Genomic DNA, 57,671 nt, shown 5'->3' on the forward strand with positions numbered 1-57,671 from the left:
CTCGAGTGAACCCCAAGGGCTCGCCCAGCGGGTATCCGAGTGCTGCCACCTCCGTCCCGAGCGGCGGGTCGGTCTGCAGGAACATGAACTGGTGACCGTCCAAGGGTGTGCTCGTCTGCACAAGAGCAAGATCCGCGAGTTCATTGATGCCCAACACGGACCCGGCAACAGAGCCTTCCGGTCGGGACAGGCGAACCGCCGAAGCGTCCGACACGACGTGCGCCGCCGTGACGACGAGATCTGGGCCGATGAGGAACCCCGAGCCCGTTCTGCTGCTATCGCACGTCGTAACACTGAACTGCACGACGCCGGTCTCAACCCGGGCCACCGTGTCCGGCCAGCTCGCCGGGGTCGGGTCGAGGCTGGGCTCAGGCGTCGCGGCAGAATTAGAGGTGGGAGCGACGCCTGTGGGCGGATCTGTTGCGGGAGCAGCGGGGGAGGCCTGGTTCGTCGTCGGAGCTTCCCCTGCCGGCCCGGCGGTCCCGGGATCAGTCGTCGGAGCATCCCCACCCAAGACGCATCCGCTCAGGCTGAGCGCCAGACCCATGCCTGTACCGAGCAGGAGCGACATTCTACGTGCCTCGGTCACCATCATGGTGCGGCCTCCTGACGATGTAACCCGCGACGATGAACACTGCGGGCGCTAGAGGCATTAGGGTAGGCGCTGCCGGGAGCTCGGGTCTACAGAAAGGAAGAAAAGATAGTCGAGTACTACCTGATCTGTGGCGGGTAGCAGCCGGGTAGGCAGATGATTTCAGGGCGTGGCGACGCATGGCCACTACGACGTTGTTGCTGACATATGGTTGCCCCTTGCCCGAGCCCCTGCTGCCTGATGGTGCCGTTCACTACTGAACCCAAGCGGTTTCAACCACGCCTACTCCCTCAAACGCGACGAGCCTTGAAGCCGATTCCTTGGCATGTTATTTTAGGCACCTGCTAAGTAATCGAAGCTTTCTCCAGCAGCGCGATTACTGTCCAGTGTTTACCTCACTGTGACTGCGTTACGGCAGGTCACGGGCCGTTCTCACTCGGTGTTAATTTGCATATACCTCTTGTAGATTCTTGTGCGATCGTGGGGTGTGCGGTGCCTGGGAATGCGCAGCGTTTAAGTGATACAGGACCTATTGACCCCCGGACGGGCTATCCACTGTGGTACGAAGACGTCACGGGTACGCGTCTGGATCTGGCCTGGCAGCGCGATGACCCGAGAACCCCGGTCATCGCTGACCTGAATGAAAGCGGAACTCTGCGAGGCATCGCTAACTTCCCAGGCGAGTCCTTCTACGTTACGGCGGAGGCGGAGCTTCCTCTAGGCGGAGGAGGACAGGACGGGGAAGTGAGGGTGGTCCTCGCTTTGGAGGCTACTTTTGCTACGGAAGACGTGATGGACGGCGAGCAGATCGTCTTCGGACGCATCCGGTTCCGGGTCCGCGACGGACGCCCGGAGACGACGTACACGCTCACGCACCCGTACGGCACGGTTCAGGCCACCACCGATGAGCGGGGTCGAGTGACTGCGACGGAGGACATCGGCCTGACACCGTTGGATTTTACCGGGGCTCTGGGCGGGCAGATCGCCCCCTTCCTGCAGTGGACGCCCGATCCCGCTCTGCCCGAGGGCTACATCGGTGACGGCGCCACAGAGCACACGATCACGGGCAGTCCGTTCAACACTAACTTCGTCCTGGTGGAAGGCACCGGGGCGGGTACAGCTGGGGCTGACTCAGATCCGAATGATCCTGGGAATCCGGACAAGGTCTACACGGACCAATTCGTGCTGCAGGGCCGGATCGCCACGATCCATGGGGCGGAGATCACCCGCGCGGTCTACAGCCGAGCGGCGGCTGGGGCGGTGATGGTGGAGGTGTTCGCCCGATCCGTTCCCGGACAGCAGCTCGGAGTATCACTTGGAGGTGGTCCGGAGACGCCTCTGCAGGGCGGGAATACCCCCAACTATCTCTCCCGCATATCTGCGGGCAGCACGGTTCCGACGCAGGTCACCGTGACCAACCGGACTGATCCGGTTGCTCTGCCGGTAACCGTAGGGGTCACCGATGCGGTGGCGATCACGCAGGCCGACTACGACAGTACCAACCAGACGCTCACCGTGAGCGCAACCTCCAGTGACCAGAGCGGCGCCCCGGCACTAACTGTCACAGGGCGTGGCGGGCTGTCCGGCCCGGTCGGGGTCTTTGCTCTCGATGCCCCGCCGTCCACGGTCACGGTCGTCTCCGCCGCTGGCGGCACCAGCACAGCGATTGTCCGGATCGTGGCCTGACAGGATCCTGCCGGGCGCTGTCCCAACATCCAAGAATCAGAGGACCGTCATGGAATACACACTGACAGGTAACTTTCTTGAGGCCTGCGACTGCACTGTCATCTGCCCCTGCTGGGTGGACGACGACCCTGTGGAGGGACACTGCACCGGGTTCGTCTTGTGGGAGTTTACCGGGAACGGCACCGAGTCGAAGATCGATGGCCTCGTCGTCACTGGGTGCAAGGTCGTCAGCGTCGCAATCCACGCGGGCAAACGTCGCGACAGTTCAGCACCGGCCACTTCGATGATCTACATCGACGTTTCGGACTGCAAGAACAAGGAAACCACGGATGAGCAGCTTTTTCAGGCCTTGCGGGGCACCTTCGCCGAACACCCCACCAAGAAAGGAGGGGGCATAGGCCCGCTGGCTGAGCTGGCCGAGATGAGCGGAACAGTGGTCGGGGCCGAGCCGGCCATGATCTCCTTCGAGCTCGAAAAGGACGGCCCTGCGGACAAGAACGAACACCGCTGGACGGCTACAGTCACCCGCACCCGAACAAACCCGCAGGAACCGCAAGCGGAACCCCTTCAAGACCTGTTGATTCACGCGACAGGGCAACCGGAGCGGTTTGACGTGGACGAGAACCAGAACGCTAAGAGTCAGCCGTTGGAGCTCTCCAACACCGCGCTCACCTACGAGCTACAGGCCCAGAACCCGGTGACTGCCCAGGCGGGGGATGAGTTAATCATCAATGTCGGTGCCCTGCCCGGAGGCAACATCAACGTCAAGGGCCGCTCGGGCATGCGCGGCACCTTTCACTACCGCTACCCCGCAGCAGGAGTGCACACGGGCATGCCTGGTGAAGAAGCACCAGCATCATGACCCCCACCTCCCCGGCGGCGCCTCACCAGTCCGGGGCGAGCCGCCCCCTCGACATGAACCTCCTTGTTCTAAGCACGATCGTGATGGCGGCGATGGCCTGGGGGGTCCTGCTGCTGACCCACGGGCCCGGAGGCCACGGGCAGGAAGGCCACACGGTGACCTCTGAAGTGCTGACCCCTGGGCCGGCCGCGGAAACACACGCTCAGCACGGTGGTACGGCCGCGTTCGTGATTCCTCCTGCTCTGGTCGGTGGTGCAGTAGCCCTGGGCGGCTGGGGATTCATGGTGGTTGCCATGATGCTTCCGCCAGCCCTCCCGCTGCTGCAGACGGTGCGACGACTAGCCTCGCACCGTCCGGATCCGTGGCGTCTGACCATCTGGAGCGCCATGACCTTTATCGGGGCTTGGATGGTCATCGGGGCGGTTCTCGTCGCAGGCGATTTGGGTGTCCGGGCGTTGGCTTCCAGTGGATGGCCTGCGATCGATCCCCGTTGGGTGACCGGGGCCGTGCTGATCGGGGCCGGTGGCTATCAGTTCACCCCGCTGAAAGATTTGTGCCTGCGCGGCTGCCGGAGCCCGCGCAGCTTCGTGCTGGCGCACTGGCAGGGTCGGCGCTCTGCCAGCGCGGAGATTTTCGCCCTGTCCGGTGCATACGCGCTGTCATGCATCGGGTGCTGTTGGGCGCTGATGCTCATCTGCTTTACCGTCGGCACCGCAGCGCTGCCTGCGATGGTCGCGTTGAGCGTAGTCATGGCCGCAGAACGCCTCGTCCCGTGGGGCCGGCGCTTGGTATGGCCTACCGGTTTCGCCCTCATCGCTATGGGAGCCGCTACGGCGCTGATTCCCGCCTTTGATAGTCCCATTTGATGTAGACCTTTTCTGCCGCTGAGCGGCTCGATCACGGAGTTCACCATGTCGTCTACCCAATTCCGCACCTACCACGTTGTGGCCATGTCTTTCCCGATCGTCTACTCGCTCGAGGGCGACCACGATCCCAACGGTCTGCTCTACACCTTGCGCGTGTACCAGCCCCTCCTGGATTGGGTGAAGGAACAACGAGAGAAAAACGGCGATTACCTGACCAAGATGCACCGCAAGACCCAGCTGATGGAAACCGTGGTGTACGCAGTGCCGCGGCTCCTTAAGATGCGCCGGATCCTGTCCGAAGGACCGGAGAGGAATAAGTATCTGTTGAAGGACTTCGGCAGCGAGTCCGAAGTTCTTGACCGGGAAGACCGGGACGTCCGCGGTCGACGGTTAAATCCGCAGGATCGTGCGATACGCCAGAACTACCGGGCCACGGTGGACGAACTGGTTGCCGCTTTGCGGGAGCTGACTGATGGGCGGATTACCAGTCTCTCCTCGAAGGCCCCGCCGGATCCGGAGCGACTAGAGGAGCAACTGAGGGAAACCATGGGGGAGTGGCGCACCTCGTGGCTGGCGCAGCTCGAGGAGGCCGAGCGGGCTATCGAAGGGCAATTGGAAAGGATCCGCCAGGGGTGGCCGGAGTTGTTGGCATGGTATCGGAGGCAGCGTCCCGGGTCTCAGCTGAGGGACGAGGACATCGAACGGTTGATGTTCAACGATCACAGCCCTGACCTGATCGGCAAAGGTGAACAAACTCCGGCCTACAACCGGTGCAACCCGCTTAAGCCCATCCCGCTGGTGCGTCCGCTGGTGTTGCGGGCGTGCCGGGGAGAACAGCTTAAGGTGCATTTCGAGAACAGCATCCGCGGCCGTGAAGTGGGCATGCACGTGCAAGGAGACGGGCTCGGGGGCACCGTCCCGGGACGCGGCACCGGCTCAGGCGTCCGGTATGGAGATGGGGCGCGCGTAGGCGACAACGACCCCACCGCTGTTCCCTACCAATCTAAAATGACGTACCGCTGGATGTGTGCCCGGGAAGGCGTGTGGCCGATCAACGATCTGGGTGACATCCGCGGAACCGACCGGGGCACCAACAACCACGGATTGTTCGCCGCTCTTGTCGTCGAGCCCGAGGGCGCGAGGTGGTACGACCCGGAGACGGGGGAACGGCTCGACGGCACAGATCGCCCCGATGGGCTCTACGCCGACGTCGTGCCCCGCGACGAACACCGCCTCAAGGACGGGAAAGTGGTGGCTCCCCAAGAGGACTGCCGCGACGAGCAGCATGAGGGCTGCCAGGCGGGCAACCGGTGCCGGAAATGGCGGGAGGACAACTTCGTCGACTTCCACCATGCTAAGGACAATCCGGACCAATTCGCCGGCAACTGCAGTTTCCGCGAGTTCACCGTCTTCTTCCACGACGAGCCCGAGACGCATAGCGGCATCCCCCACCCCCTGCCCCACTCGGCCATGCCCCTGTCCTACCGCGCTGAACCCATGCACAACCGCCTTCCCTATCGGCTGCACCGGCGCCTGCGTCAAGGCGCGCCGAAGGCAGAACCCGATAAGAACAGGATCGACCACTCAGCCGTTGACATCAGGATCGACAAGGAAACCCTCGGAGAAGAGTTCTGGGTGGCCAAAGACAAGAACGACGATTTCCTCGAACGTGTCTCCGGCGAGGAGCAGCATCACAGCTCATGGCTGTTCGGCGAACCGGTGACGCCGATTCTGCGCGCCTACCGCGGGGACCCCAGCCGGGTGCGGCTGGTGCACGCCGGGGTCAAAGAGACCCATGTCTACCACCTGCACGTCCACCAGTGGCGAGCCGTCGCCCAGGACACCGCTGAGCCTTCCGTGTGGAAGATAGGCGAGCACCACGGTTCCCAGCTGCTGGATTCGGTGTCCATCGGTCCGCAGACCGCCATGACCATCGACCCGCTCTACGGCTCGGGCAGCCGCCAGCATGCGGTGGGCGACATCATCTGGCACTGCCACCTCTACCCCCACTTCCACCACGGCATGTGGGGACTGTGGCGCAGCTTCGACCGGCTGGTCGACGGGGAGCGGGCCTACCCCGACGGCACTCCCTGTCCCGAACTGAAGCCATTGCCCGGACGCGACCCCGACCCCTCGACCGACGAACAACCCGGATTTCCGTGGTTCATCGACGCCACCTATCCCCGCAAATCTCCACCGCCGCCCTCACCCCGCGAGAACGACGTAAAGAAGAGGAAGGTCCCGGTCAACGGGCGACGCCAGCTGCTGCAGATGCCGCAATGCTCCGACAAGGAATGGGCGGCCTTCGCACCCAACTGCCGGTCGGGTGATCAACCCGGTGCTCTTTTCGTCGATCTGGACGGCCTCGCCCGGAAGTGGAACACCAAGGCGAAGGTGCCCGAGCGACGGATTATTCACTACGACATCGCCATGGCGGAACGGGGGATGATCTACAACTCCGCCGGCTGGTACGACCCGCACGTACACCACTATCAGCTCAGAGGAATCACCGTCACCCGTCTCGACGACGACGGGCACCGGCTTGGGGATCCAGTGCAGTTCAAACCCCCGGCAAACAAAGGCGACGGCGGGGCCGACGCGTTCTTCCCGCGCGCCAATCACGGCGACATCGTGGAGCTGCGCCTGTCCAACACGGTGGGCACCGTCAAAGGCGACCACTTCGACTTTCCCGGCCACCCAGTTGAATGTGGTCTGCACGTGCACCTGGTGAAGTTCGACGTGCTCGCTGCCGACGGCTCAGCCACCGGCTGGAACTACCTCTCCGGCGCCAGTTCCCCCGAAGCCATCCCGGACGGCAAGATCAACAATCCCCCTGCAAATGTTTCCTTGCACCGGTGGGTGGTGGATGAGGAGTTCGGCCCCTGCTTTTTCCACGACCACCTGCTGGCGAACTTCCGGCAGAAGCGCGGCCTGTTCGCAGCCCTAATCGCCGAACCCAACGGCACCCGCTGGTACCTACCGGACCAGCAGACCCCCGCATGGGTTGGCTCCCAGGCCGTGATCGTACCGCGAACTTCAAAGGGGGATGGGGACGTAGCTCTAAAAGACCCCTTCCGGGAAGCTGGATTGGCCCTTGGGGACTTTGTGCCGCTGAACCGTCCGAAGGACGATCGTCCTCCAAAGCCCATCCCTGATCAACCTCAATCAGAGGATGATCCGCTGAATGAGCCGAACCTGCTGGGCGGTGATGACGATCCCGGTGTTATGGGCGTCAATTACCGGTGCACCCCCATGCGATACCGCGGCAAGGACCCCTCCGAGTGGTTCAGCTCCAGCCGCTCCTCGCTGAAGAACGAGGACAAGGAGCAGCGAAAGGTGCTCGACGTGCAGGCTCCGCACATGTCGCCGCCACTGCCTGTGCCGCCGAAGCACAAGGGTGACCCCGACACACCGGTGATCTACACCTATCCAGGAGAACGACTGCGCATCCGGATTTTCCAGGGCTCGCACGAAGAGCAGCACAGTTTCATGCTCAACGGCATGCGATGGCGCAAGGACTGGCAGAACCAACAGTCGCCGTGGGTGAACCAGCAGACGATGGGCATCTCCGAGGCCTTCACCGTGGACATCAACCCGCCGGAAATCGGAGCTGACGGAAAGCCTCTGGCGACGAGCCCGTACGGGGTCGGCGACCACCTGTGGCAGTTCACTGTCATGGACGACCTGTGGCTGGGTTGCTGGGGACTGATCCGTTCGCTCCAGCCCAGCTCGGAGAACTTCCGTGAACTTCCCCCGTTGCGGCGCATCACCCAGGTCATGCCCAGGACGGAGGACGAAAGCGGGCGCGTTGCAGCTCCGACCGACCAGGAACTGAAGGAGGCACTGGGTCAGTTCCGCCTCTCCCAGTCCAACGGATTCCTGCCCCCACGCCCCCTCCGGGCGCCCGGAGGAACGTGGGCGGCTGGGAAGGTGCGGGAGTACGTGGTAGTCGCCCAGCGCCACGAGCACCAGTACGCCGGCCAAGCACTGACCGACCCTTGGGGCCTGATCTACCGTACGGCCGAAGAGTCCGTCGCTGAGACCAGGGACGATGGAAGCGAGACCGGCAATCTCCGGGCAGTGGATGTGGACGGTTCCGACCAGCCACTGGTCCTGCGGGCACATCCCGGGGAATGGATCAGGATCACCCTCATCAACGAGCTCCTGCTACCGCAGGAGAACCTCCCCGACCAAGACTTCGCCACGAAAGACCCTCGGCTCCCGGACTTCGGACCGGAAGTGAGCCCGCCGAGGCTGCCCGTAGAGCACCGTGACCACCTGGGCTACCCGGACCGTCGAACGGTCAGTCCTCGAGTCTCCCTGCACCCCAGCTTGCTGCTTTACGACGTGCAGAGCGACGACGGCGCGTACGTGGGGCTGAACCAGGACGGCACCGTAGCCGCTCTGGACGTGGACGATGCTGCTCATGTCGTGCACGGCGGACACGACGCAGTCAATGCGGTGGTGCACCGCACCGACCATGGCATCGGGCACCGGGACGCGAACTGGCGGGAGTATTGGTGGTACGCGGATCCGGCCCTGGCTTTCGACACATATCAGGACGGGCGCGAACGAGGCCAAACCTGCTATCTGTTCGATATGGGTGACATCCGCAACCACCGGCACCACGGCTTAATCGGAGCTGTCGTGATCGAGCCCAGCGACATCACCCCGGTCGACCCGCAGAACGAGGACAAGCAGAAGTGGACAGGCGCCCACGTTCATCTGGAGAGCGGTGACAAAGTCATCGCCCAGGAATTTGTTTTCTTCCTACAGGACGGGCTGCGTCACTTCCTAAACGGCGATATCGACCAGCCACTTCCTGACATCTCTCCGAGCGACCCTCCCGTGGATGCCGGGCAGAAGGCCATCAGCTACCGGTCCCCGCTGACTTCACACCAGAATCCCATGGCGCTGCCCAACCTCACCGCCCCAATCCAGCACGCGAGCAGGGACCTGCCCATCTGGTGGCGCCTGGTTTGCGCCGGCGACAAGCCCCGCAACCACACTTTCACCGTGCACAACTTCGCCTGGGATGTCGCTCCCTGGGTGCGGAAGGCCAAGAAGAGCAGCCCCGAAGCGGGATCGGTTACCGCCATCTCAGCCGGCTTCGCCCAGGACCTGGTGATGCTGCCCGAAGGACGCTGGGATCCAGGAGACCACGCCTACCGCAGCGGTTCCTTCCGCTGGGCCGTCAGCCAGGGGATGTGGGGCATCCTCCGGATGGGTGATCATAACGCCAAATCTTGAAAGGAGACCTTGGACGGACTGCCGTCGCGAGGAGTCGAGGGGCTTTTCTCCGGTGAGCAGGGTGAGCTCCTGTTCACGATGATCCGGCCCAGGAAAACGAATTGATCAGTTCCGGCCCACGACCGGGCGGGGCGCGGCCAAATCCGGGCGGCCGAGGCGCGACGTCAAGGGCCGCTGAGAATCCTGTTGCTGGTGCGTTACCGCTGGACTTATTCCCGACAAGGAAAAAGACCCCGTTTCCCTTGATTTACAAGGGAAGCGGGGTCTTTCTCATCTGGCGGTGACGGTGGGATTTGAACCCACGTTGGCTTTCACCAAACAACATTTCGAGTGTTGCACCTTCGGCCGCTCGGACACGTCACCATCGCGTCAACCTTACCGGGTCGGAGGCCAATGCCCCAAAACGGCCGGGTCCGCAGTCCGGGCGGTCACCGAAACTAGAGGTCGACGACGTCGTTCTTGCCGATGTTGGGGGTGTCACCGGTGACGGCGCTCTTGGCAATCTTGAACATGGTGGCCACCCGGGGTTCGTCCGAGGCCCAGTATTCAGCGGTGTCGGTATCCACCTTGATCAGTGCAATCGACGGGTCCTCGCGCCCCTCGTCGAACCACGCGGCAACCGGAGACTTCCACAGCTCCTCGATCTTGCCCTCGTCCTTGGTAATGGTGGCCTTGCCGCTGATGGACAGGTATCCCTTGGAATCATGCACCGAAACGTTCACGTTCGGGTTGGCCCGGATCTCGTCCGCCTTGGGGGAGGGGTCCTGGGTGAAGAACCACAGGTTGCCGTCGGAATCCGTTTCCTGCAGCTGAAGCGGCCGGCTGACCAGCTTTCCGCTCAGGTCCTCGGTGGTCAGCTGTGCAATATCGGCGTGCTCGAGAATCTTGACGACTGTATCCAGTCCGTCCTTGTCTGAACTCATAACTGAACTCCTTGGGTATCGGGTTCTGAGTTAGTAAGCCTACGTATGAATGCCCCCGCTGTCAGCCTGATCGCCGAGAGCCGAAAAAGTCAGTGAGCAACTTGGCGCACTCCGCCTCCCGGACCTCCGGGAAGACCTCCACCCAATGGTTCAGACGGCGTTCGCGAAGGATGTCGAACACCGATCCGGCAGCCCCGGCCTTTTCATCCCACGCGCCGAACACCACCTTCGGGATCCGGGCCAGGACAATCGCTCCGGCGCACATCGCGCACGGCTCCAGGGTGACCACCAGGGTGCAGCCCTCCAGCCGCCATTCCCCGACGGCGGCAGCGGCCTCGCGGATGGCCACCACTTCGGCATGAGCGGTCGGATCGCCCGTGGCCTCGCGTTCATTGCGGCCGGTGCCGATCACGGTTCCGTCAGGACCGACGACGACGGCGCCGATCGGCACGTCCTGTGTCACCAGGGCGCCGCGCGCCTCCGTCAGGGCAAGATCCATCCAGGACTCGTGCTGTGCGGTGGGGGGCATCATGGTCCTATCTTCCCGCAGGTTGCGGCCGGGGCCCGGAAAGCGGCCGGGATCCCCGCACCGCAGGGGAGGGACCGGCTGCGGGTGGTATTTTTGAAGCATGCGCGTACTTGTAGTGGATCACCCCCTAGTTGCCCACAAACTCACCGTTCTCCGCGATAAGGACACCCCTTCACCGGTGTTCCGCCAGCTCACGGAAGAACTCGTCACCCTCCTGGCCTACGAAGCCACCCGCAACGTCCGCGTTGAGCCCGTTCAGATCGAGACTCCGGTCACTTCCGCCGTCGGCACCGGCCTGGTCAAGCCGACCCCGCTGGTGGTGCCCATCCTGCGGGCAGGCCTCGGAATGCTGGAAGGTATGACCCGTCTGGTTCCCACAGCTGAGGTCGGCTTCCTGGGCATGGCCCGCAATGAAGAAACCCTCGAAGCCATCACATACGCTGAGCGGCTCCCGGATGACCTCACCGGGCGCCAGGTATTTGTCCTGGATCCTATGCTGGCCACCGGCGGAACCCTCCGCGAAGCCATCAAGTTCCTGTTCAAGCGCGGAGCTGCAGACATCACGTGCATCTGCCTGCTGGCCGCACCGGAAGGCCTTGAAGTGTTGAAGAAGGAACTGGCCGACGCCAATGTGACCATTGTGCTGGCCTCCATCGATGAGCGCTTAGATGAGAAGTCCTACATTGTGCCGGGCCTGGGCGATGCCGGGGACCGGTTGTACGGCGTCGTGGACTAGTCATTCGTTCCGTGAGGAACCGTAACTAGTCAAGAGAGTCGTCCAGTATTTGGACACTTGCCGAATTGCTTGACTCGCACCCGTTTATAAGATCACTTATGGACGGGTGCGTTTTTTTCCCCAAAAAGCCCCTGCAGAGGCCGTGCGGAACCCAAATGGCGCGTCCTCGAAAGGATGCACCGCACCGCCAGCCAAGGGAAGAAACAGTGAAGTAGGTCACATTTAGACCGAAACGTTCCACATGGTGAGACAACTGTCGCAATGTTACTTGCGCTACACCCTTTGTTACATGCAATAATCCGTAATGTGAACATCCACACGACAGCACCTGTCGCAGTCCTTCCCTTCGGCTCAGCCGTTGAGAAGCCGTGCTGTTGTCGAATGCACGCCTGACTGACCCACCCCCCTCTTTCAGGCACCACTCAGGCCCAATGACGGGCGAAACTGCGCCATCTCGACTTGGGCACACCCCCAGCATTCGAGCGTGATGACGGTAATTCACATTGAGGTTGCAACATGTCAGTAGCATCAGGGTACGTACACATCTCACTGCGCAATGCGCAGAACCGGGCCGGCGCAGCGCGGCAGGGCGCCATAGGGGACTTCCCCCGACAGTACGGGGCCCAGGGGTACGCACCGCAGCAGTACGGAGCCCAGGGGTTCGGCAGGCCGGAAACCCGCCTGCAGTCCGTTTCTTCCACGAATGAGGCTTCGCCCATGACGGCACCCACCGCGGTCGTAACTCCTAACGGGATTCCGGGTCCACAGTCTGTCAGCAATGACACCGTTGCCCGCGGCTTCGTTATCTATGTGGGCCTCGACGAGGGTGCGGCGGCAGCCAATGGAACGTCGCTGACTAAGCTCGCCCAGGAAGTCCGCGCCTACATTCAGACGCTGTGCCCGGGTGCCCAGAGCCACGCGGCGGTAGCTTTGGCGCCGGCGGAAGCGGCCGGCTCCGATATCGACGTCGTTCGCCAAGCCCTTGGCGATCCCACGGTGCAGCGCCGCCCCCGCCCCGAAGCTGCCCAGCCGGTCCAGACCCAGAGCGCACCCCGGCCCTCCGGCGTCCTCATTGATCTCTCCCGCCGGGAAGTGCACCTGGACGGCGACACCTTGAATCTGACCTTCAAGGAATTTGAGCTCCTGAACTACCTGGTGGAGAACGCCACCCGCACCGTTGGCCGTGAAGAACTGCTGGCCGGGCTGTGGCGCAACGCCGAGGAAGTGCCGAATGAGCGCACCATCGACGTTCACATCCGCCGGCTCCGCTCCAAGCTGGGCCGGCTGGCGAACACGGTGCGGACGGTCCGCGGCCAGGGCTACCGCTTCTACGAGCACCCCGAGGTTGTTGTCTGGGCTGCGCCCGAATACAGCATCTGATGCGCAGACGGTGCCGGGACCGGATATCCGATCCCGGCACCGCCGATAGACTGGGCCAATGAGCGGCCACCACCTGAAAAAGTTGATGCTCCTGCGGCACGCGAAGGCGGACTGGCCCCGGGACGTCTCCGACCACGAACGCCCCCTGTCCGGCAGGGGACACCGCGATGCACCGCTGGCCGGACGCTGGATGGTGGAACACAACTCCATCCCGGACTTCATCCTCTGCTCCTCGGCGCTGCGGACCCGGCAGACCTGCACCTGGATCTGCGAGGAACTCGGCGACAAGGGCCCAACACCCAAGCTCGAGGACGGGCTTTACAGTGCGCCGGCCACGCAGATCCTCAGCATCATCAACAACGTGCCGGAGACCGTGACCAGCCTGCTGGTCATCTCGCACCTGCCCGGCGTGCAGGACCTGGCCATGCGGCTGGCCTCGGTCGATTCCAATGAAGACGCCGTCATGGAGATGGCCACGCGCTATCCCACCTCCGGCCTGACCGTGATGCAAACGGACAAGCCGTGGGCCGAACTCGACGGACGCGACGCCAAGGTCACGGACTTCGTAGTCCGCAGGGCATAACCGCCGCCGGGATTACACGGCTATTTCCGGCTGCAGCGTCTTCAGCGTCCACATCTTGTGCTTTCGAGCCGCGAGGGTGGACAGCACAAGTCCCAGCACGGTGTAGCCCGCCAGACCAAGAGCCACGACGCCTGCCTGGCCCGGGTCGCTGCCGTAGAGCAGCTGCCGCAGGCCGCTGACCACATGCCCCATGGGCAGCACATCGTGGGCGAAATGCAGGGGAGTGGGAATGGTCTCCCAGGGGAAAGTTCCGCCCGATGAAACCAGCTGGAGCACCAGCAGGACCAGGACCACAAACTTCCCCACCGATCCGAGCAACGCCACAATGCCCTGAATCAGGGCCGAGAATGCTGTAGCGGCGAGCAGCAGCAAGCCCCAGGCGAGCACCGGGTGGGCGGGGGAGAGTCCCAGCCCGAAGCGGACCACGGCATACAGCACGGTGGATTGCGCGACGGCGACGGCCAGGAACGGAAGCCAGCCGCCCAGGGCGATCTTGAAGGCAGGCGCATTGGAGGCCAGTGCACGCCGGCTGATCGGGCGCATCGCCTGAACGAGCATGAAGACGCCGACCCACAGCGCCAAAACCAGGAAGAACGGGGCAATGCCGGCGCCGTAGCTGTCCGCTTCGTTCTGCGCGACAGTGTTGACGCTGACCGGATTGGCGATGACGCGTGCAGCATTGGCACGCTGCTGCTCGTCGGGGTTGGGAACGCTGCCGGCGCCTTCTGCGAGTCCGGAAGACAGTTCCTCGGAACCGCCGGCGAGGGTCGTCAGTCCGTCGCGCAGGGCGGCGGCCCCTTCGGCTGCTGAACCTGCGCCGGCGGAGAGCTGGCCGGTGCCGGCGAGGGCATCCTGCTGGCCGGCTGCCAGCTCCGCAGAACCGGTGGACAGCGACGCCGTGCCCTCCGCCAGGGCGCCCGCTCCGGCAGCGGCATCGGAGATACCCCCGGTCAGGGACGGAATGCCGGCAGCAAGCTGCCCTGCGCCGTCGGCCACTTGGCGGGAACCGTCCGCGAGTGCTTGAACTGAGGCTGCGGCCGCGTCTAGTTGGGCGGCGATGTCAGGGGACGACGTGCTGCCGCCTTCCGCGGCGGCGGCAAGCACCTGATCAGCTTGATCCTGGGTGAGGACCCCGCTGGCCACGAGTTCCGCCGTGGAGGCCTGAAGCTGGGCGGCAGCGGCGTCCTGAGCTGCTTTCACTCCGGCAACGGCGCTCTGGAATTCGGAGTTGAGGGCAAAATTTCCGGCCGCAACCTGTTCGGCACCGGTGGCCAGTGTTTGTGTCTGATCCGGGAGGGCGGCTGCACCGGCGTTCAGCCGGGACAGGCCGGCCGACAGCTCGCCGGCGCCGGCATTGAGATCAGCGGCGCCCGCGGCGAGGGATTGTGAGCCGGTGACGAGCTGCTGCTGTCCGGCGTAGAGCTCCGCCGTTCCGCTGCGCAGCGTTTCCAGGCCTGTCGCTAGCTCCGTGGCTCCGGTCTCGGCCTGCGCCGCTCCCGCGGCCACTTCCGCTGCGCCGTCAGCGGCGTCCGATATCTGGGTGTGGATGGTGCTGAAGCCCGTCAGCAGCTGATTGGCGGTTTCCTCGCCGACTTCGGCTGCCACGGTGTCGTGGACGGAGCCGGTGAGCTTGTCCACGATGCTGCCGAGCAGATAATTGTTGGCGTCGTTGGTGGTGACGTTCAGGATCCCCTGGCGTGCGGTGTCAAAGTCCGACGGCGACGCCAGGGAAGCTGAGAAGTCTGCCGGGATTTTCAGGGCGAAGGAATAGGTGCCGTCCATGACGCCTGCGTCCGCAGCATCCGGGTCCGACACCAGCTCCCAGTCAAAGGTGCCGTCCTCGAGCAGGGAATCGGCAACGGTGTTTCCCACCTCCAGCCGCTCGCCGTCGTCGGTCTGGGCGCCCTCGTCCTCCATCACCAGGGCGGCGGAAACACCGTCGAGGTTTCCGTAGGGGTCCCAGTTGGCGTAGAGGTACACCGCGCCGTAGAGCAGCGGAACCAGCGTGAGGGCAACGAGAGCGAGCTTGGGAAGCAAGCCCCCGGTCATTCGCTTGAGCTCGGAGAGAGCCAGCCGCAGCGTGGTCACGCGGTCACTTCCGTTTCGGCAGGGCCGGGGGCGGCCGGGGCGTGGTTGTTGGAGGGGTCAGGAGTGCCTGCCTCGGCAGCGATCACTGCAGGGGATGGTGCGGTTGATGCAGCGTTCCCCGCCCGGGCCGTTGGCCCGTTCCACCCTGGAGGAAACTGTGCGACGGCGGCAATCACCGTCAGGTTCCGCCCGGCAGTTCGCCGTCCCTGCCTGGATGCGGCATCCGCCGCGGCGGCTGCCACGGCAGCTGCCACGGCATCCTGCAGTACCGGCAGCCAGGCTCCGGGGTCGCCCTGATGCCGGTCCGGGGAATCCAGGACGAGTTGGTCGATCCGGGAGTCGGCCAGCGCCAGGGCGGTCAGCAGCCGGATCCGGTCCGAAGCGGGTACCTGCTCCATCCACAGGCCGCTGGAATTACTGAATCCCAGGTCCTCGAGCCAGCGGGCGGGGGAGGTTTTGGGCCGCTCGGCACGGGGAATCAGGGCAAGATCTTCCGCCACCAGATCCTTTACCCGCAGATGCAGTTCGGGTTCATTGACCTCGGGGGAGTCCACCAGCGCGCTGCGGCGGCGCAGGTGTCCCACGTGCCTGTCGCCGTTCCAGTGCAGTGAGCCGCTGGTTGGTTTCATTCGGCCGCTGAGCGTCAGGGCCAGCGCGGTCCGTGAGGAGGCATCGTCGGCTTGGACCAGAAGGACCTCTCCGGGGGCCGCCACCAGAGAGGTGGGAGCAAGGAGATCACTGTGGCGGCCTTGAACGTACAGGGTTTCTGCGGTCAGCATGGTGCGGCTTCTGGTTGGGGGAGCCGCGGCGGTGCCCGGTCGGCTACCGAACATCCTAATCAAACTGACCAGTCAGTACAAAAACGTGTCGTGGCCTCTCAATGTCGGGCTACAGGCCGTACTTTTCCAGCAGCCGCAGCCAAATCTCGCTGATCGTGGGGTAGGCAGGCACTGCGTGCCACAGCCGGTCCAGGGGCACTTCGCCGGTGACGGCAATAGTGGCTGAATGCAGGAGTTCGGACACATCCGGGCCGGCGAAGGTCACACCGACCAGAACCCTGCGGTCTTCATCAACCACCATCTGCGCCCAGCCCCGGTAGTTGTCAGAGTGCAGTGCGGAGCCGGCCACGGACAGCTCCAGCGAGGTTTCGGAGGCGTTGATACCGTCCGCCCGCGCCTGCTCCAGGGTTAGACCGACCATGGCAAGCTCGGGATCCGTGAAGACCACCTGGGGAACAGCAGCATGGTCGGCGGTGGCCGCCGCCCGGCTCCAGGGGGCCGGCGCCTCGGAGGGAGGCAGTTCTCCCCGGGCCCGCGCGGCGATGGCAGTGCCGGCGGCCCGTGCCTCGTATTTGCCCTGATGGGTGAGCAACACCTTGCCCGCGGCGTCCCCCACCACGTAAAGCCAGTCGGTTCCGTCCACCAGCCCGGAGTCATCCGTTTCCGGCCTGACCGATTCCGGCCGCACCCCATCCAGCCCCAGATCCTCAAGCCCCAGGTTCGCCAGTGCCGGCGTCCGGCCGGTGGCTACGAGCAGCCGGTCGGCAGTGAGCACGGAGCCGTCATCCAGTCCCAGCTCTACTCCGCCGCCTACACCCGGACGCACATAATCCGTCCCGGTGTGGGTGCGGATGTCCACGCCGTCTTCCGCCAGCCCAGCCTTCACGAGCTCCCGTGCGGGTTCCGGGTACTTCTCCAGGACGTCGTGCCGCGCCACCAGGGTCACTTTCGAACCCAGCCGCGCCCATGCCTGGGACAGCTCGGTGCCTGCCACGCCGCCGCCGAGCACGATCAGCCGGGGCGGCACCTTCTGCGCCGAAGTGGCTTCCCGGGTCCCCCAGTACTCGATGTCGTCCAGGCCCTTGAGTGGAGGAGGAGCCGGCACGGACCCGGTGGCCAGCACCACCGCGTGGCGGGCGGAAATGGTGACGGAACCGCCGTCGTCGTACTCCACCCGCACCTGCCGCGGACCCGTGAGCCGACCCCGTCCGCGCACCAGACCGATTCCCGTATCGCGGACCCAGTCCTCCTGCCCGGAATCATCCCAGTGCGAGGTGAAACTGTCGCGGCGTTCCAGCACCGACCGCGCGTCGAGGGTGCCGGTCACCGCCTCGCGGGAACCCGCGACGGATCGCGCGGCGTGCAGCGCAGTGCCCGGACGCAGGAGGGCTTTGGAAGGCATGCAGGCCCAGTAGGAGCACTCGCCGCCAATGAGGGAAGGCTCCACGAGGATGGCTTCCAGGCCGCCCTGGACCACCCGGCCGGCCGCATTCTCACCCACCGCGCCGCCGCCAAGGACGACGACGTCGGTCACCAGTTGCTGCGGACGCTGTGTTCCGGGGGTGTGCCCCTGATCAGTCATGCAAAGAGCTTGGCATGTGCCGCCTGCGGACGGAACCCCGGGATCGTTCCGCCCCTCGGCACGCTGGCGCCGCTGCTGCCTCCGGCGTACCTAGGCTGGAAGGAAGGACCGCTGCGCACTGCGCAGAGAGACCGCCGTGATCCATGCCGCCGGACCGTCAGGCCGGGGCGCGTTGACGAGTTAGCAGGAGTGCCCATGACAACCGTACAGATTCCCGATTACACCACCGACGCGTTTTTCGGCCTGGAAGACAAATGGCTTGAGACTGCTCCCGGCGAGGTCACCCACTATCACGAGCTTGGTGAAGGGACTCCGATCCTGTTCCTGCACGGTTCCGGCACCGGAGTCACCGCCGCTGCCAACTGGTGGCTGAACCTGCCGGAGATCTCCGAGCTGGGCCGCTGCATTGCCATCGACTCGATCGGTTACGGCCAGTCCATCGTGGCGCCGGGTACGGAATACGGCATCAAGGAATGGGTCCGCCACACGGTGCGTGTCCTCGATGCCCTCGGCATCGACAAAACCTGGATCGTGGGCAATTCCATCGGCGGCTGGGTGGCCATGCAGTTCGCCATCGATTTTCCGGAGCGCCTGCTGGGCATTGTTTCCATGGGCACCGGCGGTGCCAAGAAGACTGCCGCGCTGTCCGGTCACGCCAAGCCTGAGCTCTCCGAAGCCGGTATCCGCCGCACGCTGGAACAGTTTGTGGTCGACAAGTCACTGGTCACGGAAGAGCTGGTTTCCCTGCGGTACCAGGCGGCCCTGAACGACACCGCTTCGGACCGGCTGGTGGAGGTCGTCACCGCCCGCGACCGCGACCGTGACGCCCTTCCGCTGGACTTCGACGTGCTGGCCAAGCTCGACATCCCCGTACTGCTCATTCACGGGATGCAGGACGTTGTCATCCCGCCGTCACGGACCTGGGAACTGCTGAACGTCATCCCCACGGCGGACGCCCACATCTTCAGCCAGTGCGGTCACTGGTCCCAGGTGGAGCGGGCCGAGGAATTCAACACTGTGATTAAGCAGTACCTCGCGGCGCAGGGCGTCGGCGCCAAGTAGGACCCGCAGCAGACCAACCTGAACGACGACGGCGGCCGGCTTCCCGAGGGAGGCCGGCCGCCGTCGTTGGTGGGCAGATCTACACAGTGCAGTTCTGCCCAGCGCGGGTCTGTTCAGTGCGATTCTTCTCAGCGCAGTGTGGCGGGCTGCGGATTGAAGGACATGGAGGCCAGAATGGCGTCCAGGGTGGCCGGCCCGTCCTGGGTCAGGCATGCTCCGGCAACAAAGCGGTCCGGGCGCAGGAACACCATCGGCGTGGGGCGGTCATCGAACCATTTCTTCATCCGGCCGGTGGAATCACCAAGCACGAGAACGTCCTCACCCATGCTCTTTTCCGCCCATTCGCGCTGCGTTTCCGGCAGGATGCAGACGAGGTTGGCGCCGAGGGCGCGGAGTTTTTCCAGCGATGCTTCCGGCAGCACATCCTTGGGGCTGTTGCCCCAGACGATCACGGACCACCAGTTGCCGACGGCGTCATCGAGCAGGACGTCGTGGCCGTGCCGGAAGTTCACGCGCGGCTGCGGGAACTGTACGCCCACCGGAGAGACCCGGCTGTTGGCGGTGCGGACCGGAATCAGGTTGCCGCCGATCCGCGCTGCAGCCCGGCCCGGGGTCCTGGTTCCCGGGTCGGCCAGGACACCCTGCGTGTAACGGGGCATCGGCTTGAACTTCATGTCCGAGAAGTAGCTTTTGACGGACGGAAAGAGGTTCAGGACCGAAGAGGCGGCGTCACGGCCGGCCGCCAGCAGCGGGTTGGTGATCTTGATGATGTTGCCGAAGGTCAGGGACAAATCAACCATGGCCTTTGCGTGCTCGCGGCGTTCCGAGGTGTAGGTGTCCAGCAGGTCATCGCCGGCCTGTCCGGAAAGGACCGAGGCCAGCTTCCAGCCGAGGTTCGTGGCGTCGCGCATTCCCGAGTTCCAGCCCTGGCCCATCCACACCGGCATCAGGTGGGCCGCGTCCCCGGCCACCAGCTGGCGTCCCCTGCGGAAGGTCCCGGCCACCCGCCCGTGGTGAGTGAAAACCCTGCGGCGGATGAAGGACAGCTGTGAGGGATCCGGGACATGGTCCTTCAGGAGCGCGTTGACGTAGTCCGGATCGGTGACCTGGTCCTCCGTCTCATGGTCATGGAGCATGAATTCCCAGCGGCGCACGGCATGCGGCAGGCCAATCGAGACATAGGGCCGCTTCGGATCCGCGCCCAGGAACACGTTCGGGGTGCCCAGGGGATCGTTGTTAACGTCCACGACCAGCCAGCGGGTGGCGGGAGACTCGCCGTCGAACGTGGTGCGCAGGCGCTTGCGGGTGGGGGACTTGCCGCCCTCACAGCCCACCAGATACTGCGCGGTGAACATGTGCTCCCGGACCTCGCCGTCCGGTCCGGACACCAGGGCAGTGGCGGTGACGCCGTCGGCCGTCTCCAGCACCTCTTCAACGCGGTGGCCAAACAACACCTGGACGTTGTCGAAACGGGCCAGGCCTTCAAACAGGGCGCGGTCCACGGCGGGCTGGATAAACCCGTGTTTCCGGCCCCACCCGAACTCATCCGTTTGCGGGTTGTTGACCAGGATGACCTTCCCGGACCCGTTGACCAGGCGCATGATGTGCTGCGGCGTCGTGTGCGGCAGGACGGAATCCACCAGGCCAACGGTCTGGATGGTGCGGAGCGACTCATCATCCAGGCCAACTCCCCGGGGGAAGTCGATGAGCGTGTCCATCGCTTCCAGCACCGTCACCCGGCGGCCGTACATGCCAAGGATGTTTGCCAGCATCAGTCCGGCGGGGCCGGCTCCGACGATGAGGACTTCACTGTCCCCGGGTGCGGTGTCCTGCGGTGTGTTCACGGGTAGCCCTTTCAACGCGTCAAAAGTCTTCGTGTAAATAACGCTCACTCATACGCGTTATTTACACAGAACTAGATCCACATCACACCACCTGGATGTGACGTAGGTCAATGTGGCGTGCTGAAGGGTGGAACAGGTTTAGGCGAGGAGTCCGGTGATTCTTGAGGCGGCGGCCTGCAGCAGGGGAACTGCCGTCTCGCCGAGGTTGCTTCGTGCGGAAATGACGTTCAGGCAGGCAGGAACGCCGGATACGGCGGCGTCGAGGGGAACTGCCAGGCCGTGCATGTTGGGTTCCACCTCGCCGTATGTGCCGGCAAAACCTTCGCGGCGGACCCGGGCTACGGACTCGGGTTCGCCCGGAACTTCAGGGTCGGCCGCGAGCAGCGCGTGCCCGGCCGCGCCGATGGTCAGAGAGTGTGAGCTGCCTTCCGAAAAGGTCACGTGGTAGGCGCCGTCCGCCGGGGAGATCACGGCGAGCGCAACGGCCTCCTGCCCCTGCCGGACGATGAGCGAAACCGTCGCGCCCAGCTGATCGGCCAGTTCCCGCAGCAGCGGCCTCGCGGCGGCAACGAGGGATGAATGCGCGGCGGAGGACAGGGTCAGCAGTCCTGCAGCGCCGCGGTAGCGGCCGTCAGGGCCCCGGTGAACCAGGCGTGCGTCCTCCAGGGTGTTCAAAAGGCGGTAGGCAACCGTGCGGTGGATTCCGGCGTGCTCGGCGACATCCGCCACGGTCATGCCGTCCGGTGCGGCCGCCACGGCGCGCAGCACGTCCAGCCCCCGGGCGAGGGTCTGGGATCCTGCGGTGCGGGACTGTGCGGTGCTGGACTGTGCAGTGCCGGACTCAGGGGTGCGGGGCTGGGCGGTGCGTGCCGCTTCGGTCTGGTGTTGGGCCACGGTGACGATCTTTCCACAGGAACGCCGGAGGCAGGGTCCGCGGGATGCGGAACCCTGCCTCGTCTGTTGGTGCTGGTCTGCTGCTTGCCTGGCTGCTTATTTGGCGCCGGCAAGCTGAACGGCGACATCCACGATCATGTCTTCCTGACCGCCCACGTACCCCGCCTTGCCGATTTCCTCCAGGATCCGGTACGCCGGAACACCGTAGCGGTCAGCTGCGCGCTCGGCATGGATCAGGAAGGAGGAGTACACACCGGCATAGCCCTGCATGATGGAGGCGCGGTCCATGACGGGCATACGGGTGATGAACGGCTTCACGACGTCCTCGGCCGCAGCCATCAGCGCCTGGGTGTCCACGCCGGTGGCGATGTCCAGGCGGTCGAACGCGGCTGCAAGGACCTCGGTGGGGGAGTTGCCGGCACCGGCGCCCAGGGCCACCAGCGTGCCGTCGATCTGCTTGGCTCCGGCACGCACGGCGAACACCGAGTTCGCCACGCCGAAGCTCATGTTCTGGTGGCCGTGGAAGCCAACCTGCGCGTCATCGCCCAGTTCGGACACGAGGGCTTCCACGCGGTCGGACACGTCCTCCAGGATCAAGGCACCCGCGGAGTCCACCACGTAGACGCACTGGCAGCCGGCGTCGGCCATGATCCGGGCCTGCTTCGCCAGGTTCCCCGGGGTGGTGCGGTGCGAGAGCATCAGGAAGCCCACCGTTTCCATGCCCAGCTTGCGGGCGTGCTGGAAGTGCTGGATCGAGATGTCGGCCTCGGTGCAGTGGGTGGCAATGCGAGCCACTGATGCACCGGCGTCGTGCGCCTGGTTCAGGTCATGGATGGTGCCCAGCCCCGGCAGCATGAGGACGGCAATCCGGGCCCGCTTCGCCTCGTCCACTGCCGCTTTGATGAGGTCCAGTTCCGGTGTCAGGGAGAACCCGTAGTTGAAGGAGGAACCGCCCAGCCCGTCACCGTGGGTGACTTCAATGACGTCAACGCGGGCGTCATCCAGGGCCCGGACCACGTCGCGGACGTGGCGTTCCGTGAACTTGTGGCTCATGGCATGGGAGCCGTCGCGCAGGGTGGTGTCGGTGAGGCGGACGCTGAAGGGCGCAGTCGTGGTGCTCAAGGGATGCTCCTAGTTGCTCTGGGTGCCGGCGGCGGCCAGCTCGGCGGAACGCTCGTCCATGCGCTGTGCGAGCAGGTCGGCGGTACGGGTGGCGGCGGCGGTGATGATGTCCAGGTTCCCGGCGTATTCCGGCAGGTAGTCGGCGGCGCCGGCCACCTGGACCCAGATGCCTACTCGGCCGTTGCCGCCCCAGTCCTCGCGGGCGGCGTCGAACTGCGGAGCCACGCGCAGCTCATAGCCGGGCACGTAGTCGCGGATCCTGGCTGCGGCTTCCTCGATGGCTGCCCGGATGCGGTCCTGGGTGTCACCGGGCTCGGCGGCTTCTGCCGGGATGGAGCAGTAGATGGTGTTGCGCATCATCATGGGCGGTTCCACCGGGTTGATGATGATGATGGCCTTGCCGCGCTTGGCGCCGCCCACCGCTTCCAAGGCCTTCGCCGTGGTTTCGGTGAACTCGTCCACGTTGGCGCGGGTGCCCGGGCCGGCGGACTTCGAGGCGATGGAGGCGACGATTTCCGCGTACTCCACCGGAACAATCGAAGACACTGCGGCAACGATCGGCGTGGTGGCCTGGCCGGCGCAGGTAATCATGTTCACGTTCATGACGTCGGTCAGCGAATCCAGGTTCACCACCGGGGCCAGGTACGGCCCGACGGCGGCCGGGGTCAGGTCGATGGCTCGGATGCCGGCTGCCTCGTACTTCGGGGCGTTGGCTTCGTGGGCCTTGGCGGACGTGCACTCGAACACGAAGTCCGGCAGTTCATCCTGGGCCAGGAGCCAGTCCACGCCCTCGGCGGAGGTGGTCAGTCCCAGGCGGGCGGCGCGGGCCAGGCCGTCGGAAGCCGGATCCACACCGATCATGTACTTGACCTCTACGTTTTTGCTGCGGCGCATGATTTTGAACATGAGGTCGGTGCCGATATTGCCGGAGCCGACGATCGCAGCGGTCTTCTTCTTGGGCGTTTGTGTCACGGGAGCTGTTCCTTTGCGGAAGAGGGCGGCTGCTTCACAAGCAGCGGGGCCGGCGCGGAAGGGCGCCGGCAGCCCGAAATCAGATGAACGTTCTATGAAGCGGTGATCTGTAAGGCAGAGTCAGATAAACCGGATGGTGAGGGACCCCAGGTCCCCGAAGTGGGCCGTGGCTGATTCGCCGGCAACGACGGGAAGGGCCCGGGTGAAGGAACCGGGCAGGATCAGCTGTCCGGCTTCCAGTGCCACGCCCTGCTCGCCCAGGACGTTGGCCAGCCATGCCAGCGGGGCCACCGGGTCACCCATGACGGCGTCTCCGGTTCCGGTTTCGCGGACCTCTCCGTCGATGAGCAGTGAGCAGGTGACCGAGGTCAGGTCCTCGACGGAGACGGGCAGGGCTGTGGTGCCCACCGCAATCGCGCCGCAGGAAGCGTTGTCCGCCACGGTGTCCAGGAGTTTGATATCCCAGTCGGCAATCCGGGAGTCGATGATCTCGATGGCGGGGTAGACGGCGCCGATAGCTGCGCGGGCCTGCTCCAGGGTGACGCCCGGACCCTGCAGGGTCTCCTGCAGCACAAACCCGAACTCGGGCTCCACCTTCGGCGAGATGAAGTCGCCGGCGGGCACGGCGTCGTCGTCGCGGTGCACCATGTCGGCGAAGAAATAGCCGAAGTCCGGCGAATCCACACCGAGCTGGCGCTGCATTGCCGGGGACGTCAGTCCCACTTTGCGTCCGGCCAGGATCCGGCCGCCGGCAAGGTGCCGCTCCAGCTGGCGGCTCTGGATCATGTAGGCGTCATCGAGCGTCAGGTCCAGCACCCGGTCCCGCAAAGGAGCCACGGGAACCAGCGTCCGGGTGGCTTCGAAAAGCTCATCGGCCAGACGGATCATTTGCTCGCTGCGGGTGGCATCAGCGGACGGGTTGGACGTCCAATCCGCTGCGCCGGCCTCTGCTGCCGCCGTCACGGGACCAGCACCGCCGTGGTGACACCGAAGCCGGCAATGTATTCCTTGATCGGCTTGTAGAACTCATAGGTCACTTCATACTCGCCGCAGGCCCGCAGCGCGGAGTAAGCGGCAACCCAGGTGCGCACCTCGTGGGAGGAATGGCCGGCGACGGCGTCCATTTCCGCGGGGACATAGGCGTCGAACCGGGAAACGTCGCCGGACCGGCAAACGTCCAGGAAGGCGCGGTCCCATTCCGGATTGAGGTCCATGATGTCGGCCTCGCCGCGGGCAAAAGCCTTGGCGGTGTCGATGGTGCGCTGCTGGCGGGCGGCCCGGGCTTCAGGGGTGGGGTGGCGTCCGTCGGTGAGGAAAGCACGCTGCTCTTCGGTGGCCGTGGCGATCTGCGGAACGGGCGGATCATGGGACAGCCCGCCGGAACCAATGAACAGGACTTTCTTGTCGCTGTTCTTGAAGTAGTTGCCCACTGCGGTGCCGAACTCGCGGATCCGGCTCATCTTGGAGAAGGGCGGGGCCACCGAGTTGATGAACACGGGAATGACAGGAACTTCGCTCAGGTCGCCGTAGATGATTTCCATGGGCTGGACGGCGCCGTGATCGACTTCCATCTTCCGTGAAATAGCGGTCTCGATGTCCTGGTCGATGACATACTGCGCCAGTTCATGGGCGATGTCCGTCGGGACGTTCAGGGGACCGTCCCAGGAGTCGTAGTCGCCGGTGCCGTGTGCTTCGTAGCCGATGCAGAAAGGCGGCATCAGATCGTAAAAAAAGCCGTTGTAGTGGTCCGGACCAAAGTTCACGATCAGGTCCGGCTTGAACTCAGCGGCGAACGCCCGTACCTGGTCGAAGGCCGCCTCAACGGCGGCTTTAACCTCGGCCGGCGGATCGGTGTGTTCGAGCAACGGGCTGTGTGACATGCACACGAGGGCCTGCTTCATGGCATTACTCCTTTGGATCGTCCTGCATTCATTGCACACCCGGCGGCGCGAGTCCTCCGCACGCCTGTTCCGTCCTGCGGTACGCGGGGCTTACTTGCCCAATGAGCGTTCCTTGAGCACATACGTAAACGTGGAGTGCACCAGGTCCTTGCCGGCTGCGTCACGAACCGTCACCTCGGCCACGGCCACGGATCCGCCGCCGCGCAGGATGCGTGCGGTGGCAACGGCGGGGGAGGCCTTTGAATTGGACATGAAGTTCAGGCTGGACTGAACGGCCAGGGGGAACTGGCCGGACCCGGCGTAGGCCTGCATGGCCAGCAGAGTTCCGGTGATGTCGGCAGCACCGAACAGCGCGGCCGCGGAGAACATTCCGTTGGCCTGGGCCAGCGGATCGGTCAGCGGCATGCTCATGCTGATCGATTCACCGTCAACGGCGTGCGGTTCCAGGCCGAGGGTGACAGCGATGTCGTCGAAACCGCGCGCGGCGGTGAACTTCTCCATAAAGGCGGTGAAGTCTTCGAGGGTAGCGGGCAGTGCCATGGGCGAATCCTTTGAACGTGTTGGGGGTCTGTATCTTCCTGCAACCCTAACGACGGCGGCACCCGGCTCTTGAAGCCGGGTGCCGCCAGGCAGAACAGGAGCAGGTGCCCGGTTATCCGACCGAAGCCAAATCGGCGTCGTCGCGGGCGGTCTGCTCACGGGCCGACCTGCCGCGTGTTTCCTTGGAAAGGATCACTGACGCGGCGCCCACCGCAATGAGCGCGATGAAGTACCAGGCAATGTTGTCCGTGCCGCGGCCGTTGTCCAGATCGATCAGCCAGGTGGCCAGCAGCGGAGCCGTGCCGGCGCCCAGGACCGAACCCAGCTGGAAGGTCAGCGAAACGCCGGTGTAACGGTCCTGGGTGTCGAACTTCTCCGCCAGGAAGGCGCCGATCGGGCCGTACATCGAGGCCTGGATGATGGGGTTGCCCACCATGAACGCCAGCGCAATCAGCCAGAAGCTGCCCGAGTTGAACATCGCAAACATGGGGAACACCAGTGCCACGGAGATTCCCGCTCCGGCGAGCATCACCGGGCGGCGGCCGAACTTGTCGGACAGCCAGGCAAAGAACGGGATCGCAAAAATGTGCACGAAGGAGGACGCCGTGAGCATCATCAGTGCCGTCTGCCGGTCCACGGCACCGGTGCCGACTACGTAGGGGACCATGAAGACTGCGAGCAGCGCCTGCATGAAGAGCGGGCCGGCGGCAGCGAGAATGCCGTAGAGCGAGGACAGGGGGTACTTCTTCAGAACCCGCAGGATCGGCACGCCTGTGTGCACCGTTCCCGCCGCACGTGCCTCCACGAAGTCGGGGGACTCGGTGACGCGGTAGCGCAGGTAAAGGCCGATAATCACCAGGGCGGCGGAGAGGAGGAAGGGAATGCGCCAGCCCCAGCTGAGAAAGTCGTCCTCAGGCAGGCCCGCGAAAAGGCCAAGGATCAGCGTCGCCAGCACCGAGCCGGTGGGACCGCCGGTGACGGCGATGGACGCGGCAAAGCCGCGGTTCTTCTCCTTGACGTGTTCGGCGGCCATCAGTGTGGCACCGGCCCACTCACCGCCGACGGCGAGGCCCTGGACCACGCGGAGGAAGACCAGGAGCAGCGGCGCGGCTACGCCGATGGCGGCATACGTGGGCATGAGCCCGATGGCGACGGACACCAGACCCATCATCATCAGGGTGATAAACAGCATGTTCTTGCGGCCGTACTTGTCACCGAAATGGCCGAAAAGCACGCCGCCGATGGGCCGTGAAATGTATCCGGCCAGCAGGATCACGAAGGACAGGATGGTGCCCAGCGTGGGATCCATGTCTGCCGAGAAGAACAACTTGGGAAAAACCAGGCCCGCGGCAGCGGCATAGAGAAGGAAGTCGTAGTACTCGACAGTCGAGCCCAGGAAGCTGGAGACGAGCGCGCGGCGAGAGTCCTTCCCGGTGGTGTGGTGTCCTGCCGCGGGCGGGGACGGAGGCAGGGCGGCGGATGGTGATGGCATGGGGTCTCCCGGAAGAAATGTGCAGATAACTCCTATGAGCCTGATGGGCGTGACGGGCATCACCCCAGTGGCCGTGCCGCGGTGTGGAACACGCGACGGTGAGATTTCGCTCCTCCGGGACCCGGATTGCGCGGCCCCGCGGGGCCAGACCCCTATTTGACAAAGGTCTTTGTCCTAGTGTTCGGAACGCTGGTTGGTGTCCGGCCTGTAACCGGGGTGAGATGGAACCAACGCAATTGTGCCGACCGGCGCCTGCCGCCGACCCGTCAGAAGGAATGATCCACATGAGCACCGAGGACTCCTGCCCGTCGAAGGCCAATCCGGCCATTGGTCGGCTGCCGCGCCCGGCTTCCATGAACACCAATGTCGATGTGTCCACGCTGGTGGACACCGACGGCGGAATGATTGACCGTTCCATCTACACCGACCGGGGCATTTACGGCCAGGAAATGCGCCGCGTGTTTGCCCGCAGCTGGCTGTTCCTGGCCCATGAGAGCCAGTTCAAGAAGCCCGGAGACTTCTTCACCACGTTCATGGGCGAGGATCCGGTGATTGTCACCATGGACAAAACCAAGACCATCCGCGCCTACCTGAACTCGTGCCGGCACCGCGGAGTCCGCCTGTGCCGGGCCGATGCCGGCGCCACCAAGATGTTTACCTGCACGTACCACGGCTGGTCCTTTGACCTGGCCGGTGCCCTGCAGTCCGTGCCCAATGAGCAGGCCTACCCGGAGGATTTCGACCGGAAGGACTGGAGCCTCATCGACGTGCCCAGCCTGGCCACGTACAAGGGACTCATCTTCGGAAACTGGGACCCCAACGCCGAACCCCTCGAGGAGAGCCTGGGGGACATGCGGTATTACATGGACGCCATGCTGGACCGTGATCCCGAAGGCACCGAGGTCATGGGCGGGGTCATGAAGTGGGAGCTGGAGGGCAACTGGAAGCTCGCCGCTGAGCAGTTCGCCACGGACTGGTACCACGTGAACATGTCCCACGCTTCGGCGCTGATGGTCATGTCACCCACCGGGCGCGGCCCCAAGGCCGAAATCGCCGCCACCCCGGGCCGGCAGTTCGTGGCGCCCAACGGCCACGGTGCAGGGTTCCCCACCCATCCGAAATCCCGTTTCGACGCCGGCCCCGTCCACGAGTATTACGACTACCCGGCCCTGCGCGAGCGGCTGGGCGATGCCGCCGTGGAAGGTCCCATGACCACCGGGCACGCCACGGTGTTCCCGAACTTCTCCTACCTTCCGGTCAATGGATCCATCCGCGTCTGGCATCCCAAGGGACCGGACAAGATTGAGGTCTGGGCCTGGATCCTTGTGGACAAGTCCATGCCGGATGAGGTCAAGGACGCGCAGCGGCTGTACAACCTGCGCACCTTTGGGCCCTCGGGCATCTTCGAGGCCGACGACGGCGAGAACTGGTCCGAGGTCCAGGCCATCTCGCACGGCTTCGTGACCAACAGCGTGCCGCTGAACTTCCAGATGGGCATTGGCAGCGAACGGAACGACGGCGTGTACCCCGGCCAGACCTCCGAGCTGTACTCCGATGCCGCCGGGCGCTCGTTCTACAAGCACTGGGCCGGCCTGATGAATACGCCGGCCTGGCATGAGCAGGGCAAACAGAGCCAGCAGCCGGGGCAGTAACAGCCATTTTTGAGTTAGGACTTTTATCATGAGCGAAGCAATCAACCTGGGCAGCATGGACGACATCGACGAGGGCGAAGCGAAGGTGGTTTCCGGAGCCGAAAACGGCACCGGGGAGGACATCGCTGTTTTCCACGCCGAGGACGGCAATTTTTACGCCCTCGATGACAACTGCACCCACGAAACCGCGTCCCTGGCGGACGGCTGGATTGAGGGAACCGAGGTGGAATGCCCGGTGCACTCCGCGAAGTTCTGCCTGAAGTCCGGAACCGCGCTGTGCATGCCGGCGACGATTGCCGCGCGAACCCACAAAGTAGTTGTCGAAGACGGTGAGGTGCTGCTCTACCCGAACACCTCAGCAGTGCCGGCGTCTGCCTGACCACCCGCGCTACGGCCTGAACCGGCCACCGCTGCACCGAGCTGTACCGATCTGCAAGGAAGAACATTCATGGCGCTTGAATCAGTCATCGTCGTAGGCGGCGGGATGGCGGGCTTCACCACGGTCAAGGACCTGCGAGCCCGCGGTTTCGAAGGAACGCTGACGATCGTCGATCCGGAGGGGCTGCCGTACGACAGGCCTCCGCTCAGCAAGGATTACCTCCTCGGCACCCGTGCCGGCGAGCAGATCCAGCTGGCGGACGCGGCCTGGTTCGAGGAACAGGACGTCCGGGTGATCACCGGCAAAGCCGTGGCCCTGCGCCCGGACGAGGGCATGGTGCTTCTGGAAAGCGGACGGGAGCTGTCCGCTGACAAGATTGTGCTGGCCACCGGCGGCGCGGCCCGGCGGCTGGCCATCCCCGGCGGCGACCTCGAGTCGGTCCTTGAACTGCGCAACCGTGCGGATGCGGACAATTTGCGCAGCCTGCTGCGGCCCGGAGTGCACCTGGCCATCATCGGGGCCGGACTGATCGGCGCTGAAACGGCGTCATCGGCGCTGGCATTCGACGCCGAGGTGACACTGATCGATCCAGTGGAGCCGCCCCTGGTTCCCGCCGTCGGGCTTGCCCTTGCCGAGCGGCTGCATCACATGCACGGTGCCCGCGGCATCAAGGTGGTCACCGGCGTCCCGCTGGCCATCAGCGCCGGGGAAACCGGACACCGCATCGAGATGGACAGCGGCGAAACGATCACCGCAGATCTGGTTCTGGTGGGGATCGGCATCGTGCCGGAAACCGCGCTGGCCGCGTCGGCCGGGCTGGAAATTGATAACGGGACGCTGGTCGACGACCACCAGCGCACCAGCCACCCCAACGTCTATGCGGTGGGCGACTCCTCCCGCACCCGGCTGCCGGACGGTACGCTCCTGCGCCGGGCCGAGCACTGGGAACACGCCATGCACACCGGATCCACGGCTGCCGCGGCCCTGCTGGGGCAGGACCTGCCCGTCCACGGCGCTTCCTGGTTCTGGTCCGACCGCCACGGCGTGCACGTTGAAGGCGCCGGATCAATGCTCGGTGACGGGACCATTGTGGTGCGCGAGAAAGACGGAGTCCCAGTGGCGAGCTTCCGGCTGGCCGACGACGGCACCATGGCTGGCTGCGCCGCCATCGACGGCGGATTGACCGTCCGCGCTGCCCGCCGCATTATCGACCGCGGCATCCGGGTTGATCCTGCCCTCCTCGCGGATCCTGCCGTCGACCTCAAAAAACTTGCCCGCTGATCCTTTTGACGAAACGTGAGCTGACACGATGACCGAGACCATGGCCCCGGCTGCGGGCACCGACATTCCACCGACGGACGGCCAGCTGGTCGACTCCGAGCTGGCGTACCGCGTCCAGCAGTTCTACTTCCGCGAAGCTGAACTGCTCGACGACGGCCGCTTCGCGGACTGGCTGGAAGTGTTCGACGACGATCTGTTCTACTGGGCGCCGCTGCGGACCAACAGGCTGCGCCGCCAGGCCGCCCTCTCCGTGGGAGCCCAGGGGGAAGCCGCCTACTTCGACGAAACCAAGGAGTCGCTGGCCTGGCGAATCCGCCGCTACGACTCGGGGATGGCCTGGGCCGAAGACCCGCCCTCGCGCACCCGGCACCTGATTTCGAACGTCACCGTCCACCACCAATCGGACGGAACGCTCAGCGCCCGGTGCGCCTTCCTGGTGTACCGCAACCGCCTTCAGACGGAAACCGACATTTACGCCGGAGGACGCACCGACATCCTGCGGATCCAGCCCGACGGCGGCTTCAAGGTGGCGCGCCGGGAAATCATGTTCGACGCCAACGTGCTGCAGGCCAAAAACCTCAGCACGTTCTTCTAAGACACCCTCCAGGCCCGGTGGCCAGCCAACTCCGGAAACATCTCTCCGGGGTTCTGTTCCGCTGCGCGTCAAACCAGCACCTTCCACATCTCAGTATGAGAGGTACACATGTTTGCAACACAGCAGGCCGGCTGGCTGCAGGGTGACGTAGCCCTGGTCACCGGCGGCGGCTCCGGAATCGGACAGGCGGTGGCCGAGCGCTATCTTGCCGAAGGGGCCTCCGTTGCCATCTTTGGGCGCGACGCCGACAAACTGAAATCGGTGGTGGAGGCTTCCTCCGCCCCTGAACGGATGCTCGCCCTTCCCGGCGACGTGCGCAGCAGCGAAGATCTGCAGGACGCCGTCGCACAGACGGTGGCCCGGTTCGGAAAACTGGACATCCTGGTGCCCAACGCCGGGATCTGGGACTACAACCGGTCCATCACGCGCCTGAACGGGCAGCAGCTCACAGACACGTTCAACGAACTGTTTTCCATCAATGTCCTGGGATACCTGCTGACCGTGCAGGCAGCGTGGCAGGAACTGGTCAAGACCCGCGGGAACGTGGTCATGACGCTGTCCAATGCCTCCTTCCACACCGCCGGCGGCGGACCCGTCTACACAGCGTCCAAATTTGCCGGCCGGGGACTCGTCAACCAGCTGGCCTACGAACTGGCCCCGAAGGTCCGCGTCAACGGTGTGGCCGTGGGCGCCATGAACACCGATCTCCGCGGCCCGGCCTCCATCGGACTGAATGAACGAACCATCTCCGACTCGTTCGCCCGGTCGGAGATCACCGGCAACAACCCGCTGATACCCCTGCATGACGCCTCCGTGGAGCCGCAGGACTTCACCGGCTCCTACGTGCTGCTGGCATCACGCCAAAACGCCGGCAACATCACCGGCGCCATTGTTCCCGTTGACGGCGGCATCGCCGTGCGCGGGTTCGGAGACCGCGCAGCGGGAGGCGACCAGCTGTGAGCCAGGACATCAACCTCAATCCGGTAACGGCAGTGCACCGCGTTGCCGCTTATGCCCCGGACTCGACGGCCCTGGTCTACGAGGACCGGGAGATCAGTTATTCGTCACTGCTGGCGGAAGCCGGACAGCTTGCTGCCGCCCTGCGAGACAGGGGGGTGGCCGAGGGGGACCGGGTCGCTTACCTGGGACTCAACAGCCGAACCTTCGTCAGCACCATGCTGGCCGCCTGGTGGGTCGGCGGAGTTTTTGAACCGTTCAATTTCCGGCTCGCTCCGCGTGAAGTGAGTGTTCTGATCCAGCGTTCCACCCCGAAGGTGCTCATTGTTGAGCCGTGCCATCAGGACGTCGTGGAAATCCTGTCCGGATACGACGGTTTCCAGGCCGACGATCTGGCACTGGTGCTGGTGGACAACGATCCGGCCGTTCCCCCGGCGCCCGAATTCGCACCGATCTGGACCCTGCTGAGCGATTTCCTTGGCACCGGGGAAGGACCTGCCCCGGAGGTTACCCCGCGGGTGCAGGAAGATCTGGCTATTCTGATGTTCACCTCAGGAACCACCGGCGTGCCCAAGGGTGTGCAGCTGTCTTTCGGAAACCTGTGGTGGAACTCCGTCAATGTCGATTCGCTGGTGGATACCCGCCGCGGGGACGTCAATCTGGCCGTCGCCCCGCTGTTCCACATTGGCGGGCTGAACGCCCTCACCCTCCGCGTCCTGGCGCGGGGAGGAACCACGGTAATCCGCCGGACCTTCGATCCCCGGCAAACGCTGCGGGACATCGAGCAGCACGGTGTTGCACAGGCGTTCCTGGTACCTGCACAGCTTTCAGCCATGCAGCAGGCGGAGAACTTCGAAGAAGCCGATATTTCAAGCCTGAGAGCCCTCATCTGTGCGGGGGCGCCGGTTCCGCCGGTGCTGCTGAAGCAGTATGAAGGCAAGGGGGTCCGTGTCCAGCAGGCCTGGGGGCTCACGGAAACAGCGCCGTTCGCCACGTATCTCCCGGCGGAACTGACCTACGCCAAAGCCGGATCCTGCGGCATCCCCATGCCGTACACCGAAGTGCGGATTGTCGATCCCACCACCGGCAGCGACGTTGCGGAGCGCGGCAGCACCGGTGAGATGTGGGTGAAGGGGCCAAACGTCACGCCGGGATACTGGAATGACGGTCCTGCCACGGAAGCGGCCTTCAACGACGGATGGTTCCGCAGCGGAGATATCGGATACCAGGACGAAGACGGCTTCTTTTACATTGTCGACCGGCTCAAGGACATGATCGTGACCGGCGGAGAGAACGTCTATCCCGCCGAGGTGGAGCGCGCCCTCATGGAGTTTCCCGGTGTCCTGGATGTCGCCGTCGTCGGCGTCGAAGACAGCAAATGGGGAGAATCCGTTGTTGCCGTCATGAGCTGCGTGGACGGAATTGTTCCGGACATCGAAGAGGTGCGTGCGTTCACCGGAACGTATTTGGCCCGCTACAAACTGCCCAAAAAGCTGGTGCTGACGGGTTCCGTTCCCCGTAACGGTGCAGGAAAACTGAACAAGATAGCCATCCGCGAGATGGCATCGGAGGAGAACTGACGATGTCTGCCGACGAAGTTGACCTTTTGAAGTGGCCTGCCAGCCTGCCTGCGACCTGGGCTGCCGTCCCGGTCCAGCCTGCAGGGGGTTTTGCCGAAGCCTTTGCCGTCACGGAGGCCGGGGAGCCCCGCGGTGTGGTGCTCGTTGACTTCGTGGTCCGCGGAGAGCTTGATGCAGCCTATCCCGCGTCGGTGCGCGACCGTGTTCTGCAGCCTTCGGCAGACGCCGCCGCGGAAGCCCTGCAGCTCGTCTCGGAACAGGTGATGGCAGCAGATCCGCAGTGCCGCCGCCTGGTCATCGCCACCGCAGAAGGCGATGTGGCGGAGATTGCCCGCGCGGAACGGGCCGGGTACCGCTACGTTGTGGACGTGGATTTGCCGGACCGGTCGGTGTCGCTGTTGGCCGCCGAACCGGCCTGGGTGCTGGAAGAATCCCGTCGGATCGACGACGTCCCCACCCGCTGACACGGCCGCCGTCGTGCTGGCCGTGTCAGCAGATGCGCCTTGGGCGCCAGGTGCGCCGCGCGCCTGGCGCCCTAGGCGCTTTGGGCGAGCTGGCGGCGCGTCTGGTGCTGCTGGCCGCTGACCGCGGCCACGGCGCGCGACGCCGCGTAGCAAACCTTGCGCAGTGATGTTGCCTGGGACTCCGGCACAAACTTGCCCACCGGCCCGGAGACGGAGAGCGCGGCCACCGGGCGCCCATTGGTCCCGAAGACAGGAGCTGCGATGCAGTTGAGGCCGGTGAGGATCTCCTCGCGGTCATAGGCAAGGTTGGTGCGCCGCACCTCCAGCAGCTCGGTCCGGAGCCGGGCCGGGCTGGTGATGGTGGACGGAGTCCAGCTGAGCATTCCCGATGCCATGGCCTGCTCGGCGGCGTCGGGGTTGTAGGCCAGCAGGACCTTTCCCACTGCCGTGCAGTAGCCGGGAGCGCGTCCGCCAATGCGGGAGGGGCTGCGGACCTGAAGATGGCCGTACAACTTGTTCAGGTAAACAACGTCGGTTCCCTGCAGGACCGCCAGATGCACCGTCTGCTTGCTCAGTACGTAGAGATCCGCCAGGAAGGGCGTCAAAGCATCCCGCATCCTGCCCTGCAGGGCGTCCTCCTGCGTGGCGCCCAGATCCTGGATCATCTTGCCCAGCCGGTAATTGTTGCCTGCGCGCTCCACCGCCCCGTTTTCCTGCAGTGTGGCCAAAAGCCGGAAGGCAGTGGATTTGGACAGCGAGGACCGGCGTGCCAGTTCGCTGACTCCAACGCCGATATACGCGTCATCGCCGAAGGCACTGAGCAGTGACATGGCTTTGTCGACGGCCGTCCGCGAATCTCGGGCAGGTGGAATGCTGCGGGTCATCGGTTCCTCCGACGCTGGAAGTGGTTGTTGAACCGTGTGGACAGGGACAACGTGCCGGTCTGTGGAACAACGGGCAATATCAGTGTTGCCCGCCACAGATAGGTGTGTCAAACATGACAAATTGTCACTTATATGTGACAGACTGGCCGCCATGCAGACCAACGAGCTGGTATCCCGGAATATTCGGCGCTTCAGGCTCGAGCGTGACCTCTCCCTCGGCGAGCTGGCTGCCCGGGCGGGGCTCTCCAAGCAGACACTGTCCAAGGTCGAAGCCGGAGTGGGCAACCCTACGGTGGAAACCCTTGAACGCATCGGCCAGGGCCTGGGAGTGGGCATGCTGAGGCTCCTCACCGAGTGGGGGACACAGGTGCATCTGTCGCCGGCGGCCGGAGCATCCTGGCGTGCGGCGCAGGCAGGGCAGGCCCGGCACCTGGACCGTGTCTACGGGTCCGGATACGTACGGACCCAGCTTCTGCGTATTGAAGAAGGAACCGAACGGCGCGTGGTTGAACCTGGCGGGACGGGAACACTTCATCAGTTGTACGTCATCAGCGGAGTCCTGGAGGCGGGTCCGGAAGCGGACCTGCGGATCCTTGGTGCCGGAGATTTCCTGCGTTTCCCCGGAGACGTCCGGCACGGGTACCGCGCCGTGGACGGCCCGTCGGTTTCCCATCTGACCACAACGGCACCATCCGTTCCGCAGTTTGTCCGCCAGGATATTGAGCGTGCCGAAGGGCTGCGGGCCGGCCGGTAACCTTCTGGAGGCAGCTGCTTTCAAAAGAGCGTCACGGTAGGGAATTCCGGGCAGCAAAAAACCCGGCCTCACCAGTATTTCTTCTGGTTAGACCGGGTTTTTCAGTGGTGCGCGCGAAGGGATTCGAACCCCCAACCTTCTGATCCGTAGTCAGATGCTCTATCCGTTGAGCTACGCACGCATCTGGATTTTCTTCATTTTCCGGCCGGTGAGGCCTTCCTTCAAAGTTTCTCCGTGGCTGTTTTGCCGTAAATAACTATAGCCCAGATTTACGGGTGCGCCTAATCGGGGGTGCCCGGCGTAAAGTTACTAGACCGGTCTATATGACCTTCGTCACATCAGGGTATGTTTAGTGCTGGAAGTTCCCTGAAATCTAGCTGAACCTCCGGCGCCGCTGGATATAGGTATTACCTTAGGTGCCGTGGCCCACGGCACACCGACAACTAGCATCAAAACCACACCACTGGCCCAACGAAGGGAAGAGTCATGGGCGATGACGCGCGTCAGCTAGTTCTCAATGAGAGCGGCGACAACGCTGCTCCTAGCCATTTGGACAGCAACACACCGGGGGCCTCCGAGGATGCCCCCACCACCCACCAGGCTCTCCTTGCGTGGGTTCAGCAAGTGGCCGAGCTGACGCAGCCTGATCGCGTTTATTGGGTGGATGGTTCCGAGGCGGAAAACAAGCGCCTCACCGACGAGCTGGTGGATGCAGGAACCCTGGTCCGGCTCAACCCGGAGACGTTCCCTAATTCCTTTGCCGCTTTTTCGGATCCGAAGGACGTGGCACGCGTCGAGGAGCAGACATTCATCTGCTCCGAGAAGAAGGAAGATGCCGGCTTCACGAATAACTGGATGGACCCGTCCGAAATGCGGGCCAAGCTCAACGGGCTTTTCTCCGGTTCCATGCGCGGCCGCACCATGTACGTCATTCCCTTCGTCATGGGTCACCTAGAAGCCGAGGATCCCAAGTTCGGCGTCGAAATCACTGACAGCGCCTACGTGGTTGCCTCGATGCGAATCATGGCCCGCATTGGCACCGACGTGCTGCGGAAGATGGAAGAGCTGGACGCGTTTTTCGTGCCGGCCCTGCACTCCGTCGGAGCACCGCTGGCCGAGGGCGAGCAGGACGTCGCCTGGCCCTGCAGCGATGACAAGTGGATTGTGCACTTCCCCGAAGACCGCTCCATCTGGTCCTACGGCTCCGGCTACGGCGGCAACGCCCTCCTGGGCAAGAAGTGCTACGCCCTGCGCATCGCCTCCATCATGGCCCGCGATGAAGGATGGCTTGCCGAGCACATGCTCATCCTGAAGCTCACCAGCCCGGCAAAGAAGGACTACTTCGTGGCGGCGGCGTTCCCGTCCGCCTGCGGCAAGACGAACCTTGCCCTGCTGGATCCCACGATTGAGGGCTGGAAGGTCGAGACCCTCGGTGACGACATCACCTGGATGCGCTTCGGCCACAACGGCGAACTGCGCGCCACCAACCCGGAGGCCGGCCTGTTCGGTGTCGCACCGGGCACCGGATGGAGCACCAACCCCAACGCCATGCGGGCGATCGCCAAGGGCAACTCCATCTTCACCAACGTGGCCCTGACCGACGACGGCGGTGTCTGGTGGGAGGGCATGACCGACGATGCTCCGGCGCACCTGACGGACTGGCTCGGCAATGAGTGGACGCCGGAAGCCGGCCGCCCCGCAGCCCATCCGAATTCCCGTTTCTGCACGCCGATCGACCAGATCGACATGCTTGCGGAGGAATACCACTCTCCCGACGGCGTTCCGGTGTCGGCCATCCTCTTCGGCGGGCGGCGCAAGACCACGGTTCCCCTGGTGACCCAGTCCCGCGACTGGACCAACGGTATCTTCATGGGTTCCACGCTGTCCTCCGAAACCACGGCTGCCGCCGCCGGCCAGGTGGGCGTAGTGCGCCGCGACCCGATGGCCATGCTGCCGTTCATGGGCTACGACGCCGGTGACTACCTGCGGCACTGGATCACGCTCAGCGGCAAGGCCAACCAGGAGACGCTGCCCAAGATCTTCCTGGTGAACTGGTTCCGCCGCACGGCCGACGGCGGATTCGCCTGGCCCGGGTTCGGTGACAACTCGCGCGTGCTGAAGTGGGTTATCGAGCGGATCGAAGGAACCGCCGACGCAGTGGAAACCCCGATCGGCTTTGTGCCCACCGGAGAGTCCCTGGACCTCACCGGCATGGACATGACGGCGGCCGACGTCGAGGCTGCCGTGCATGTTGACCCGGAGGAATGGAAGAAGGAGCTGGCGGGCATCGAAGAATGGTACGCCCGCTTTGGTGAATCCCTTCCCGAGGACCTCGTTGCCGAGCTGCAGACGCTCAAGGAGCGCTTCGCGGCCGCCTAATCCGGCAGACAGACAAAAGGCCGGCGGTACTGCGCAGATGCGCGGTACCGCCGGCCTTTTGCGTGGGCGGGGGCGGGAAGCCTTTAGGCCTCGCCGGACTCTTCCGTGCCCCATACCAGCCGGTCGCCGGACTCCCACTGCGGTTCATTGAAGGTCCACTCGCCGTCGGTCTCGGAGTAGGTCTGGATCGCGGAGATGCAGACACCCTCGGAGTGCTCGGCCACCACATGGATGGCGTCGGTGGATTCATCCGGCAGGTGGATGTCGGAGAACACAGCTGCAGCCCGGTTGTCGCCCTTCTGCTCCGTGAGGACCTGGTAGATGTCATCGATCATGGCATCGGCGTCGAGGTCCTCGTCGCTTTCCTCCGGAGCAACGGCAATCATCCGCAGCTCGCCGTCGTTCTGGACCACCAGGGCGGCGGGCAGGAAGGCGCCCTGTGCCTCCAGCTGCTCCTGGGCAACGCCCAGAGCGGTGCCCAGCAGCGAATTCAGGTCCTCCTGGACCTCGGCGGAGGGCTCGGAGCCGTTCAGTTCAACATCAGCCATTGGTTTTAGTTCCTAACTAGTTCAAGTACGCGGTCGCGGACCCGCACCATGGTGGGAAGGTCTTCGGCCTCGGCGTTCAGCCGGAGGAAGGGTTCGGTGTTCGACGCGCGGAGGTTAAACCACCACTGTCCGTCATCGGCGGTGAAAGTCAATCCATCGAGCGTATCCACGGTGACGCCGTCGCGGTCAAATTCTGCCCGGACGCGGGCCACGGCCGCGGGAACGTCGGAGAGCTCGGAATTGATTTCGCCGGAGGCAAAGTAGGGCTCGTACTCACGGGCCAGGTCAGAGAGCGGCAGCGTCTGCTCACCCAGTGCTGCAAGCACGTGCATGGCCGCGAGCATGCCGGTGTCGGCGTTGTAGAAGTCGCGGAAGTAGTAGTGGGCGGAGTGCTCACCGCCGAAGACGGCGCCTTCCTCGGCCATCAAAGCCTTGATGAAGGAGTGGCCCACGCGCGTGCGGACGGCGCGGCCGCCGTCGGCCTCCACCAGTTCGGGAACGGCGCGGGAGGTGATGAGGTTGTGGATGATGACCGGCGTCGTTTCTCCGGCGGCCTTGGCGCGTGCGATTTCGCGGCGGGCCACCAGCGCGGTGATGGCCGAAGGGCTGACCGGGTCGCCCTTCTCGTCGATCACGAAGCAGCGGTCTGCGTCGCCGTCGAAGGCCAGGCCCAGGTCCGCGCCATGCTCAACGACGGCAGCCTGCAGATCCACCAGGTTCGCCGGCTCCAGCGGGTTGGCCGGATGATTCGGGAAGGAACCGTCCAGCTCGAAATAGAGGTCCACGATTTCCAGCGGAAGCCCGGCCAGCAGCGTGTCGCCCAGAACGGCCGGTGTGGTGAGGCCGGCCATGCCGTTGCCGGCATCCACGACCACTTTCAGGGGCCGGATGGCGGTCAGATCCACCAGGGACCGCAGATATTCGGAATAATCGCGCAGGATGTCGCGGACACTGATTTGGCCCGGCTTTGCGACGGCGGGGATGCTGCCCTCGTTCAGATACTGCTCAGCCTTGGCCTGGATCTCGTAGAGGCCCGTCTCGGAGGAGATGGGAACAGCTCCGGCCTTGGCCATTTTGATGCCGTTGTACTGCGCCGGGTTGTGGCTGGCCGTGAACGTGGCACCGGCCGCGTTGAGGGCGCCGCAGGCGTAGTAGAGCTCATCGGTGGAGATGAGGTCCAGCAGGAGGACGTCGGCGCCGCGCATGGTGGCGCCGGCAGCGAAGTCCTTGATGAACTCAGGAGAGGAGGGGCGCATGTCCCCGCCCACCAGAACGGTCTGACCGGCAAGATCAAGCACGTCCACAAATGCGGCACCTACGGCTTTGACGATCTGCGGGGTGATGGTCTCGCCTACGACGCCGCGGACGTCGTAGGCCTTAAAGGACGCGGAAAGATCGAATGCACTAGTCACCCGGACAGTCTATAGGCCAGTCCCGCAGGTGCGGTTTCTTGAAGGTGCCTCTGTCCATAACCGTTCCTGTCCACAGGGGTTCTCCGGGCTGGAGGAAACAGTCAGCGCCAACTGGGATAGTGGAAGGTATGGATATCCGGCAAGGCACCACCCACCAGGAAACCGCACATCAGGAAACCGCACAGCAGGACTCGAACTCCGGTTATGGGGTTGCGCCTGATGCACAGGGCGGTACGGCCGGCGCAGGGTCCCCGGAGGCAAGCGCCGGTCTGCGGGCTGAAGCCGTGGGCTTGCTCCGCGCCCTGGTGGGAAATGACTCAGCTGACTTCCATGAGGGACAGTATGAAGCCATCGAAGCGCTGGTTTCCGGCGGACGCCGCGCCCTCGTGGTTCAGCGCACCGGCTGGGGGAAGTCGGCCGTCTACTTCGTTGCGAGCCTGCTGCTGCGTGCCCGCGGTGCCGGTCCCACACTGATCGTCTCGCCGCTGCTGGCGCTGATGCGGGACCAGGTGGCTGCCGCTGCCCGGGCCGGCGTGCGTGCTGTGGCGATCAACTCGGCCAATCAGCTGGAGTGGCAGGAGATTTCCGCCAAACTTCAGGGCGATGAAGTAGACGTCCTCCTTGTATCGCCCGAACGCCTGAACAACCCGGGGTTCCGCGAAACCCATCTGCCGGAACTGATTCGCCGCTCCGGACTGCTCGTGATCGATGAAGCGCACTGCATCTCTGACTGGGGCCATGACTTCCGTCCGGACTATCGGCGCATCCGCAGCCTGATCGAGCAGCTGCCTGCCTCGGTTCCGGTGCTGGCCACCACCGCCACCGCCAATTCCCGGGTTGTGAAGGACATCGAGGAACAGCTGGCTTCCGGCGGTGAAGACGTTTTCACTATCCGCGGTGCACTGGCCCGGCAGTCCCTCCGTCTGGGGGTGCTGCGGCTGCCCACTGCCAAGGCGCGGCTGGGGTGGCTCCTGACCCACCTCGACGAGCTGCCCGGGTCCGGCATTATCTATGCGCTCACGGTCTCCGCGGCGGAGGACACCGCCCGGCTGCTGCAAAAAGCCGGGCATCCCGTCCTGGCTTACACCGGACGCACCGATCCGGCGGACCGGGAGCAGGCCGAGGCCGCGCTGAAGAACAACGAGGTCAAGGCACTGGTGGCCACGAGTGCCCTGGGCATGGGATTCGATAAGCCGGACCTGGGGTTTGTGGTTCACCTCGGCGCTCCGTCCTCGCCGGTGGCCTATTACCAGCAGGTGGGACGTGCCGGCCGCGGAACTCCGAGCGCCGACGTGCTGCTGCTTCCGGGGGCCGAGGACAAAGACATCTGGGAGTACTTCGCCACTTCATCCATGCCGGCGGAAGGCCCGGCCAATGCGGTGCTGGCGGAGCTCGCATCCGGGGCCGTGATGTCCACCGGAGCGCTGGAAACACGGGTGAACCTGAAGCGCTCGCCGCTGGAACTGCTGCTGAAGGTCCTTGCGGTGGACGGTGCGGTGGAACGTGTCTCCGGCGGCTGGCGGGGCACCGGGGAACCGTGGAGCTATGACCGGGAGCGGTATGAGCGGATTTCCGCAGCCCGCGTCCGGGAACAGCAGGCGATGCTGGATTATGAAAGCACCACCGGCTGCCGCATGGAGTTTCTGTCCGTCCAGCTCGATGATCCCGCTGCCGCTCCGTGCGGCCGGTGTGACAACTGCGCCGGACGCTGGTTCTCCTCAGAGGTGGCGGCGGAAGCCACCGACAGTGCGGGGCAGGCACTGAGCCGGGTGGGCGTGGACGTGGATCCGCGCGGTATGTATCCCTCGGGCATGGACCGGCTGGGCGTCCCTGTGAAGGGAAAGATCAAGCCCGATCTGGCGCTGTCCACCGGCCGGGCGTTGGCCCGCCTGACCGATCTTGGCTGGGGCGGTCGGCTGCGGGAGATTTTCGGCCCGGAAGCAGCGGACACCACCGTGGATGATGCCCTTTTGAAGGGCTGTGTGCAGGTGCTGGCGCAGTGGGGCTGGGAACAGCGGCCGGTAGCCGTGGTCAGCATTCCGTCCCGCTCCCGGCCGCAACTGGTCGGATCCCTGGCACACGGCATCTCAAGCCTGGGACGGATCCCGTACCTGGGTGCCCTGCAGCTGCCGCATGGCGGCCCCACTGGAGGGTCCGGCGGAAACAGCGCCTTTCGCCTGGCGTCCGTCTGGGATCAGTTTGCGGTTCCTGAAGAGGGAGCAGCCTGGTTTGCGGCCAACCCCGGTCCGGTTTTGCTGGTGGATGACTTCGCTGACAGCCGATGGACGCTGACCGAAGCCGGTCGGGTGCTCAGGCAGGCCGGCGCGGCTTCCGTGCTGCCCTTTGTCCTGGCGTTGAAGGCATAGCGAACAACTCGTACACGGCAGGATCGGGTGCGATGCGGGCGATTTGCGGTGCCGGAGTCCGGGCCTGGGGCGTTGCAGGAAGCTGGGGCGCTGCAGGAACCTGGAGAGTAGCTGTTTTCTTCGGCGCCCTCCCCGGTGCTTTCTTAAGGGTCTCCTTCGGCGCTTTGGCGGCGGGCGGTGCTTCGGCCATGGGCCGTGCGGCGGGCTCCGGCGCCGGAGTCGGGGCCATGGCCCGCCGGGGAAGGGCAGGGGCAACGGAACTGGACGGCGTAGCCGGACCGGAAGAGGTAACAGGGCGGGGTGGTTCTGCCGGGGGGCGGCGGAGCCAGCGCTCGGCGGATGAGACATGAACGGTCATGAGGGAGCGGGCGAGCTCGGCATCGCCCACGGTCAGGGCTTCGAGGATGGCCGCATGTTCCCCAAGAACAGCCTCTGCCGCTCCGGCCTCGGTAATCCGCTGCCAGGTCCGCAGCCGCAAAGCGCTGCCGGTCAGCGAGTCCAGCAGCCCGGCCAGATAGGGATTGCCGGAGGCACGTGCAATAAGGGAGTGGAACGTGAAATCGTGGGAGGCCAGATCGGCGGCTGACGCCTCCGGCGGAACGGACTCCAGACACTTGTGCAGTGCCGCCACGGAACGGGAATCGATCCGTCCGGCAGCGTGGGCGGCAGCTCCGGGTTCAAGGATGCGCCTCACCTCCAGCAGCTCAGCGGCAGAACTCTCCTGATGGATTTCCACCATGAAGCCCATGGTTTCCGTCAGGAGTCCGGGTTCCAAACTCGTCACGTATGTGCCGTCCCCGCGCCGCACATCCAGCACACGGATCAATTCCAGCGCCTTTACGGCTTCTCGAAGCGAACTGCGTGACAGGCCGAGCTGATCGCTCAGCTCGTTCTCCGGCGGAAGCCGGTCACCAGCCTTGAGCTGCCCACTGATGAGCATCTCCTTGATCTTGGTAATCGCTTCATCGGTAACAGCCACTCGACTATCTTAAGGGGCTGCTGCGCGGCAGCCTGCCCGTCGGAGAAGAGCGAACCGGTCCTTGACGGCGCCGCCTGCTTGTACACCCGGCGGAGGGCAGGGCGGGGAAACCTCAGTTGCCGGTGAAAACGGCCGGACGGCGTTCAGCGAAGGCAGTTGCCGCTTCATTGAAGTCGCGGCTGGCCAGGAAGGCCGAATTCCATACCTGAACGTAGTCCAGCCCGGACTGGACGGACGCTTCACGGCCGTGGTTCATCACCTGCTTCACGCCCTGCACCACCAGCGGAGGATTCGCGGCAACCAGGGCGGCCAGTTCGCGTCCGCGGCCGACGACGTCGTCCGCCAGTTCCGTGACCAAGCCCAGACGGTGGGCGCGGCCGGCGTCGAAATCTTCACCGGTGAGGGCGAGGTGGCGGGTTGGTCCTTCGCCGATGATGCCGGGAAGCCGCTGGAGGGATCCCAGGTCCGCAACAATGGCAACCTTCACCTCCCGGACGCTGAACTTGGCGGCCGGGGACGCAATGCGGATGTCGGTGGCGGCAATGACATCAATCGCACCACCGATGCACCAGCCGTCCACGGCCGAGATGACAGGCTTCGCGCAGCGGGCCAGGGAATTAACCGACTCCTGCAGGTCCCTGATGCTGCGCCGGAAGCCTTCCCGCCGGCGAGCGTCCATCCCGTCGGCGGAGAGCAGGGGAGCAAAGACCGGAGCCATGGCCGGCAGATCCAGCCCGTAGCTGAAGTTTCCGCCGGAGCCGTACAACAGCACGGAGCGCACGCTCTCGTCAGCGCTCAAGGCATCAAAGACTTCGGGGAGTTCCCGCCAAAAATCAGGGCCCATCGCGTTTCCCTTGGACGGACCGATGAGCTCAACTTCGGCTACTCCGTCAGCAATGCGCACGCTCAGCGAACGCAGGGAAGTGGTCAGGCTCATGGCATCTCCAATGATCAGCGGGCAGGGCTGCACGTCAATATACCGGGAGGAAGGTGCCTGTACCGCGGGCAAAGCTAGGATCGGTATATGGAGTTCCTGGTGATTGTTCTTTTTGTCGTAGCCATTGTTGCGGTCAACTTCGTGATCAGCCGCGCCCAGCGGCGGAAGAAGCAGGCCGACGGCGAATCCCCGGCGGGTGGAGAAAGCCGGCAATCATCGGCAGCAAAGCCGCAGCGGGCGACGGGGAACGGCGCGTCAGGAGCAAAGGCCGGGGGCAGGACCACCTCCAAGCGGCCGGCCAAGGCTGCTCCGGGGACGCCGCGGACGTCCGTTGAAGCTGCGCGGGAGGCCAATGCGCGCCTGGACGCGACTGCGCACCAGCAGGTGTATGCAGCGATTGCCCAGGGGCATCCCATCAAAGCCGTGCAGCTCTACGCGAAGTTCACCGGCGTCGGCGTTCGCGCGGCAGGCGCCGCGGTGGAGAACCTCGCAATGCATCCGCAGCCCTTTGTGCCCCAGCAGCCGCAGCGTCCTGCCTCGGACGCTCCCGCCGGTGCTGCAGACAACGCGCCGGTCTCTCCGAAAACCGGGGACGCCGCGGGTTCATCGGTCTCCGGCGGGACGGCAAAAGATCAGAATGCGGCCCCGGAGGACACGAATCCGTTGGGTACGGCCCCGGAGGGACCGGCAGCTTCCGCGGACAAGTCCCGCCAGGGTCCGGCAGCCAAACCAGCCACCACGCCTGAAGAAGACGAAATCAGCAAGTGGGTAAAGAATCTTCGCCCGGAGGACTTCTAACCGGCTTCCGGGGGTGTCCTGCCAAACCGCCGGTTACGCCGGGTGCAGCTGCCGGGAACGTTGGTTGCGGCCGTCCGCCCCGTAGGGATAGTTGCCAACGGCCGGCCGGCTCAGATCGGCAAGCTGTTTTTCCTCGGCGGCAGTGAGCGCGAGGTTAGCGGCACCCAGATTGTCAGTGAGCTGTTCCACCGTGCGGGCGCCGAGGATCACCGAGGTGACACCGGGCTGGGCCGCAAGCCAGGCCAGGGCTACTTGGGCAGAGCTGGCGTGATGCGCATCAGCGATGGCCCTCAAGGCGTCAATGATCTGCCAGGTGTGTTCGTTGTTGCTGCGCAAATCCCAGCCTTGGAACTGCCGGGCGGGATTGTCTCCCACCCGTGTTTTGCCCGCCGGAACTGATTCCCTGCGGTACTTGCCCGTGAGCCATCCGCCCGCAAGGGGCGACCAGGGCAGCAGGCCCAGTTCGGCGTCGAGCGCTGCCGGCACTACTTCGGACTCAATTTCGCGTTCCAGCAGGTTGTACTGCGGCTGCACGGTCACCGGTTCATTCCAGCCGCGCATCCGGGCGGTGTACACGGCTTTGGTCAGCTGCCAGCCGGTGAAGTTGGAGAGACCGTAGTAGCTGATCTTTCCGGCAGTGACGGCGTCCTGAAGGAAGCCAAGGGTCTCTTCCAAAGGGGTGAGGGGATCCCATGAGTGCAGCTGGTACAGGTCAATGTGGTCCACGCCCAGCCGTTTCAGCGACGCGTCCAGTGCCTGGCGCAAATGCCTGCGCGAAGTACCCAGATCATTCGGACCGGCGCCCATGGGGAACCGGCCCTTGGTGGCCAGCACCAGGTTCCTTGCCGCTTCCGGACGGGCCTGCAGCCAGTGGCCAATAATTTCCTCCGAGGCCCCGTCGGTGTAGACATCAGCGGTATCGATGAAGTTGCCGCCGGCTTCGACGTAGGTATTCAAGAGCGCGTGGGAGACGTGCTGATCCGATTCGTTGCCGAACGTCATGGTGCCGAGGGCGTAGGCGCTGACAACGGTGCCGCTGCGGCCAAGGAGACGCATTTCCATGGAGGGGTCCTTTGCTCGATTCCGTCGGACTGACAGCATATGCGTGGTAGGGCTGTGCTTGTCTTCCCCTATCCCTGCGCAATGATGCCGCGCCGCGTGTACTCGGCGATTTCTGCCTCCGAAAAGCCGTGGTCGGCGAGCACCGCTTGGCTGTGCTCGCCCAGGACCGGCGGAGCGGAGTGCAGCCACGGCGCGTCGCCGGTGTCGGCAGGACGGCCCAGCACCAACATGTCACCCAACGTGGAGTGGTGCACCGAACCGGTCAGCTCTAGTTCCCGGGCGAGGGGATGGTTGAAGACACAGTCCATGGCCAAGACGGGTCCGCAGGGGATTCCTGCGCGGTTGATGATGCTGATCCAGTCGGCAGAGTTCTTCCCGGCGAGCTGTTCTTCCATGAGTTTGCGCAGCTGAACCCGGTTGTCCAGCCGCACCTCGTTTGTACTGAACCTTGCATCCCGCAGAAGATCATCCAGCCCCAGCACAGCCGCGAGTTTTTCCCACATTTGCTGGTTCCCGGAGGCAATGGTGACGTGCCCGTCCCTGGTCCGAAACGTGCCCTGGGGGAAGATCAGCGGGTGATCGTTGCCCTCCATGGTTGGCACAATGCCCAGGCTCAGGTATTTCTGTGCCTGGTAGGTCATCATGAACGTCATGGTCTGCATCAGCGATGTGGACACCTGGCCGCCGACGCCGGTGTGTGCCTTCTCGAAGAGCTTGGCAAGTATCGCAAAGCCGGCGACCAGGCCGGTGCTCGAATCGGCAACAGGGATACCCGCGCGCAGTGGTCCGGTCTCCGCCGTTCCCGTCACGCTCATGAAGCCGCTCATGCCCTGGGCGTTCTGATCGAATCCTGCCATGGTCGAACCGGCAGCGCCGCTGCCGAAGCCGCTGATCGAACAATGAACCAGCCCGGGATTCCGCGGTGCCAGGTCGCTGTAGGACAAGCCCATGCGGGATACCGTTCCGGGTTTGAAGTTCTCGATCAGAACATCGCACCCGGCAGCGATCCGCTGGACTGCAGACAAACCCTCGGCCGATCGAAGATCCACGGCGAGGGAACGCTTGTTGCGGTTTGCCGACATGAAATACACGCTCTCACCGCCGTCCATGAACGGCCCGGACTGCCGCGACGGGTCGCCGCCGGGCAGGGGCTCAACCTTGATCACGTCAGCACCTTGGTCCGCTAGCATCATGCTGGCCGTTGGGCCGGCGATGTAGCGGGACAAATCAAGCACGACGACGCCCTCCAGCGGCCTCATCGGGTGGGTTCCCCTTCCGCGACCCCGCCGGCGAACACCGGCCTGCGTTTTTCCAGGAAGGCCGAGACTCCCTCCCGCAGGTCTGCTCCGTCGTAGGCGCGCAGGGAAAGTTCCTGCACGCGGTCGGCGGCGGCATCGTCGAGCGTGCCGGCCAGATCGGTGATGACCTTTGCGGCAGTCATTACGGTGGCAGACGATGCCCTGACGGCGGCAGCCAGCGTGGAAACCCTGGCGGTCAGTTCCGCAGCCGGCACAACTTCGTCCACCAGCCCCATCCCCAGCGCCTGCTCTGCACCCACAAGTTCGCCGCTGAACAGCAGCCGTTTCAGGCCGTTGACACCGATATGGCGGACCAGCAACCGTGATTCCGTCAGCCCCAGGATGACGCCCAGGCGGCCCACCGGAATGCCGATGGAAAGGTCATCGGCTGCTATCCGCAGATCGCATGCGGCAGCCAGCTCACATCCTCCGCCCACCGTGAAGCCCTGCAGCATCGCGATGGTGGGGATCTCAATCTCGGCCACCCGCCGCAGCGTTCGGGACAACTGGGCGTTGTAGACGGCGGCTGAGGATGCAGTGAAACGGAGTTCGGGGAACTCGCTGATGTCAGCGCCGGCCGCAAATGCTTCCGTCCCTGCGCCCCGCAGCACAATGATCCGAACCGAGGCATCGGAGGAAAGGTCCCTGAAAATAGTTTCCAGGTCCTTCCACATCTTCAGTGAAAGCGCGTTGCGGGCGGAGGTGTTGGCAATCGCAACTACCGCTACACCGTTCTCCATCGAACACAGAACATTCGGCAACCGGTCGTCAAAGTTGTCGAACGAGGATACAAATTTTTCGATCAAGGGATGTCCTGACTTTGAATCCAAAACGGGAAGTGTGCTGGCGGATGCAGATCCAGGAAAAGTATTAACTCCATCCGGGGACAATGAAGATCAGCCACGTTGCCACGGGGGCAATCAACACCATGGAAAAACCCCAGACCATGAGCTGGCGGAACACTTTATCCCGCTGGTCTTCGGGGGAGTTGGCCACCACCAGGGCGCCGGAGGTGGAAAATGGGCTCGAATCAACAACCGAGGAGGATATTGAGAGCGCAATAATCATTCCAATGGCACCGACTTCACCCGTCATGAGGAAGGGGACGGCCAACGGAATAAGCGCCCCCAGAATGCCTGTGGTGGAGGCAAAGGCGGAGACGATGGCTCCGATGAAACAGATCAAAATGGCTGCAAACAATGGTGCGCCAATGTTTGCCACACCATTTCCGAGCCAGTCAATCGTCCCGATGCGCTCCATGAGGGACACATAGGTGACGATGCCGCACAGAAGCAGGACGGTGGGCCAGGCGATGGCACTGACTGCGCCTTTATTGCTCTCAGGCGACAATAGGGACAGGATGACGGCGATGGTGACAGCCGTGAAGCCGACGTCGAATCCGAACCCCAGTACAGCTACGGCGAGCACGAGGATTCCCACCAGCGTAAAGACCTTGTGCCGGTCCAGGCTGCTCTCCGTCGGAATGGGCTCGCCGGTGGACGGCGTCATGGTTTGAACGGTGGTATTGGCAGCCCTGCTGGTCCTGGATCCGCTTCCGCCACTCTGGGGTTCGGCTCCGTCGTCAGGCGAGGTGCGCCGGTTGGTGCTTCGGATGACACCGTCGCCGATATCGCGCTGGCCTATGAAGCTGCGTCCGCCAAACATGAAGAAGACGACGATGCCCAGGCCGATGTTGAACAGCAGCGAGGACAGGAAGAGCAGGCCGGGGCTGCCGGGCAGATCGCTTCGCACCACCACGCCGTTGACGATGCTGCCGAACACGCTGATGGGGGAGAACCCGCCGGCGCTGGCCCCGTTGATGACCATCAGGCCCATCAGGACGGGACGGATTTTATACCGGACGGCGAATCCCATGGCGACCGGCGCAATAATTGCCACTGCGGCCGGGACAACTGCGCCCACCGAAGTGATGACGGCGGTAATGGCAAACATCACCCATGGAATGAGCGCAATTCTGCCGCCGACCATCCTCACGGATTTCACAACCACCCAGTCAATGGTTCCGTTTGCCTTCGCCAGTGCAAAGAGATAGGTGACGCCTACGAGGATGACGAAGAGGTCTGCGGGAAATCCCAACAGGACTGTATCCACGTCTTCGCCAATAACCATGGTTCCCATAATGAAAGCTGCGACCAGCGCCAGCGCACCCATATGGACGGGGCGAACGGTTGCGATCAGAAATAGTGCGGCTAGTACCAGGATCGATAGAAGTTCAATAGACATTTACACTTCTCCCACGTCGTTGAGGGTCGCCATGATCCATATGCCGCGACAGGTCGCACAGCCCTGGGAGCCGCGATCTTTGATGTCCGGAAGGAACACGCCGTTGGGGGAGAGTATGGAGAGGCGGACAGCGTCGCGTCAAGGACCCGCAAATAGGCTGCCTGATCCATTCTGCGGCGGGCCAATGCATCGGAATCAGGGTTAAAGACGATGCTGGACGGGGTTGGACCCCACTGCTAACGTTCACCCATGCGATAAAAAAATTCCATTCAGAAGCTTGGCCGAGGGCGCAGTGAAGCGCCATCTTGGAGGACGGCAGCATGGAAACTTCTCGACCCAGGGCCACAAGCGGCCGCCACTATTTGCAGATTCCCGGACCAACAAACTGTCCCGATGAAGTGTTGAGGGCCATTGCAGCGCCCACCATCGATCACCGCGGCCCGGACTTTCAAGAGCTCGGGCGGCATATTCTCTCGGCCATCGGCCCGGTGTTCGGAACAACGCAGCCGGTCATTATTTATCCGGCCTCGGGGACAGGAGCCTGGGAAGCAGCACTCGTCAATACCCTCAGCCCGGGAGACCGCGTCCTGTGTTTCGAGACCGGCCATTTTTCGGCACTGTGGAAGAAAATGGCGGAGGAGCTGGGCCTGGTTGTTGAACTGGTTCCCGGGGACTGGCGCCACGGCATAGATCCCGCGGTTGTTGAAGAAAGACTCTCGGCGGACCGGGAACATGAGATTCAGGCCGTCTGCTGTGTGCACAACGAAACCTCCACCGGCGTGACCAGCCGGATTGCCGAGGTGCGGGCGGCAATGGACGCCGCATCACATCCGGCTTTGCTGCTGGTGGACACCATTTCCTCCCTTGGCGCGATCGACTACCGGCACGATGAGTGGGGTGTGGACGTCACCATCTCCGGGTCGCAAAAAGGGTTGATGCTTCCCCCGGGGCTGAGCTTCAATGCGGTCAGCGCCAAGGCACTCAGAGCCAGGGAAACGGCAGGATTACCCAAGTCCTTCTGGGACTGGCTGCCCATCCTTGCAGCAAACGAAAACGGGTTTTGGCCGTACACGCCCTCCACGAATCTCCTTTACGGACTCAAAGTTGCGCTGCGCATGCTTGATGACGAGGGTCTGGAGAACGTGTTTGCCCGGCATCAGCGGCATGCCCGGGCAACACGGGCGGCGGTGGAAGCCTGGGGGCTGGAAGTACTGTGCCAGGACCCGCGCGAATATTCCGGATCTCTGACGGCGGTCCTGGTCCCGGACGGCTTCAATGCCGATGATCTCCGAGCCACTATCCTGGACCGCTTTGATATGTCCCTCGGAGCGGGATTGTCCAAGCTGAGCGGCAAGGTATTCCGGATCGGGCATCTTGGCGCCTTCGAGGACCTGACACTGATCGGCACGCTGGGAGGTGTGCAGATGGGCCTGAACCTCAGCGGAATACCCATCAAGCAGGACGGATTGGAAGCAGCCATGGCTGTCCTGGAACAGGGTTAATAAAGACAGCGCAAGGTCCGGGGCACCGGTACAGGCGGCAACGAAGCCGCGGAAGCGAGGCACGTCAGTATGACCACCACTGAAATTTCGGCTGTGGACGCGGCGCTGCCCGCCGGGTTCGCCGAAGAACTCACGCAGGCACTGACCGGAGAGGTGGCCTTTGACGATTACAGCCGGCACATGTTCTCGCGGGACGCCAGCATGTACACCATGCGCCCGGTGGCCGTTGTTTATCCGGTGGACGGGCACGATGTAGCCGAAACCGTCAGGATTGCCGCCGCCTACGGCATCCAGGTGACTGCACGGGGGGCGGGAACAAGCCTGGCGGGGCAGACGGTGGGCGCCGGCATCATTGTGGACCATTCACGCCATATGAACCGCATCCTCAGTATTGATCCTGTTGCCCGCACGGCCCGGGTGGAAGTGGGGGTGGTCCAAGACGATTTGAACCGCGCCGCTGCGCCGTACGGGCTGATGTTCGGGCCTGATACTTCCACCAGCAACCGGGCAACCATTGGCGGGATGCTTGGCAACAACTCAGCCGGTTCCGGCTCGCTGCGCTACGGCATGACGATTGACCACATTCGAAGCATGGACGTGGTGCTCGCGGACGGGACCACCGCCAGGCTGGAACCCGTTGACGCAGAAGAGCGGATCCGTCGGGCAGCAGCGCAGACACGAGAAGGCGAAATCTACCGCCGGCTGCCTGAGATCCTGGAAGAGAATGCCGAGGCCATTGCCTCCGGCTTCCCGCCTTTCTGGCGCCGGGCCAGCGGATACCGGCTCGACCGCCTGTCCCTGGACGATTTCAACCTGGCCAAATTTGTCGTGGGCTCGGAAGGAACCCTCGTCATTGCAACGCAGGTAGAAGTGGATCTGGTGCCCAAGCCCCGCCACACCGTCTATGCGGTGGGGCACTTCGCCACCACCCAGGAAGCCATCGAAGCCACCGCGGACTCGCTGAGCTGCGAACCCGCGCAGGTGGAACTGATGGACAAGACGATTCTGGATCTGTCCCGCCAAAAGATCGAGTACTCGAACCTGGGCCGAACGCTGCAGGGGGACCCTGCAGCCCTTCTTTTCGTTTCTTTCACCGGAGACGACAAGGAAGAGATAACCGGACGGCTGGAAGCGCTGATTTCGCTGTGGGAAAGGAACGGCCGGGGTTATGCAACGCTGAAACTTGTCACGGCGGCGGAACAGGCGGATCTGCTCAAGGTGCGCAAGTCCAGCCTCGGCCTGCTGATGGCTGCCAGCGAAGGGTCCAACCGTCCGCTGGCTTTCGTCGAGGACACCGCCGTGCCGCCCGAGCGCTTGGCGGAGTACACCGCGAGGTTTGCCCAAATCCTGGATCAGCATCAGATGAGGGCCGGATTCTACGGTCACTGCTCCGTGGGATGCCTGCACATCCGGCCCTTTGTCGATCTGGCCAAACCAGACGAAGTCCTGCGCATGAGGGCAGTTGCCGTGGAGGTCAAGAACCTCGTGAAAGAGTTTGGCGGAGTGAACTCCAGCGAACACGGCGACGGCCTTGCCCGCAGTGAATTCAACCGGGAAATTTTCGGCGACCGGCTCTACGAGGCCATGCGGGAAGTGAAGCGGGTCTTTGATCCCGGGAACATCATGAACCCCGGGAAGATCGTTGACGCCCCGAGCATGACGGACAATCTGCGCGATGCGATGTTGCCGGCTGCCGTCGGTTTCCGGACCCGTTTGGACTTCGAAGTGGTTGGAGGCATGCGGGGCGCCGCCGACCGCTGCATGAACATCGGTCTGTGCCGCAAGAGCACCACCGGGGCCATGTGTCCCTCATATATAGCAACCAGGGAAGAAGAGCATTCCACCAGGGGCCGGGCCAATGCCCTCGTCAAGGCCCTCTCGGAGCCGGATCCCAAGGCAGCCCTTGGCGACGAGCGGCTGCACGAGGTCCTGGACCTCTGCCTCATGTGCAAGGCCTGCAAAGCTGAATGCCCGCTGGGCGTGGACATGGCCAAGCTCAAAAGCGAAACCCTCTCCCACTACCATGAGCTCCACGGGGTTCCGCTGCGGACGCGGATCTTTGGAGCCATCCGCACCCTGAACAAGCTCGGCTCGGCGTTTGCGCCTGTTTCCAACCTTCCCGGACGTATTCCCCTGCTGCGCGCCGTCATGGAACGCACCGTGGGGATAGCCGCCGCCCGGCCGCTGCCGCACTACCGGTTCATGAACCTCATCCGCTGGTACCGGCGAACCGGACGGCTTGCCGAGCCCGGCAGCCAGGGCACGATCAGTTTCCTGGCCGACTCCTTCACGACCTATTCGGAACCGCACATCGGGCAGGCAGCGGTCAGGCTGCTGCAGGCTTCCGGCTGGAACGTGGAGTTGGCCAGCACGGGTTGCTGCGGCAGGTCGGCGCTGTCCAAGGGGCTCGTCGACGAAGCCAAGGCGAAAGCGGCCGCGATGGCAAGGGACCTGAACAGCCCCGGGTCTCAGGAATCCCCAATCGTCGGATGCGAGCCTTCATGCCTCTTCACGCTCAGGGATGAACACGTCACGATGCTGCCGCAGGATGCCAACGTCCTGGCCGTGGCCAAGAGGGTGAGGCAGATCGAGGAGCTGCTGACCGAAGCCATCGATGACGGGCGCCTGGTACTGGCCGAAGACTCCTGGCTCGCCGGGCGGACCATCCTCTACCAGGGGCACTGCCACCAAAAAGCGGAAGTGGGAACAGCCGCCACCATGGCCATGCTGCGGCGCATTCCCGGAGTTACAGTGACAGATTTGGACGCAGGCTGCTGCGGCATGGCCGGTTCCTTCGGCTACGAGTCCGAACACTATGCCGTATCCCTCAAGGTCGGCGAGGACCGCCTGTTCCCGGCAATTAGGGAAGCGGGAGAGCACACGGTGGTTGCGGCAACCGGAACGTCCTGCCGCGAGCAGATCTTTCACGGCACCCAGCGCTCAGCCTGGCACCCGCTGGAGCTTCTTCAGGAGGCATTGTCGAGCAGCGCCGGGGAGGGCCGCAGTGCGGATCATTCGGTACGTTGAAGGGAACGGACAGCCGCACTCCGGAGTCCTCGCGGACGGAACGGTGTACGAGCTGGTTGGCGGGTGGGAAAATCCTTCTGCCGGGCGAAGAAGGGCGGCGGAAGCGGACATTCAGTTACTGAACCCATGCACCCCCGGCATCATCATCTGCGCCGGGGGAAACTACCGCAGCCAGCTGGCCGAACTCGGTAAGCCGGTGCCGAATGAGCCGCCCATCTTCCTGAAGGGGATCAACACGCTTGCCGGTCCCGGGGACGCCATATTGCATCCCAGGGAGCTGGACCGGCTGGAATATGAAGGCGAACTCGCCGTCGTCCTGGGCCGCACGGCCCGGAACGTGCGGGCGGCCGACTACCGGGACTATGTCCTCGGGTATACCTGCGCCAATGATGTCACCGCCAGCAACTGGCGGGCAGACGGGCAATGGACCCGCGCCAAGAGCCTCGACACTTTCTGTCCCATGGGGCCCTGGATCGAAACCGCTATCTCCGGCGAGTCACTGCGGCTGCAGACACGCCTCAACTCTGAAACCGTTCAGGACTGCCAAACCTCCGACATGGTGTTTGGCGTGGGTGAACTCCTCGAATGGATTACCCGGTGGATTACGCTGCAGCCCGGGGACGTTTTGTTGACGGCAAGCCCCGCCGGAGTGGGACAGATGAAGCCCGGAGACACCGTGGAGGTTGAAGTTGCCGGTATAGGCGTGCTGACCAATACGGTGGCCTGGCGGACCTAGAAAACAAAAAAACCCCCGGTTTCCCGGGGGTTTTAGCGCGGAGACGGGGAGATTTGAACTCCCGGTGGGCTTTAGGCCCACACTTCATTAGCAGTGAAGCCCATTCGGCCGCTCTGGCACGTCTCCAATTACCCTCTGGTAGCTTCCGCTGCCAGCCTGACAAGACTACCCATAAGGGCCCGGTAAGAGCAAAACGTCCCGGCCCGGAGAGCCCCGCGCCGCCGGTTGGTTAGGCCGTGCCGACCCGGTGCAGGCGGCCCGTCAGGGCTTCCCACAGGAACTCATAGGACATAGCGTACATGCGCGCCGCCTGGCGGTTGTCGGATGCACCGGCGTGGCCGCCTTCCAATGCCTCGTGGAACCAGACCTGCTCCACTCCCATCGCCTTCATGCGGGCTGCCATTTTCCGCGCCTGCACCGGACCCACCCGGTCGTCACTGGTGGCCGTCCAGATCAGCGTGGGCGGATAATCGGCGTCGTCCTTGAGCAGGTGATAGGGCGAAAAAGTCTTAACAAACTCCCACTGCTTCGGATCATCCGGATCGCCGTACTCGGCAATCCAGGAATACCCGGCGGACAGCTTGGTGTAGCGGCGCATATCCAGCAGCGGTACCCCGCAGGAAACAGCCCCGAAGAGGTGCGGATAGGTGGTGAGCATGTTGCCGACCAGGAGCCCGCCGTTGCTGCGTCCAGTGCAGCCCAGGCGTGCCCGGGAGCTCACGCCGCGGTCGATCAGGTCCTGCGCCACCGCCGCGAAATCCTCGTAGGCCCGGTGCCGGTGTTCCTGCAGCGCCGCGCGGTGCCATTCGGGGCCGTATTCGCCGCCGCCGCGGATGTTCGCCAGTACATAAACGCCCGCGCGCTTTATCCCGGATTCATCGGTGAAGCTGCGTTCCAGCCAGCCGCGGCCCACCATTCCGCTATAAGCGGGGGTGAGAGCCTGTTCGAAGCCACCGTAACCGTTGAGCAGCGTGGGATTGCCGCCGTCGAGCACCAGGTCCTTGGGCCCCACCTGAAAGTAGGGCACCCGGGTTCCGTCAGCGGAGACGGCAAAGTGCTGTTCAACGGTGCAGGAGGAGGCGTCAAAGAACGACGGCGATTCCTTCACCACCGCTGCCCCGCCGCCTTCAGCCTGGCCGAGGGTTCCGCGTGAGAGCGTGGACGGGGTGAGGAATCCGGTGCTGATCAGCCAGTAGTCATTGCCGGCTTCCTCGTCCTCGTCATCCACGGCATAGGCATCAACACTGTGCAGCGGCGGGCAGGCGTCCAGGGCCGACGCCGTCCAGCCGTTGGCCGGATCCAACACCGAGATCTGCGAAGAAACATCATGCAGCAGGTTCAGCAGCAGGTAGTCCCGGGTCCAGCTCCAGGACTGCAGCGACGTGGCCGGGTCCGGAGTGAACAGCGTGAGAAGATCCCGGCTGCCGGCCAGGAAGACATCAAGATCCGCCGCCAGCAGGGACCCGGCAGGGTGGACGGTTTCGCCCAGCTGCCAGTCCGTGCGGGGACGCAGCACCAGCCACTGCCGGTGCACGTCCACGTTCACGTCCAGCGGCACGTCCAAACGGACCCACTGGTCACCGCGGCGCAGGAAGGTGGAGCTGTTGTAAAAGTCCACGATGTCCACCGCCAGGTCCCGCTCAAAACCGGGCGTCTGGTCGTGCGCCACCACCGCCATCATGTGGTCTTCAGGCACCTCGAAATAGGGAAGGGCATCGGCGAGCTCCATCCCGCGGCGCAGAATCCGGCTGGTCCGCGGATAGGAGGAGCTGGTCATGGACCCGGGGCCAAAGTCGGTGCCGACGTAGAGCTCATCCGGCCCGGCCCAGCTGATGCGGTTTTTCGCCGCAGGAATGTCAAAGCCCCCGGGAACAAAGGCGCGGTCGACGACGTCGAACTCCCGGTAGCGGGCGGCGTCACCGCCGTCCGGGGAGAGAGCCACCAGCGCCCGGCGGTACGGGCCGCCGTCAGTGGGGCGCAGGAACGCCGAACCGCCCCAGACCCACTCCATGTTCTCGGCGAGGCTGAGCTCGTCCACGTCCAGCAGGATTTCCCACTCCGGATTGTCGGTGCAGTAGTTTTCCCACGTGGTGCGGCGCCACAAACCCTTGGGATGCTCGGCGTCGCGCCAGAAGTTGTAGTAATGCCCGCCCC

The 57,671-nt window shown here is 64.2% G+C and carries 46 protein-coding genes and 3 tRNA genes (2 of these 49 only partly in view); 22 read left to right on the top strand and 27 right to left on the bottom strand.

The features are described 5' to 3' along the window. Positions 1 to 595 carry the 5' portion of a S1C family serine protease gene (locus KG104_RS01630; protein WP_237687252.1) on the bottom strand. It extends 683 nt beyond the left edge of the window, so the window shows 595 of its 1,278 coding nt (coding positions 1-595); it begins with the start codon at positions 593 to 595; the stop codon falls past the left edge of the window. 759 nt (positions 596 to 1,354) lie between these two features. On the opposite strand from KG104_RS01630, the gene KG104_RS01635 reads away from it, so the two are divergent. From KG104_RS01635 to KG104_RS01650, 4 genes are read left to right on the top strand one after another with little or no spacing between them, the layout of a single operon-like run. Continuing rightward, positions 1,355 to 2,278 carry a hypothetical protein gene (locus KG104_RS01635; RefSeq protein ID WP_207348392.1) on the top strand — a complete coding sequence of 308 codons (924 nt, stop codon included), beginning with the start codon at positions 1,355 to 1,357 and terminating at the stop codon, positions 2,276 to 2,278. 49 nt (positions 2,279 to 2,327) lie between these two features. Beyond that, complete coding sequence (locus KG104_RS01640; RefSeq protein WP_207348393.1) at positions 2,328 to 3,140, top strand: DUF1326 domain-containing protein; 813 nt, start codon at positions 2,328 to 2,330, stop codon at positions 3,138 to 3,140. Continuing rightward, positions 3,137 to 4,006 carry a DUF2182 domain-containing protein gene (locus KG104_RS01645; RefSeq protein WP_207348394.1) on the top strand — a complete coding sequence of 290 codons (870 nt, stop codon included), beginning with the start codon at positions 3,137 to 3,139 and terminating at the stop codon, positions 4,004 to 4,006. The genes KG104_RS01640 and KG104_RS01645 overlap by 4 nt, the downstream gene beginning before the upstream one ends. 45 nt (positions 4,007 to 4,051) lie before the next feature. Further along, positions 4,052 to 9,256, top strand: coding sequence for a multicopper oxidase domain-containing protein (locus KG104_RS01650; protein ID WP_207348395.1), 5,205 nt, complete (start codon positions 4,052 to 4,054; stop codon positions 9,254 to 9,256). A 275-nt stretch (positions 9,257 to 9,531) separates the two neighbouring features. Here the strand turns inward: KG104_RS01650 and KG104_RS01655 are convergent. The 3 genes from KG104_RS01655 to tadA all read right to left on the bottom strand — a co-directional run bounded on the left by KG104_RS01655 (position 9,532) and on the right by tadA (position 10,711). Further along, positions 9,532 to 9,619, bottom strand: a tRNA-Ser gene (locus tag KG104_RS01655). 74 nt (positions 9,620 to 9,693) lie between these two features. Then, entirely contained in the window at positions 9,694 to 10,179 is a 486-nt protein-coding gene (locus KG104_RS01660; protein WP_104161987.1) for a pyridoxamine 5'-phosphate oxidase family protein, read from the bottom strand. A gap of 61 nt (positions 10,180 to 10,240) precedes the next feature. After that, positions 10,241 to 10,711, bottom strand: a complete 471-nt coding sequence (gene tadA / locus KG104_RS01665; protein ID WP_372434203.1) for a tRNA adenosine(34) deaminase TadA — start codon at positions 10,709 to 10,711, stop codon at positions 10,241 to 10,243. 97 nt (positions 10,712 to 10,808) lie between these two features. Between tadA and upp the strand changes: the two genes are divergently transcribed. The 3 genes from upp to KG104_RS01680 all read left to right on the top strand — a co-directional run bounded on the left by upp (position 10,809) and on the right by KG104_RS01680 (position 13,407). Next, positions 10,809 to 11,444: a uracil phosphoribosyltransferase gene (upp, locus tag KG104_RS01670; RefSeq protein ID WP_104055807.1), complete on the top strand. Its 636-nt coding sequence runs from the start codon at positions 10,809 to 10,811 to the stop codon at positions 11,442 to 11,444. Between the two features lie 516 nt (positions 11,445 to 11,960). Continuing rightward, positions 11,961 to 12,824, top strand: coding sequence for a winged helix-turn-helix domain-containing protein (locus KG104_RS01675; protein WP_104161986.1), 864 nt, complete (start codon positions 11,961 to 11,963; stop codon positions 12,822 to 12,824). Positions 12,825 to 12,882: 58 nt separating this feature from the next. After that, complete coding sequence (locus KG104_RS01680) at positions 12,883 to 13,407, top strand: SixA phosphatase family protein (protein WP_104055810.1); 525 nt, start codon at positions 12,883 to 12,885, stop codon at positions 13,405 to 13,407. A gap of 12 nt (positions 13,408 to 13,419) precedes the next feature. On the opposite strand, the gene KG104_RS01685 is transcribed toward KG104_RS01680, so the two are convergent. From KG104_RS01685 to KG104_RS01695, 3 genes are all read right to left on the bottom strand, one after another. Continuing rightward, on the bottom strand, positions 13,420 to 15,495 hold the full coding sequence (locus KG104_RS01685; RefSeq protein ID WP_207348396.1) for a YhgE/Pip family protein: 2,076 nt from the start codon (positions 15,493 to 15,495) through the stop codon (positions 13,420 to 13,422). Further along, on the bottom strand, positions 15,492 to 16,274 hold the full coding sequence (locus KG104_RS01690) for an ABC transporter ATP-binding protein (protein ID WP_207348397.1): 783 nt from the start codon (positions 16,272 to 16,274) through the stop codon (positions 15,492 to 15,494). Before KG104_RS01690 ends, KG104_RS01685 begins: the two co-directional genes overlap by 4 nt. Before the next feature lie 109 nt (positions 16,275 to 16,383). Further along, a complete protein-coding gene (locus KG104_RS01695; protein ID WP_207348398.1) occupies positions 16,384 to 17,856 on the bottom strand; it encodes a dihydrolipoyl dehydrogenase family protein in 1,473 nt (490 codons plus the stop codon). 195 nt (positions 17,857 to 18,051) lie between these two features. Here KG104_RS01695 and KG104_RS01700 point away from each other — a divergent pair, with 195 nt between their 5' ends. Next, entirely contained in the window at positions 18,052 to 18,918 is an 867-nt protein-coding gene (locus KG104_RS01700; protein ID WP_104104839.1) for an alpha/beta fold hydrolase, read from the top strand. A gap of 128 nt (positions 18,919 to 19,046) precedes the next feature. Here KG104_RS01700 and mhpA read toward each other — a convergent pair whose 3' ends face one another. The 8 genes from mhpA to KG104_RS01740 all read right to left on the bottom strand — a co-directional run bounded on the left by mhpA (position 19,047) and on the right by KG104_RS01740 (position 27,683). Further along, positions 19,047 to 20,762 carry a bifunctional 3-(3-hydroxy-phenyl)propionate/3-hydroxycinnamic acid hydroxylase MhpA gene (mhpA, locus tag KG104_RS01705; RefSeq protein ID WP_237688645.1) on the bottom strand — a complete coding sequence of 572 codons (1,716 nt, stop codon included), beginning with the start codon at positions 20,760 to 20,762 and terminating at the stop codon, positions 19,047 to 19,049. Positions 20,763 to 20,900: 138 nt separating this feature from the next. Then, positions 20,901 to 21,656, bottom strand: coding sequence for an IclR family transcriptional regulator (locus KG104_RS01710; RefSeq protein ID WP_207348399.1), 756 nt, complete (start codon positions 21,654 to 21,656; stop codon positions 20,901 to 20,903). Between the two features lie 96 nt (positions 21,657 to 21,752). After that, complete coding sequence (gene dmpG, locus KG104_RS01715; protein ID WP_207348400.1) at positions 21,753 to 22,778, bottom strand: 4-hydroxy-2-oxovalerate aldolase; 1,026 nt, start codon at positions 22,776 to 22,778, stop codon at positions 21,753 to 21,755. 9 nt (positions 22,779 to 22,787) lie between these two features. Then, positions 22,788 to 23,750, bottom strand: coding sequence for an acetaldehyde dehydrogenase (acetylating) (locus tag KG104_RS01720; RefSeq protein WP_104161981.1), 963 nt, complete (start codon positions 23,748 to 23,750; stop codon positions 22,788 to 22,790). Between the two features lie 120 nt (positions 23,751 to 23,870). Further along, positions 23,871 to 24,713: a 2-keto-4-pentenoate hydratase gene (locus KG104_RS01725; protein WP_237688646.1), complete on the bottom strand. Its 843-nt coding sequence runs from the start codon at positions 24,711 to 24,713 to the stop codon at positions 23,871 to 23,873. Then, the gene (locus tag KG104_RS01730) at positions 24,710 to 25,651 is read right to left on the bottom strand and encodes a 3-carboxyethylcatechol 2,3-dioxygenase (RefSeq protein ID WP_104104842.1); all 942 of its coding nucleotides are present in this window, start codon (positions 25,649 to 25,651) and stop codon (positions 24,710 to 24,712) included. Before KG104_RS01730 ends, KG104_RS01725 begins: the two co-directional genes overlap by 4 nt. A 90-nt stretch (positions 25,652 to 25,741) precedes the next feature. Further along, complete coding sequence (locus KG104_RS01735) at positions 25,742 to 26,191, bottom strand: PaaI family thioesterase (RefSeq protein ID WP_104055826.1); 450 nt, start codon at positions 26,189 to 26,191, stop codon at positions 25,742 to 25,744. 112 nt (positions 26,192 to 26,303) lie between these two features. Further along, positions 26,304 to 27,683, bottom strand: a complete 1,380-nt coding sequence (locus KG104_RS01740) for an MFS transporter (RefSeq protein ID WP_207348401.1) — start codon at positions 27,681 to 27,683, stop codon at positions 26,304 to 26,306. 284 nt (positions 27,684 to 27,967) lie between these two features. On the opposite strand from KG104_RS01740, the gene KG104_RS01745 reads away from it, so the two are divergent. The 7 genes from KG104_RS01745 (at position 27,968) to KG104_RS01775 (ending at position 34,591) form a co-directional block, all read left to right on the top strand. Then, positions 27,968 to 29,335: an aromatic ring-hydroxylating oxygenase subunit alpha gene (locus KG104_RS01745; protein WP_104055830.1), complete on the top strand. Its 1,368-nt coding sequence runs from the start codon at positions 27,968 to 27,970 to the stop codon at positions 29,333 to 29,335. Positions 29,336 to 29,363: 28 nt separating this feature from the next. Next, complete coding sequence (locus tag KG104_RS01750) at positions 29,364 to 29,714, top strand: bifunctional 3-phenylpropionate/cinnamic acid dioxygenase ferredoxin subunit (protein WP_207348402.1); 351 nt, start codon at positions 29,364 to 29,366, stop codon at positions 29,712 to 29,714. 69 nt (positions 29,715 to 29,783) lie between these two features. Further along, positions 29,784 to 30,995 carry an NAD(P)/FAD-dependent oxidoreductase gene (locus tag KG104_RS01755; RefSeq protein ID WP_207348403.1) on the top strand — a complete coding sequence of 404 codons (1,212 nt, stop codon included), beginning with the start codon at positions 29,784 to 29,786 and terminating at the stop codon, positions 30,993 to 30,995. A 28-nt stretch (positions 30,996 to 31,023) separates the two neighbouring features. Then, complete coding sequence (locus tag KG104_RS01760) at positions 31,024 to 31,590, top strand: aromatic-ring-hydroxylating dioxygenase subunit beta (protein ID WP_237685784.1); 567 nt, start codon at positions 31,024 to 31,026, stop codon at positions 31,588 to 31,590. 108 nt (positions 31,591 to 31,698) lie between these two features. Further along, a complete protein-coding gene (locus tag KG104_RS01765) occupies positions 31,699 to 32,550 on the top strand; it encodes an SDR family NAD(P)-dependent oxidoreductase (protein ID WP_104055835.1) in 852 nt (283 codons plus the stop codon). Beyond that, complete coding sequence (locus tag KG104_RS01770) at positions 32,547 to 34,127, top strand: acyl-CoA synthetase (RefSeq protein ID WP_237688647.1); 1,581 nt, start codon at positions 32,547 to 32,549, stop codon at positions 34,125 to 34,127. Before KG104_RS01765 ends, KG104_RS01770 begins: the two co-directional genes overlap by 4 nt. Positions 34,128 to 34,129: 2 nt before the next feature. Continuing rightward, positions 34,130 to 34,591, top strand: a complete 462-nt coding sequence (locus KG104_RS01775; RefSeq protein WP_104161977.1) for a hypothetical protein — start codon at positions 34,130 to 34,132, stop codon at positions 34,589 to 34,591. Positions 34,592 to 34,662: 71 nt separating this feature from the next. Here the strand turns inward: KG104_RS01775 and KG104_RS01780 are convergent, their stop codons facing one another. Further along, a complete protein-coding gene (locus KG104_RS01780) occupies positions 34,663 to 35,475 on the bottom strand; it encodes an IclR family transcriptional regulator (protein WP_104055840.1) in 813 nt (270 codons plus the stop codon). A gap of 151 nt (positions 35,476 to 35,626) precedes the next feature. On the opposite strand from KG104_RS01780, the gene KG104_RS01785 reads away from it, so the two are divergent. Continuing rightward, positions 35,627 to 36,229 (top strand): helix-turn-helix domain-containing protein, encoded by a 603-nt coding sequence (locus KG104_RS01785; RefSeq protein WP_207348404.1) that lies wholly within the window; start codon positions 35,627 to 35,629, stop codon positions 36,227 to 36,229. A 105-nt stretch (positions 36,230 to 36,334) separates the two neighbouring features. Here the strand turns inward: KG104_RS01785 and KG104_RS01790 are convergent. Then, positions 36,335 to 36,410, bottom strand: a tRNA-Arg gene (locus tag KG104_RS01790). A gap of 305 nt (positions 36,411 to 36,715) precedes the next feature. Between KG104_RS01790 and KG104_RS01795 the strand changes: the two genes are divergently transcribed. Then, a complete protein-coding gene (locus KG104_RS01795; protein WP_104055844.1) occupies positions 36,716 to 38,608 on the top strand; it encodes a phosphoenolpyruvate carboxykinase (GTP) in 1,893 nt (630 codons plus the stop codon). Between the two features lie 83 nt (positions 38,609 to 38,691). Here the strand turns inward: KG104_RS01795 and KG104_RS01800 are convergent, their stop codons facing one another. Both KG104_RS01800 and KG104_RS01805 read right to left on the bottom strand, forming a co-directional pair. After that, positions 38,692 to 39,156: a hypothetical protein gene (locus KG104_RS01800; protein WP_104161975.1), complete on the bottom strand. Its 465-nt coding sequence runs from the start codon at positions 39,154 to 39,156 to the stop codon at positions 38,692 to 38,694. A 5-nt stretch (positions 39,157 to 39,161) separates the two neighbouring features. Further along, positions 39,162 to 40,568, bottom strand: coding sequence for a phosphomannomutase/phosphoglucomutase (locus KG104_RS01805; RefSeq protein ID WP_104161974.1), 1,407 nt, complete (start codon positions 40,566 to 40,568; stop codon positions 39,162 to 39,164). Positions 40,569 to 40,696: 128 nt separating this feature from the next. Between KG104_RS01805 and KG104_RS01810 the strand changes: the two genes are divergently transcribed. After that, positions 40,697 to 42,934 carry a RecQ family ATP-dependent DNA helicase gene (locus KG104_RS01810; protein ID WP_207348405.1) on the top strand — a complete coding sequence of 746 codons (2,238 nt, stop codon included), beginning with the start codon at positions 40,697 to 40,699 and terminating at the stop codon, positions 42,932 to 42,934. Here the strand turns inward: KG104_RS01810 and KG104_RS18240 are convergent. Beyond that, complete coding sequence (locus KG104_RS18240) at positions 42,879 to 43,913, bottom strand: FadR/GntR family transcriptional regulator (RefSeq protein ID WP_207348406.1); 1,035 nt, start codon at positions 43,911 to 43,913, stop codon at positions 42,879 to 42,881. The two genes, KG104_RS01810 and KG104_RS18240, sit on opposite strands and share 56 nt — an antisense overlap. A gap of 112 nt (positions 43,914 to 44,025) precedes the next feature. Then, on the bottom strand, positions 44,026 to 44,850 hold the full coding sequence (locus KG104_RS01820; protein ID WP_104055959.1) for a crotonase/enoyl-CoA hydratase family protein: 825 nt from the start codon (positions 44,848 to 44,850) through the stop codon (positions 44,026 to 44,028). A gap of 87 nt (positions 44,851 to 44,937) precedes the next feature. Here KG104_RS01820 and KG104_RS01825 point away from each other — a divergent pair, with 87 nt between their 5' ends. Next, entirely contained in the window at positions 44,938 to 45,648 is a 711-nt protein-coding gene (locus tag KG104_RS01825) for a hypothetical protein (protein WP_207348407.1), read from the top strand. Positions 45,649 to 45,681: 33 nt separating this feature from the next. Here the strand turns inward: KG104_RS01825 and KG104_RS01830 are convergent, their stop codons facing one another. The 4 genes from KG104_RS01830 to KG104_RS01845 all read right to left on the bottom strand — a co-directional run bounded on the left by KG104_RS01830 (position 45,682) and on the right by KG104_RS01845 (position 50,252). Beyond that, positions 45,682 to 46,710, bottom strand: coding sequence for an aldo/keto reductase (locus KG104_RS01830; protein ID WP_207348408.1), 1,029 nt, complete (start codon positions 46,708 to 46,710; stop codon positions 45,682 to 45,684). A 68-nt stretch (positions 46,711 to 46,778) separates the two neighbouring features. Beyond that, positions 46,779 to 47,969, bottom strand: a complete 1,191-nt coding sequence (locus tag KG104_RS01835) for a CaiB/BaiF CoA transferase family protein (RefSeq protein ID WP_207348409.1) — start codon at positions 47,967 to 47,969, stop codon at positions 46,779 to 46,781. Further along, positions 47,966 to 48,814 (bottom strand): enoyl-CoA hydratase/isomerase family protein, encoded by an 849-nt coding sequence (locus KG104_RS01840; RefSeq protein WP_207348410.1) that lies wholly within the window; start codon positions 48,812 to 48,814, stop codon positions 47,966 to 47,968. The genes KG104_RS01835 and KG104_RS01840 overlap by 4 nt, the downstream gene beginning before the upstream one ends. A gap of 64 nt (positions 48,815 to 48,878) precedes the next feature. Beyond that, on the bottom strand, positions 48,879 to 50,252 hold the full coding sequence (locus KG104_RS01845) for an SLC13 family permease (RefSeq protein ID WP_207348411.1): 1,374 nt from the start codon (positions 50,250 to 50,252) through the stop codon (positions 48,879 to 48,881). A 320-nt stretch (positions 50,253 to 50,572) separates the two neighbouring features. Here KG104_RS01845 and KG104_RS01850 point away from each other — a divergent pair, with 320 nt between their 5' ends. The 3 genes from KG104_RS01850 to KG104_RS01860 all read left to right on the top strand — a co-directional run bounded on the left by KG104_RS01850 (position 50,573) and on the right by KG104_RS01860 (position 55,517). After that, entirely contained in the window at positions 50,573 to 51,754 is a 1,182-nt protein-coding gene (locus KG104_RS01850; RefSeq protein ID WP_104055861.1) for a pyridoxal-phosphate-dependent aminotransferase family protein, read from the top strand. Between the two features lie 69 nt (positions 51,755 to 51,823). Then, complete coding sequence (locus KG104_RS01855) at positions 51,824 to 54,781, top strand: FAD-binding and (Fe-S)-binding domain-containing protein (protein ID WP_207348412.1); 2,958 nt, start codon at positions 51,824 to 51,826, stop codon at positions 54,779 to 54,781. After that, positions 54,759 to 55,517, top strand: a complete 759-nt coding sequence (locus KG104_RS01860; protein WP_207348413.1) for a fumarylacetoacetate hydrolase family protein — start codon at positions 54,759 to 54,761, stop codon at positions 55,515 to 55,517. Before KG104_RS01855 ends, KG104_RS01860 begins: the two co-directional genes overlap by 23 nt. Positions 55,518 to 55,555: 38 nt before the next feature. On the opposite strand, the gene KG104_RS01865 is transcribed toward KG104_RS01860, so the two are convergent. Further along, a tRNA-Ser gene (locus KG104_RS01865) sits at positions 55,556 to 55,643 on the bottom strand. Positions 55,644 to 55,746: 103 nt separating this feature from the next. After that, a protein-coding gene (locus tag KG104_RS01870) for a prolyl oligopeptidase family serine peptidase (RefSeq protein WP_207348414.1) crosses the window boundary here: on the bottom strand, positions 55,747 to 57,671 show its 3' portion. Its footprint extends 211 nt past the window's final position; 1,925 of the gene's 2,136 nt are visible here — the last part of the coding sequence; its start codon lies off the right edge, out of view — the gene reads right to left on this strand; it ends in the stop codon at positions 55,747 to 55,749.

Source organism: Arthrobacter sunyaminii, from assembly GCF_018866305.1.
Classification (GTDB): domain Bacteria; phylum Actinomycetota; class Actinomycetes; order Actinomycetales; family Micrococcaceae; genus Arthrobacter_B; species Arthrobacter_B sunyaminii.

Coding starts and splice junctions, on each gene's coding strand:
- KG104_RS01700 (WP_104104839.1), top strand. CDS start 18,052: ATGACAACCGTACAGATTCCCGATTACACCACCGACGCGTTTTTCGGC.
- KG104_RS01800 (WP_104161975.1), bottom strand. CDS start 39,156: ATGGCTGATGTTGAACTGAACGGCTCCGAGCCCTCCGCCGAGGTCCAG.
- KG104_RS01730 (WP_104104842.1), bottom strand. CDS start 25,651: ATGAAGCAGGCCCTCGTGTGCATGTCACACAGCCCGTTGCTCGAACAC.
- KG104_RS01760 (WP_237685784.1), top strand. CDS start 31,024: ATGACCGAGACCATGGCCCCGGCTGCGGGCACCGACATTCCACCGACG.
- upp (WP_104055807.1), top strand. CDS start 10,809: ATGCGCGTACTTGTAGTGGATCACCCCCTAGTTGCCCACAAACTCACC.
- KG104_RS01810 (WP_207348405.1), top strand. CDS start 40,697: ATGGATATCCGGCAAGGCACCACCCACCAGGAAACCGCACATCAGGAA.
- KG104_RS01855 (WP_207348412.1), top strand. CDS start 51,824: ATGACCACCACTGAAATTTCGGCTGTGGACGCGGCGCTGCCCGCCGGG.
- KG104_RS01690 (WP_207348397.1), bottom strand. CDS start 16,274: ATGCTGACCGCAGAAACCCTGTACGTTCAAGGCCGCCACAGTGATCTC.
- KG104_RS01695 (WP_207348398.1), bottom strand. CDS start 17,856: ATGACTGATCAGGGGCACACCCCCGGAACACAGCGTCCGCAGCAACTG.
- KG104_RS01640 (WP_207348393.1), top strand. CDS start 2,328: ATGGAATACACACTGACAGGTAACTTTCTTGAGGCCTGCGACTGCACT.
- KG104_RS01650 (WP_207348395.1), top strand. CDS start 4,052: ATGTCGTCTACCCAATTCCGCACCTACCACGTTGTGGCCATGTCTTTC.
- KG104_RS01795 (WP_104055844.1), top strand. CDS start 36,716: ATGGGCGATGACGCGCGTCAGCTAGTTCTCAATGAGAGCGGCGACAAC.
- KG104_RS01835 (WP_207348409.1), bottom strand. CDS start 47,969: ATGAGGCCGCTGGAGGGCGTCGTCGTGCTTGATTTGTCCCGCTACATC.
- KG104_RS01825 (WP_207348407.1), top strand. CDS start 44,938: ATGGAGTTCCTGGTGATTGTTCTTTTTGTCGTAGCCATTGTTGCGGTC.
- KG104_RS01675 (WP_104161986.1), top strand. CDS start 11,961: ATGTCAGTAGCATCAGGGTACGTACACATCTCACTGCGCAATGCGCAG.
- KG104_RS01775 (WP_104161977.1), top strand. CDS start 34,130: ATGTCTGCCGACGAAGTTGACCTTTTGAAGTGGCCTGCCAGCCTGCCT.
- KG104_RS01820 (WP_104055959.1), bottom strand. CDS start 44,850: ATGAGCCTGACCACTTCCCTGCGTTCGCTGAGCGTGCGCATTGCTGAC.
- KG104_RS01845 (WP_207348411.1), bottom strand. CDS start 50,252: ATGTCTATTGAACTTCTATCGATCCTGGTACTAGCCGCACTATTTCTG.
- KG104_RS01765 (WP_104055835.1), top strand. CDS start 31,699: ATGTTTGCAACACAGCAGGCCGGCTGGCTGCAGGGTGACGTAGCCCTG.
- KG104_RS01680 (WP_104055810.1), top strand. CDS start 12,883: ATGAGCGGCCACCACCTGAAAAAGTTGATGCTCCTGCGGCACGCGAAG.
- KG104_RS01740 (WP_207348401.1), bottom strand. CDS start 27,683: ATGCCATCACCATCCGCCGCCCTGCCTCCGTCCCCGCCCGCGGCAGGA.
- KG104_RS01780 (WP_104055840.1), bottom strand. CDS start 35,475: ATGACCCGCAGCATTCCACCTGCCCGAGATTCGCGGACGGCCGTCGAC.
- KG104_RS01850 (WP_104055861.1), top strand. CDS start 50,573: ATGGAAACTTCTCGACCCAGGGCCACAAGCGGCCGCCACTATTTGCAG.
- KG104_RS01750 (WP_207348402.1), top strand. CDS start 29,364: ATGAGCGAAGCAATCAACCTGGGCAGCATGGACGACATCGACGAGGGC.
- KG104_RS01785 (WP_207348404.1), top strand. CDS start 35,627: ATGCAGACCAACGAGCTGGTATCCCGGAATATTCGGCGCTTCAGGCTC.
- KG104_RS01645 (WP_207348394.1), top strand. CDS start 3,137: ATGACCCCCACCTCCCCGGCGGCGCCTCACCAGTCCGGGGCGAGCCGC.
- KG104_RS01735 (WP_104055826.1), bottom strand. CDS start 26,191: ATGGCACTGCCCGCTACCCTCGAAGACTTCACCGCCTTTATGGAGAAG.
- KG104_RS01755 (WP_207348403.1), top strand. CDS start 29,784: ATGGCGCTTGAATCAGTCATCGTCGTAGGCGGCGGGATGGCGGGCTTC.
- tadA (WP_372434203.1), bottom strand. CDS start 10,711: ATGATGCCCCCCACCGCACAGCACGAGTCCTGGATGGATCTTGCCCTG.
- KG104_RS01830 (WP_207348408.1), bottom strand. CDS start 46,710: ATGGAAATGCGTCTCCTTGGCCGCAGCGGCACCGTTGTCAGCGCCTAC.
- KG104_RS01660 (WP_104161987.1), bottom strand. CDS start 10,179: ATGAGTTCAGACAAGGACGGACTGGATACAGTCGTCAAGATTCTCGAG.
- KG104_RS01745 (WP_104055830.1), top strand. CDS start 27,968: ATGAGCACCGAGGACTCCTGCCCGTCGAAGGCCAATCCGGCCATTGGT.